The organism is Chitinophaga rupis, assembly GCF_900109685.1.
GTDB lineage: Bacteria > Bacteroidota > Bacteroidia > Chitinophagales > Chitinophagaceae > Chitinophaga > Chitinophaga rupis.
This window is the reverse complement of record NZ_FOBB01000006.1, coordinates 288358-346028: the sequence shown is the minus strand read 5'-3', so window position 1 is coordinate 346028 and position 57671 is coordinate 288358. Positions and strand designations below refer to the sequence as shown.

Below are 57671 nucleotides of genomic sequence, written 5' to 3'. Positions count from 1 at the left end.
GGGTTTAGTGCAACACCGCGGAAACGGCCGTCCCAGCCGCCTGCCTGGTCGTCCGTATTCAGGTCGGAACGTTCAAACACCACCTCTCCCCAGCGGTTAAATACGCGGAACACCTTGATGGATTTTATACCCCGCCCGCGGATGTAGAAGATATCATTCTGCCCATCCCCGTTAGGGCTAAAGGAGTTAGGCACAAACACATTGCTGCCGCTGCATACCACCTTCACATTTACCTCATCTATATCCACGCAGCTATACTGGTTAGTAGCAATTACATGGTAGGTAACAGACTGTTTAGGCGTTGCCAGCGGGGCCATACAATCCGTACAGCTCAGGCTGGGATCCGGCCGCCATTCCACCTTGGTTACATCCGGGCTGGCCTGCAGCTGCAAGCGCAGCTCAGAGCCTACCGGCACCACCTGGTCAGGGCCTGCGTTAATAGTGGGCGCCTGGTTAACGGTAACCGTTACCAGGGCGGTGTCTGTAAAACAGGCATCATCACCAAAACCTATTACCTGGTAAGTGGTGGTAACAGCAGGGCGGGCTACCGGGTCCGGCACATCTGCTTTATTTAAACCGGTGGCCGGTATCCATTTATAATGGGGCGCACCGCTTACATGCAGCTGTACCTGGCTGCCACTACAAATAGCGGCATCCGCTGCACTTACTTTATGCGGCTGGCTAACGGTTACAGTTATATCGGCCTCACGGCTGCAGCCGGTGCTATTCACTGCCATTACATGGTAAGTAGTATCATGCAGGGGCTGTATGGTTGGGTTAGGGCTGCGTGCATCTGAGATCTGGTAATCCGTCCAGCTAATATCTGCGCCCGGGGATACATTGGAGCGCAGCTCCAGTGATTGTCCCAAACAAATATTAGCCTGCTTCGGCATAGGATTCAGGTCAGGCAGGGGCGATACCAGCACCGTAGTGCCGGCGGTATCCGGGCAGGTGCCGTTTCCATTGCTGATGGTCAGTAATACCTGGTTATTACCCGGCGTATTTAAAGTTACGCGCGGTGGGGTAGCTGTTTCAAACACCGTGTTATCCGGCGTTACCAGCCATACCCATTTGGTGCCGGGTAATTGTTTGGTATCGCTGCCCTGCAGCCTTACAGAGGTGCCTACGCATATCGGGTCAATAGGCATTATTTCGGCCACCGGTCTCGGTTCCACTACTGTGGGTAAGGTTACTTCACCCGTGCAGCCGTAAGCGGTGGTTACCAGCAATTTTACGGGATAGGTGCCTACCTGGTCGTATAAAAAGCGTGGATTGGCGTCGGTTGATACATCGTCCGTACGGCCGGCAATACCAAAGTCCCACTGGTAGGTCATAGGTAAGCTCAGCTGGTCTTTTGTTACGCTTAAGCTGTTATCCTTAAAGTATACATAACCGCCATCACAGGCCTGTGTAGCATCCATGGTAAAGCGGGGTGTTACCTTATCGGCTACTATCTGGTCATTGCCCAAAGCCGGCACCTGGCAGCCCTTGGCATCTTCCAGTATTACGCGCGGGTGGTAAATGCCTTCTTTCGTATACTCGTAACTGGTAGTTGGTGTGGTGGTGGTGACCACATGCCCGTCATCAAAGTCCCAGATGTATTTTATGGCGTTGCTGCTTTTAGCCGTCATTTCAATTTTCAGCGGCATACAGCCGGTAGTGGGTGTGGCAGACTGGCTGCCATCTGGCCCCTGGATAGTCAGTGTTTTGGTTACTGTGCTCGAACAACCGCCATCCGTATACACCCTCAGCGCTACGGTATAATCACCGGGGCGGCTGTAGGCATGGCCCGGCGATACTTCCGGCGAGGTGCTGCCATCGCCGAACTGCCAGGCTATATGATCATAGTCTGATGAGCTGTTGGTAAAAGGTACCAGCACCGGCGGGCATGGCGCCAGGGTAGCAGGAAAGTCAAATGCTGCCTGTGGATTGCGCACCGTAATAAAGTTCAGCGCTTCCTGGCTAGCCTTACAACCGTCAATATCTGTTACATCCAGCTTAATCGTATATACTCCGGGTTTAGTATACACATAAAGGGGCGCGGCTTGTGTGCTGGTGCCGCCATCTCCAAAGCTCCAGGCATAGGTAAGCGACTGACCGCTGCTGTTGCTGGAAAATTGAAAGTCTTTCTGTAAACAGGCTTCCTGCCCCGGCACCACAATGTTTGTAGCTACTACATTCACAGATACCGGTTTGGTAATGGTGCCTTTACAGCCCATTTGATCCGTCACGGTGAGTGTAACCGGGAAGGTGGTCATACTTCCAAAGGCATGGGAAAAAGCAACCGGCTTTTGTGTTTGTGTAATGTTGCCGCTGCCATCGCCAAAATTCCAGGTCCAGGAATTTAGAATAGTACCTGGCGAGGTTGGTGTGGAGGTATCGGTAAATGTGAACGGCTTTTCTTTACAGGAGCCGGTATAGGTAAAGTCTGCATTTACGCCATTCACCACTACCTGCAGGCTGTTGGACTGTTGCGGACAGCCGTTTATATCTATCAGGTTTAAGCGCACCGTATAAGTGCCGGGTGTGGTGTAGGCATGCGTATAAACAGCGGTTGAATCAAAACTTGCTGCAGGGATATTGATGTAGCTACCATCGCCCCATTCCCAATGGTAAACATTGATCATGTTATAATGCAGGGAATTGGTAATGCGGTAGGTAATGGAGTCACTATTGCAAATACTGTTGGTATCCGCCTTTATAACCGGTTTTTCATCAATAATGTGAATGATCTGCGATAGGTTGCTGGTACAGCTGCCATTGCCTACGGTTAGCTTTACCGTGTAAGTGCCTACCTTGGCATAGGTATGTTTGGGCGATTGGTCAGTTGAGGTAGTACCGTCTCCAAAATCCCATAACCAGGTTTTGGTAACACTGTTACCAAAGTCAGATGCATCATAGAACTGCCGGTCGTATTTGTTGATACAGTCGGGCAGTACGCTGAAACGCGCTACTGGCGGGTTAATTTCAATGAACAGTCTTTTGGTAAGGATATTATAACAGCCATTGTTTATCACCGTAAGGGTAACATCATGAAAGCCTATCTCGTTAAACTGGTGTGAAGGGTTTTGCCCGGTGGCGCCGCTGTTATCCTGCGGAAAGTTCCACAGCCACTCTGTACCTGCGGGTACGGATTTATTGGTAAAGTTAAAAATATCTGATTGGCAACCCTTGTAATGGTCCACATCAAAATCCACCTTTACGGTATCACCGGCTTTAATTGCATGCGATGCGCTCAGCTTACAGCCACTCTTGGTTTCTATTTCCAGCGTTATCGTATAGTCGCCCACTTTAGAGTAGTAATGGGAAGGTACCGTGATGTTAGTGGCAGTGGTGCCATCCCCAAAATCCCAGGTGTACTTCACTACGGGATCTACGCTGCTCACCTGGGCCGTAAAACCAATGGAAAAAGGAATACAGCCGCTATTGGCAGTCATCACGAAATCTACCTGCGGTTCCTGCACCTGCATATAACTCGTTTTTACAACCGTAGTGCCGCAGCCAAATTTGTTAATGGCCAGCAGGCTAACGGTATAATTCCCATCCGCTGTATAGCTATGTGTTGGGTTCTGCGTGGTAGCGGTTCCGCCATCTCCAAAATCCCATGCCCAGCTAGTGGCATCCGGTGTTTGTGCTGTAAATTTTGTGGTAGTAGGTACATGACAATCCGGGTTGGGACTGGCAGCAAAATCAGCGGTAGGTAAGGGATTTACGTGAATGGTTTTGGTAATGGTTTCCTGGCAGCCATTGCCAAAGGCGGTAAGCTTTACGGCATAATCGCCCGGTTGTGTAAAGGTATAGCTGGCATCCAGGTTATACTGCACACTGCCATCCGGAAAATCCCAGCGGGCAGAAAGGGGAGTAGGTGTGGTCGTGTTTTTGAGGACAACGGGCCGGCCCACGCAGTTGCTGGCAGGGACCGTAAAATCAGGTTTCATTTTCGCGATCTGTATATAGTCCGGCGCGGTCACAGATTGCTTACAACCTTCGGAAGTGGCAGCGGTAAGTGTTACCGTATACTTACCTTCTTTGGTATAGGTATGTTGCGGTGCTGCCGCAGTGCTGGTGATACCATCGCCAAAATTCCAGGTATAGGTAAGGGGCGCATTATTCACCGTAGAACTGGTGTTCGTGAATTGTACGGCCAGCGGCGTAACACAGCTGCTTTGCACATCGCTGCTGAATTTTACCGTAGGCGCATCCTGTACTTTTATTTGCTGGGTGCTGCCGTTGGTACAGCCAAAACTATTGATCACGATAATGGAAGCGGTTTGATTGCCTCCCAAGGTATAGGTATGCGTAGCCGTGCTGCCGCTGCCATTAATACCATCGCCAAAATCCCATGTTACACTGGTAATAGTCCCATCACCCGGAGTGCTCTGGTCTGTAAAGGTTACGGCCAGTGGCGCGCAGCCACCGGGTACAGAGGTGCTGAACGCCGGTACCGGCTTTTTATATACCGTAACGGTTTTTTCCTTTTTAACCACCCCATCCGGGTAAGTGGCCGTAAGGGTAATTTTGTAAGTACCGGCTACGTTAAAGATCCTGGCAGGGTTAGGGTCGGCAACATCTGCCCCTACACTGAAGCTCCAGTTAAGGGAAGTATAACCGGGGTCTGACAGGTTCTGGAATTGAACGGCCAGCGGCTCGCAACCACTCCATTTACTCGCATCAAAATCTACTTTATGGGTTTGCGCATTGGCATTTAATATCGGACACAGGTAACAACAAGCCAGGCAAATGATGGATCGCATGAGGGGCCATTGGCGCAGCCAACGGCAACATAGGTATATCTGGTGTTTCATTGGATAAGGATCCCGGTCCCGTCGGGCTTGAGTACATTCATTAATGAAGCTAAAATTACTATAATTTATGTAATTCATTTATTAATTAACACTTGGATATGCATGAATTGTTTATGTATTTTGTAAAAAAAAGTGAGGTATGATCAAGTCATTCATTCAGTGGGGTTTAAGTGTGCTGTTGTTATGCCTGTCTGTCCAGGCAGCCACCGCCCAGGTGGTAGATGTAGATGCTTTTGAAAAAGGCAGCCGGCAACCAGCCATACAGGTATTCGACGTACGAACAGCGCAGGAATTTAACACCGGGCATTTACCCAATGCCTTGCAGGCAGATTATACCAATAAAACGGAGTTCACCGACCGGGTTAAATACCTGGACAAGCAAAAGCCCGTGTACATTTACTGCCTGAGTGGTGGCCGTAGCAGCGCAGCTGCCCAATGGATGCGGGAGAACGGCTTTGCGAAAGTGGTGGAAATGGATGGCGGCATCCGCGCCTGGAAGCAGGCCGGTAAACCATTGCAAGGGGCTGTTGCCGAAAAGCAGCTGGCCGTAAGCGATTTTAAAACATCCATTAAAAGCGGATGGGTGCTGGTGGATGTAGGTGCAGAATGGTGCCCGCCCTGCCGTACCATGGTGCCTGTGCTGGAACAGTTCTTACAAAAGCACCCCCAGGTAAAGCTGGTAAAGGTAGATGGAGGCCGTGACCAGGAAGTAATGCAATCTGTAAAAGCCAATGCCCTGCCTACGTTTATTGCTTATAAAGAAGGTAAAGAGGCGGGCCGCAAACAAGGCGTCGTAACGCTGGCTGAGCTGGAAGGGATGATGAAGTAGAATTACGAATTGTCAATTACGAATTACGAATTGGGTAGTTCGTAAGTGAAGTCCAGCGCCTGATCAGTAAGCTGATTAAGAACATATTGAATTGTTTATTTATAAGCAAAAGTCCTGCATTCAAATGCAGGACTTTTAATTTATGCAGTACTCAATTCGTAATTCGTAATTGAATAATTCGTAATTACATGTAGATCTCTCCAAACTTATCCTCTGCGTACTTCAGAAAATACTGGAAATCCAGCGGCTGCCCTGTAACCTTTTCACAAAGCTCATTAGAAGTATAAAAGCGCCCGTAGCGGTGAATGTTTTCCCGTAGCCAGCTGAGTAGCTTACCATACTGCCCGGTAGCTATCTGCTCCGTAAGGCCGGGCAATTGCTGTTGTGCCGCCGCAAAGAACTGCGCAGCATAAAAGCTGCCCAGGGAGTAAGTAGGGAAGTACCCGAAGCTGCCGTGCGACCAGTGAATATCCTGCAGCACACCTTGCGTAGCGCTGGGGGCAGATACATGCAGGTACTCCTGGTAATACCGGTTCCATACCTGGTCCAGGTCTTTGGTGGAGTAGGTGCCTTCCAGCAAGCCTTTTTCTATCTCATACCGGATCATTACATGGAAATGATAGGTCAGCTCATCGGCCTCTGTACGTATCAGGGAAGGCTGTACCAGGTTTATGCCTTTATAGAATTGGTCCAGGGAAATGTTTTGAAGATTGTCAGGGAAGGTTTGTTGCAGCTTGCCGTAATGGTGCTGCCAGAAAGCCTTGCTGCGGCCTACATTGTTCTCCCACAGGCGCGATTGTGATTCGTGGATGCCCAGGCTGGCAGCCTCCCCGCAGGGCAGGCCATATTCTTCCGCAGGCAGGCCTTGCTCATATAAGGCATGGCCTCCTTCGTGAATACAGCTCCAGGTCATGTTTCCAAAATCTTGTTCATCAATACGGGTGGTTACCCGCACATCCTGCGGGCTAAAGCTGGTAGTGAAAGGATGTTCTGAAATATCCTGCCGGCCCGCGCCCATATCATAGCCCATATCTTTTAACAGGGCAATGCCCAGCTCCCACTGTTTGTTACGCTCATAACGCAGGTGCAGGAAATCCTTGTTCACCTGCGGCCGTTGTTCAATACGGCGCAGCAAGGGCGTAAGAGCCGTTTTAACGGCGTCAAAGATGGTATCCAGCATGGTGGTGCTGGCGCCCTTTTCATATTCATTCAGCAGGGCATTGTAAGGGTGGCCTTCAAAGCCCAGTATATTGGTTTCCTGTTTTTTCAGTAGCACCATTTTGGCCAGCAGGGGCTCAAACTCCGCATAGCTGTTGGCTTTACGGGCTTTTATCCAGGCATGGTAGCAGGCATTGGTGGTTTGCGACATTTCTGCTACAAAGCTGGCCGGATACTTTTTGTTCTTTTCATAATCCTCCTGCGACAGCTCAACGTTTTTGCGCTGGGTGGCATTCAGATCGCCACGGCTGCGCAGCTCCTGCAATATATCCCCCAGTTCCGTGGCGGTGAACATTTCATGTGCGATGGTAGAAAGGGTGGTGAGCTGCTGCCCGCGGAAGGCAGCGCCTTTTTCCGGCAAATAGGTTTCCTGGTCCCAGCCCAGTACGGCCATGGCATTACGTACATCGGCAATAGCCTGCATTTTGGCGGTAAAGGTGCTGTATAATTCGCTGGTAGGTTTCCGTGTGTTCATAACGGCAAAATAAAAGAAAAGTTTGATTTCCCTAAGGCCGGGTAAAAACGGTGCTTCCCCTGACCGCCCTGCCGTCTTTTTTGTTTGGTTACAGGGCGGCGCAATTGGTATCCAACTGCGGTGGTTCCCTCCTAAAACAGCCCTGTAATCCCTGTGCAACCCTAGTGACATCCCTCCCCCTACATAAAACCCCACATCATTTTTGCTGCAATTTTGAACCTCTTATGTCAATCATCTTACTTCCCATTTCCTTACTTCACTTTTTACCACAATTTTCAGCATGCTGTGTTATCATCTTACTTCCCTCCACTTTTTTCACAATTTTCAACATGCTGTGTTAACCATCTTATCTCTTCCTCCTCATGTCTGGCACCCCTCCTGAAAAGGTCTCGTAATTGCCCCGTAATTGCTGCGCAACCCGTGCACAATTCGTGCGCAATTCGGGTCGGGGTTTTGAATTATAGCTATTAAGAATAAAATACGCACTTCACCCTATAAACATCGTCTCTTTCTCATGTCCTTCCCATGTGTTTCTCATGAGTTTCCCTGCTAGATCCCATGTTTTTCCCTAGTGAATCCCTGGTGAAGTCCATGTCACGCTCACCACTTTGGATCATGCTAATGTATCTTACCCATTCCCTATCCGCACATTTGCCCATCTCCCTCAAAATTTCCTTATTTTGCCCTTAATGAAGATCAAGGACGTTATACAGGCCATTGAATCCTTTGCGCCCCTGCAATACCAGGAAAGCTATGATAATGCAGGCCTGCTGTTCGGTAACCCCGGCTGGGAGCTTACCAATGCCCTGCTTACGCTGGATGCTACAGAGGCAGTGATAGACGAGGCCCTGGCCCGCAACTGTAACCTGGTGATTGCCCACCACCCCATTGTGTTTGGCGGACTTAAAAAGATCACCGGCAGCAATTACGTGGAGCGGGTGGCTATCAAAGCTATTAAGCACGATGTGGCCGTTTACGCCGCCCACACCAACCTGGATAATGTACGCAATGGCGTATGCGCTATGATGGCCGGCCGTCTGGACCTGCAGCAGTGCCGGGTGCTGGTCCCTAAAAAAGACCTCCTCAAAAAGTTATACACCTTTGTACCCCATACCGATGCTGAAAAAGTGCGCAGCGCCTTATTTGCCGCAGGCGCAGGCAACATTGGTAATTACGGTGAATGCAGCTTTAATGCAGAAGGCAGCGGCACTTTCAAAGCCGGCGCCGGTACCAATCCCTATGTAGGGAAGCAGGGGCAGCGCCATATAGAGCCGGAAACCAAGCTGGAAGTGATCTTTCCCGCCTATCTGGAAGGTGCGGTGATACAGGCACTGCTGGCCAGCCACCCTTATGAGGAGGTAGCCTACGACATTATCCGGCTGGATAATGCCTACCAGCAGGCCGGCTCCGGGTTAATAGGTTCCCTGCCTGCACCCATGGAGGAAACAGCCTTTTTACAGCTGGTAAAACAGCAGTTCAATACCGGCTGCGTACGGTACACGCCTTTACGCGGTAAGCCCGTGCAAAAAGTAGCCCTTTGCGGTGGCGCAGGCAGCTTTTTGCTGAAAAAGGCCATAGCCGCCGGGGCAGATGCCTACATCTCCGCCGATTTCAAATACCATGAGTTTTTTGATGCTGAAAACCAATTGATTATAGCAGATATAGGGCATTTTGAAAGCGAGCAGTTCACGGTTGATTTATTTTACAATATTTTGACCGAAAAATTTCGTAATTTCGCGCCTCTTAAATCTACTATTCAAACAAACCCGGTAAATTATTTATAAAATATATGGCTACCGTAAAAGAGTACTCCGTAGAAGAAAAATTGGTGTCTGTGCTCAGACTGCAGAAGATCGATTCCAAGCTGGATGGTATCCAGGTGTTGAAAGGGGAGTTGCCGATAGAAGTGAAAGACCTGGAAGATGAGGTAGAAGGGTTAAATACCCGCCTTACCCATGTTGAGGATGAACTGAGAGGTATCCAGGACTTCATTGCTAACAAAAAAGCAGCTATCAAGGAGTCAGAAGCGCTGGTTAAGAAGTATGAGAAGCAGCAGGATAATGTGAAGAACAACCGCGAATTTGAAGCTATCACAAAGGAAATTGAAATGCAGAACCTGGAGATCAAACTCTCAGAAAAGCATATCAAGGACGCAAGTGAAGAGATAAAGGATAAAACCCGCCTGGTGGAATCCGCAAAAAAAGCGATCGTTGACAAGGAATCCAACCTGAAACATAAGAAAGGCGAGCTGGAAAAGATCATCTCTGAAACTGAGAAAGAAGAAAAACAGATCCGCAAGGAAAGCGATGAAGCCCGCACCAAGGTAGAACCCCGCCTGCTGGCCGCTTACGAAAAGATCCGTAAGAACTACCGTAACGGTCTGGCCGTGGTAACCGTTGAGCGCGATTCCTGTGGCGGTTGCTTTAACGCCATTCCGCCCCAGCGTCAGGCTGAGATCCGCCACCGCAAAAAGATCATCGTTTGCGAACATTGCGGCCGTATCCTGGTTGATAATGACCTGGAAGCTACCGTAACGATATAAACGCAGCAGCCCTTGTAGCAGCCGGCGCCCATTGCTAACTGTAAGCTACTAACTGCCAACTTACATAGTCCCGTCCCGGTATATCCGGGAACGGGACTTTTACTTTCAATTACACCAGCCCCGGCGTTATTGGAATGGAATTTGAATACTTTTGCCCATGCGCTTTTTTCTATCGGTCCTCTTACTTAGTATAACATTCACCGTTACAGCCCGTCAAAAGGTATATGATTTTAATAGCCGCTGCCAGCAAGCCTATGAGGCTATTATGCAGCTGCGTTTGGAGGAGGGTAAAGCCCTGCTGGAAGCAGAAAAAAAAGAACGCCCTGATAATCTGATCCCTTACTTCCTGGATAATTACGCCGACTTTTTCCCATTATATTTTAATGAAGACCCGGCAGAGTATAACGCCAAAAAATCACAACGGGCCGCCCGCCTGTCATTAATGGAGCAGGGGCCGGATAGCTCTCCGTATTACCTGTACACCCAGGCTGCAATTAAATTCCAGTGGGCCATGATCCGTATTAAGTTCGGGGAAAAATGGGATGCCGCCTGGGAAATACGCAAAGCCTTTATGACGCTGAAAGATAACCAGCGCAAGTTCCCCCAGTTCCCACCCAACACCATGCTGATCAGCGCCATGCAAACCGTGTTCGGCACCATTCCGGATGGTTATAAGTGGATCAGCGGGGTGCTGGGCATGAAAGGCAGCATTAAACAGGGCATGCAGAACCTGCAGGGATTTATAGACAGTAATGCCCCCCTGGCCCAGCTGTTTAAACCGGAAGGATATTACTATTACTGCTACCTGAAACTGTTCATGGAAAGCAACCCAAATGAGTTGTGGCAGTTCATACAACAACGGCAGCTGGATACGCGTAATAACTACCTGTTTGCCCTTATGGTGGCCAACCTGGCAGTTACCAACCAAAGGGCAGATCTGGGCATTAAAGTGCTGTCCGAACGTAATACCAGCGCCCGTTATGAAACCATGGTGTACCAGGATTATTTAATGGGCCTGTTAAAGCTGGCCCGCCAGGATGAGGATGCGCATGTGTACCTGGAAAAATTCCTGAATAACTTCAAAGGAAAATTCAATGTAAAAGAAGCCCTGCAACGCTTAAGCTGGTATTATTACATGCGGGGCAATATGGAAGCCGCCAATAAATACCGTAACCTCATCTTAACCCGGGGTAATACGGAAGCAGATGGCGATAAACAGGCCCTGAAAGAAGCCAAAAGCGGCAAATGGCCCAATACCTTTTTACTGAAAGTACGCCTGCTGAGCGACGGTGGCTTTTTTAACGATGCGCTGAAGCTGATGCAAACTAAAAAAGCAGCCGACTTCACGCAGATCGAGGAAAAGATCGAATATGCCTACCGCCTGGGCCGTATTTATGATGAAATGGGGCAGGATGATAAAGCCATATCTATGTATGAGGCCACAATAAAGGTAGGTACCGGCCGCCCGGAGTACTTTGCCGCCCGGGCCGCCCTGCAAATGGGGTATATCTACGAAAAGCGTAACGATAAAGCCAAAGCCCTGCAATGTTACCAGAACTGCCTGAACATGCCCGACCATGATTTTAAGAATTCCCTGGACCAGCGCGCCAAAGCCGGCATCCAGCGGGTAGGAGGCTAAAGGAACATATATTACGCAAATACAATTCGTACCCATCCGCTTACTTTGTTCCAGGCTGCACTTATAAGGTGTAGCGTGCATGTGAGCTATTGGGATTGTGCAAAACTTCTTACTTAAAATTCAGGCATTTCATTTTAATTCGTACCCGTAACGCAAACGCCCTCTATGTTACAGAAACTGACAGTTAAGAATTATGCGATCATTGACCACCTGGAGGTTGATTTCTCCGGCAGCCTGAATATCATCACAGGTGAAACCGGCGCCGGTAAATCTATTCTCATGGGCGCGTTATCATTAATATTGGGAGAGCGGGCCGATCCCGGGGTGCTGTTTGACAAAACCGGTAAATGTGTGGTAGAAGGCGCCTTTAAGGTAAAAAAAGCGCTGGTGGCAGAGTTTTTCCAGCAGCATGAGCTGGACCTGGAAGAAGTGCTTATTATACGCCGGGAAGTAAGCGCCAGCGGCAAATCCCGCGCATTTGTGAATGATACGCCGGTAAACCTTTCCCAGCTGGCAGAACTAAGCGGCTACCTGGTAGACCTGCACCAGCAGTTTGATACCCTGGAGCTGGAAAAAAGCGATTTCCAGCGCCGCGTGGTAGATGCATTGGTGAATAAGCCGGAAGCCCTGCAACAGTACCAGCAATCCTGGCAGCGCTACTCCCAGGTACAGCGTAAGCTGAAACAGCTGCAGGATCAGCGCGATAGTGCCAACAAAGAGCTGGACTATAACAAGTTCCTGCTGGATGAGCTGGAAGATGCTGCCTTTGCAGAGAACGAGATTGAGAACCTGGATGCAGAGCTGCAGGTGCTTACTCATGCAGAGGAGATCAAGAATACCCTCAACAAAGCCTGTTTCCAGTTAAAGGAAGATGAGCAGCCCATTTTGCAGCAGCTGAAACAGCTGCAATCCGGCCTGCAGGCTATGGCCGGTTATCAGCAGGAGCTGCCTGCGCTGGTGGCCCGCCTGCAATCATCCTACCTGGAGCTGCAGGACGTAGCAGATGAAATAGAACGCATAAACGACGGCATCCAGTACGATGCTGCCCGCATAGAGCAGGTGAATGAGCGAACAGCCACCGGTTACCGCCTGCTGAAAAAACATGGCGTGCATACCACGGCGGAACTGTTAAACATCAAAGCAGACCTTTCTACCCGTGTAGAAAGTGCGCTGAACCTGGATGAGCAGCTGCTGGAGCTGGAAAAGGAACAAGCGTCCTTACAGCAAGCCCTGGAAAAGCTGGCCGCCGGTATTACCACCCTGCGTATGCAGCAGGTGCCGCCTTTTGAGAAAAAGGTAAATGCCCTGCTGGCACAGGTAGGTATGCCCAATGCCCGCTTAAAGGTGAGCATTACACCGGGCGCTTTGCAGGCTAACGGGCAGGATAACATTGAGTTCCTGTTTGATGCCAATAAGAGCGAACAGTTTGCGCCTATACGAAAAGTAGCCTCCGGCGGTGAATTAAGCCGTTTAATGTTGTGCATCAAATCACTGGTGGCACAATCCGTGGCTTTACCGACATTAATATTTGACGAGATAGATACCGGTATTTCAGGTGAAGCAGCCCGCCAGGTAGGCGTAATACTCAAGGATCTGGCCCATGCACACCAGGTGATCTGTATCACCCACCAGCCGCAGATAGCCGGTAAGGCCGATGCGCATTACTTTGTGTACAAGGAAACCAGGAGCGGTAAGGTAACTACCGGTGTGCGCCTGCTTACTACGGAAGAACGCATTAACGCCATTGCACAAATGCTGAGTGGTGAAAAGCCTACTGCCGCTGCATTGGAGAATGCCCGGGAAATGGTGGGGAGTTGAGTCCATGGTCCATAGTCGGTGGTCCATAGCATACTTCGCAACCATAGTGCAATAATATCGCTATTAGCCTGTTCCGCACCACGCAATGGACCATTGACCACGGACTTGCATATTCCGTATTACCTGCAAAACGAAGTAGGCAATGGACTATGGACCATCGACCATGGACCGTTATTTGTTGAACGGGCCCCGTTCAACAAATAACAAATAATGATTTTTAAACTATAACAACTATTTTTGCCGGAAATTAATTTGAACCCAATGGCTCATAACTTATTACAAGGAAAGAAAGGTATCATATTCGGGGCGCTGGATGAGCAGTCTCTTGCGTGGAAAACAGCTTTGCGTTGCAAGGAAGAAGGAGCCCAGATCGTGCTGACCAATGCTCCTATAGCACTGCGCATGGGAGAGATCAAGAAACTGGCTGAAACCTGCAATGCGCCGGTGATCCCGGCCGATGTAACCAATATGGACGATCTCAAAAATCTCTTCACCAAGTCCATGGAGCATTTTGGCGGTAAAGTAGATTTTGTGCTGCATTCCGTAGGTATGGGCATGAATGTGCGTAAAGGCCGGCCTTATACAGACCTGGATTACGACTTCAATCATAAAACGTTTGATATTTCAGCTATGTCTCTGCACCGCGTGCTGCAAACAGCTTACCAGCTGGATGCTATCAGCGACTGGGGTTCTATCGTAGCGCTTACATACATTGCTGCACAAAGGGTGTTCCCTGATTATAGCGAGATGGCTGATGCCAAAGCCCTGCTGGAATCTATAGCCCGCAGCTTTGGTTACCACTACGGTATCCGTAACAAGGTGCGTATCAATACCGTTTCCCAGTCGCCCACCAAAACTACTGCCGGTAGCGGTGTAAAGGGTTTTGACGGGTTTATGGCCTACGCAGAGAAAATGAGCCCCCTGGGCAATGCTACTGCCGACCAATGCGCTAACTACGTGGTAACCCTGTTCTCTGACTTTACCCGCATGGTAACCATGCAGAACCTGTTCCATGACGGTGGTTTCTCCTTTACCGGGGTTTCACTGGCCATAGCAGAGCAAATGGAAAAATAAGCGTAAAGCTCAAAGCATAAAGCACAAAGCCTGTAGCGGATAGCTGCAGGCTTTGTGCTTTAATAGATAATAGCTTAATTGGAAAATAACCTTTAACACCTGAGGCAAGCTGCGGATCTGCAGCATAATAGTTCACCCTCACGGCAGCAAACCGCCCCCCTCCACCGGCCACCTTCAGGTATTACCGCCTTCTCTTCACAGCCTCCACCTCCTCTTCACGGCCTCCGCCTTCGCGGCATTAAGCGTTCCGCATTCAGCTTTTTGCTTTCTGCTTTTCGCTTTCTGCCAAAAAAAACCTGCAACAAATCGCTGCAGGCTTCCATAAATAGTTTACTCAAGGGGGAAAATCAAAAGTATAGGCTGTCGCAAAAGATGGCATAAGCTTAGGGCTGTATGCTTACATTTACCAGCTTTACAAGGCGTGGCTTTATGCTTTGGCTATCAGTGGTGCTTCAGCTAATATTCGTCCTCATTAAAGAAAAAGTCGTCTTGTGACGGATAATCAGACCATATATCCTCTATCCCTTCGTAAATTTCCCCTTCATCCTCCAGTTCCTGTAAGTTCTCTATCACTTCAATGGGTGCACCGGAGCGGATGGCGTAATCAATCAATTCGTCTTTAGTAGCTGGCCATGGAGCGTCCTCCAGGTATGAAGCTAATTCTAATGTCCAGTACATGTTAGTAAAATTTTTACTGCCTTAAATTTTCGCAAAAGTATTATTTAATTTGAAATAAACAACTATTACTATTTTAACGGTGAATTACTTTTCTTTGAGTATGTTAGTTGCTCGCAATCTTACCAAAAATTATTCCAACTTACAGGTTGTAAAGGGAGTAGACGTTACCGTTAAGCAGGGAGAAATTGTAACCATCGTTGGTTCATCCGGGGCCGGTAAAAGCACTTTGCTGCACCTGCTGGGCACTTTGGATACCCCTACCTCCGGTGAGGTATGGCTGCAGGATGTAAACCTTACTACTCTGAAAGGCAATGCGCTTGCCGATTTCCGTAACCGCAACATTGGCTTTATTTTCCAGTTCCACCACCTGCTGCCGGAATTTACCGCCCTGGAAAATGTGTGCGTACCCGGTTATATTGGCGGCGCCAGAAAGAACCAGGTGAAAGAGCGGGCGCAGTTCCTGCTGGAAACTCTGAACCTTAAAGACCGTATGGATCATAAACCCAACGAGTTATCCGGTGGCGAGCAGCAGCGTGTAGCCGTAGCCCGGGCCCTTATTAACACCCCCGCCATTGTAATGGCCGATGAACCCACCGGCAACCTGGATTCCAAGAACGCGCGGGAGCTGCACCAGCTCTTCCTGCAGCTGCGGGACCAGTTCAAACAAACCTTCATCATCGTTACCCACAACGACGAGCTGGCGCCCTTAAGCGACCGGCAGCTAACTATGAAAGATGGGAAAATAATTTAAACGCGGGGTTTCCAGGTCACTTCCGGAACATTTAGCCGGTGACCTATCCACCGGGCCAACACAAACAAATAATCACTCAGGCGGTTGGTATACTGCAATACCAGGGGCTCAATAAACAATCCTTCCTCCTGCATACCCACACACAGGCGCTCTGCACGGCGGCATACACAGCGGGCCACATGGCAGGTAGATACTGCTACATGCCCGCCCGGCAGTATAAAAGATTTCATCACCGGCAGCTCCTCGTTCATAGCATCCATACTTTTTTCCAGCAGCAGCACATCTTCCGCTTTCAGGTCAGGGATGCTCATGCCCGTTTCCTTTTCAGGATCAGTCGCTAGGGAAGCGCCAATGGTGAACAGGCGGTCCTGTATCTCTTTCAGTAAAGTATTGGTAGCAGCATCGGTAATATGGTCATTTACCAGGCCAATGTAGGAGTTCAGTTCATCCACCGTACCATAGGTTTCAATACGCAGGTGGCTCTTAGGCACTTTAGTGCCGCCTATGAGGGCCGTTTTGCCCTTATCGCCGGTTTTGGTGTATATCTTGGTAGCCATATTAAAATACGGGGAAATGGCCGCTAAAGCGGCACAGGTGATCAGGAAACAGCCGGTGTCAGGTATTTCTCATTCAGCTTATCGGTTTCAATTAATCCATCGCGTAAGCGCACTACACGGCGTGCATGGTCCGCAATATCTTCTTCGTGTGTTACCAGCACTACAGTGTTGCCGGAAGCGTGGATCTTTCCAAAGATCTCCATGATCTCTACAGACGTTTTGGAATCCAGGTTACCGGTAGGCTCATCTGCCAGTATCAGGGCAGGGTTATTTACCAGGGCGCGGGCAATGGCCACACGTTGGCACTGGCCACCGGAAAGCTCATTGGGTTTATGTTTATAACGCTCGCCCAGCCCTACTTTTTTAATCACCTCCATCGCCATTTCCTCCCGGGTCTTTTTATTGATGCCGGCATAGATCAGCGGCACTGCCACATTCTCCAGTGCAGAAAGGCGGGGCATCAGGTTAAACTGCTGGAACACAAAACCTATTTCCTTATTACGTATGCGGGCCAGCTCATTGTCTTCCATGGTGCTAACATCATGTCCGCTCAGTATGTATCTGCCGCTGGTAGGGGAGTCCAGGCAGCCCAGTATGTTCATGAGGGTACTTTTACCGGAACCGGAAGGGCCCATCAGCGCTACATATTCATTTTTTAGAATATCCAGGGATACGCCTTTCAGCACCGGCAGCTCATTGCGGCCAATAAAATAACTTTTGCGGATGTTCTCTAAATGGATGACAGAATCAGGTCGCATAGTAATAGGTTATTTCTTAATGACTTTGGGCACTTTAAAATACTGGTCGTTGGCGGAAGGTGCGTTCTGCAATCCTTCTTCACGGGTAATGGAAGGTATTACCTTATCCTCGCGGAACACATTGTAATTCTCCGTCAGGAACAGCAGGGGTTGTACATTCGCGGTATCCAGCTCATTCAGCTTTTCCACAAAGGTGATCATCCGCTGCAGATCATGCTGGATGCCCGCCCTTTCCTGCTCGCTGAATTCCAGTCTGGCCAGGTTAGCCAGCTGCTGTACCAATGCATCATTTACTTCCATGATCAAATTAAATAAAAAGAAATTGAAATATTATTGTTAAATATGACAGTATCTCAAAATTAGGGATAAATGGGGATTTATTATCTTGCACCCCATTATGGCAACAGGAAAAGAAATCGTAGTAAGTGGCATACGATCAACCGGCTTTTTACATTTAGGCAATTACTTTGGCGCTATCCGCAATTATATCCGGATGCAGGAAGATTATAACTGTTACTTTTTTGTGGCAGACTGGCATTCACTCACCACCCATCCCGATCCCAAAGACCTGAGAGGCAACGTATACCGCGTGCTGGCAGAAAATATAGCCTCCGGCCTGGATCCTGAAAAAGTGGCATTATATGCGCAAAGCGATGTACCTGAAATTGCAGAGCTGTACCTGTTGCTGAACATGTTAGCCTATAAGGGCGAGCTGGAAAAAGTACCTACTTTTAAAGACAAGGTACGCCTGCAGCCCCAGAACGTAAACGCCGGCCTGTTAACCTACCCGGTGCTCATGAGTGCAGATATCCTGGTGCACCGCGCTGTAAAGGTGCCGGTGGGTAAAGACCAGGAGCAGCACCTGGAAATGGCGCGTAACTTTGCACAACGTTTTAATGCCCGCTACGGGGAGTTGTTTCCTGAGCCCGTAGCCTTTAACTTTGGCGATAACCTGGTGCGCATTCAAAGCCTGGATGGCACCGGTAAAATGAGCAAGAGTGAAAATGAAATGGCTACCCTGTACCTGAACGATACCGATGAGCTGATCCGTAAAAAGATCATGAAAGCTAAAACAGACAGTGGCCCTGCAGAACTGGGCGCCCCTATGCCGGATAGCGTAACCAACTTATTTACGCTGATGCAGCTGGTAACAGCGCCGGAGGTGGTAAAAAGTTTTGAGAATGCTTACCAGGATCAGAGTATCCGTTATGGGGATATGAAAAAGCAGCTGGCAGAAGATATGGTGAACTTTATGGCCCCCATCCGTGAAAAGGCGCAAGCCCTGCAGCAAGACCCTGCCTATCTGCAAAAGATCTTAAAGACCGGCGCTGAAAAAGCAAGAGCAAGCGCGGCACAAACTTTGCAGGCAGCAAGGAAATTAATCGGGATCAATTACTATTAACCGCTGATGATCTTTCTACACTTACCACAATAAAAGCATGGCAAAACTTAACAAGATCAAACACATTGCAGTAGCCGGTAACATCGGCGCCGGCAAAACCACCCTTACTGAAGCTTTAGCCAAACATTACAAATGGACGCCCCAGTTTGAAGATGTGGAACATAACCCTTACCTGAACGATTTTTATGAAGACATGCCACGCTGGTCTTTTAACCTGCAGGTATATTTTCTGCACGGCCGTTTAAAACAGCTCCTGGAAATACAGAACGGAAAAGATACGGTTATACAGGACCGTACCATTTATGAGGATGCGCACATTTTTGCTCCCAACCTGTATGAAATGGGCCTGATGACCAAACGCGATTTTGATAACTATTTCAACTTTTTTGAAACATTGAAATCGATGGTTAAACCGCCGGACCTGCTCATTTATTTACACGCCTCCGTACCCACGCTGGTAGCACAGATCCAGAAGCGCGGCCGCGAGTATGAAGAGAACATACGCCTGGATTACCTGAAACGATTAAACGAATATTATAACAACTGGATAGAAAAGTATAAAGAAGGCCCCCTGCTGATAGTAGATATTGATAAGAACAAATTCCCTGATAGCGAAGAAGACCTGGGCGAGATCATTTCCCGCATAGATTCCCAGCTGTACGGATTATTCTAATAATTAACACCAAACAACAGCACTTATCAGCAAACACAATTTTTTATTTTTTACTTTTTACTTTATTTTCGCCCCTCTCTCTTAGTAGCATCTCTCCCTCAGAATTATTGTCATCAACCAACCATGTATAAATGAGAAAGCTCATTGTAACCGTTGTTTGCACCTGGGGTATATCCTTATTGAAAGCCCAATCCGTTTGGTTACCCGTAGGTCCGCAGCAGGCGGGCGGTACGTACAGCACACAATTCCAGCATGTATTTACCGCCCTGCATAACCAGGCCGCCCTGGCGCACATTTCCACCGTTTCCGCAGGCGTATATGCTGAGCGCCGTTTTATGTTAGATGCTACCAGCCTGTATGCTATGGCAGTGGCCATTCCCACATCATCCGGCACATTCGGTTTATCTGTTCAGCATTTTGGCTTTGAGGCCTTTAAACAGCAAAAGTTAGGCCTAGCCTATGGCCGTACCTTAGGCAGTAAGGTAAGCATCGGCATTCAGGCCGATTACCTGGCCGCATCCATCCAGCAATATGGCCGCGCCGGCACTGTTACTTTTGAAGCAGGTTGTTTGCTGCACATTACCCCGCAGCTGCATGCCGGTATCCATGCTTTTAATCCCGCTGCACGGCAGCTGTACAAAGCCGGTGCACAGGATATTCCGGTGGTATACAGCGCCGGCCTGGGTTACGAGGTATCCGGCAGTTTATTATTCAGTGCAGAAGTGGTCCGGGAAACAGACCGTCCCATGATCACACGTGTAATGGGTGAGTACCGTATCATCCCCCAATTATCGCTGCAGCTGGGTATTGCCACAGATCCGCAGCTGAGTGGCGGGGGCATTAGCTTCAGCTGGCAATCGCTGCGTATATTCCTTTCCGGTAGTTATCATCCGCAATTAGGTATTACGCCGGCAGCAGCTATTATCTGGCAACAAAAGAAAAAAGAAACACTGCTATGAAAAGCTACCGCATCATTCTGGCAGGCTGCCTGTTATTGGGCGCCTGCGGGCAGGGGTATGCCCAGTCAGCAGAAACCTTATCTGCCGCAGGGGAAGAGCAGCTGGAGAGTAGCACCATTATACCGGAAGATGATACCCGCTGGCAACAGCTCAATGCTTACACCCGGCATAAGATGGATCTGAACCTGGCAGATGCTGCTGCGTTGCGTTCCCTGGGTTTGCTAACCCCTTTGCAGATCAATAGCCTGTTGGCCTACCGCCGTTTATTGGGAAAACTGATAAGTATTTATGAGCTGCAGGCCGTACCCGGTTTTGATGAAGGGCTTATAAACCGTATACTGCCCTATATCACTGTAGATGCTGGCTTGCAGCCATCTTACACCCTGCGCGATTATCTGCATAAAGGAGAGCATGCCTTGCTGCTCCGTTATGGCCGGCAGCTGGAATTACCGCGTGGCTACGCGCATACAGATAGTACGGCTGCACATTACGCCGGCTCGCCGGATCAGCTGTTGCTGCGTTACCGCTATAACTTTCCACGTTATGCCAGCTGGGGCGTGGTAATGCAAAAAGATGCAGGTGAGCAATTCTTCAAAGGCGCACAAAAACAGGGCTTTGATTTTTACAGTGCTCACCTGTTCATCCGCAATTACAAACACATTAAAGCGTTGGCCCTGGGCGATTTTACGGTGAACATGGGCCAGGGGCTCATCAACTGGCAATCGCTGGCATTTGGTAAAAGCCCGGTGGTATTACAGGTAAAGCGGGAAGGGGAGGTGCTGAACCCATACGCCTCCACCGGTGAGTTCTATTTCTTCCGTGGCGCCGGTATTACGCTGCAGCAGCGCGCCTGGCAGCTAACCGCTTTTGTATCCCTCCGCAAGCTGGATGGAAATGTTTTTGAAAGCGATACGCTGGAAGCTGCATCCTACATCAGCTCCTTTGTTACCACCGGCTATCATCGTACTGAGCTGGAAGCCGCTAAGCGGGGCGCTTTGCAACAGCGTTCTGCCGGTGGAAATATAGTATATGATAACGGCAACTTGCGTATAGGCTTGAATGTTATACAGCATAAATTCTCTGCACCGCTGCAAAAGAATGAACAGCCGTATAACCTGTTTGCACCGGAGGGCGACCGGTTCTTTAATGCCAGCATTGATTACAGCGGCACCTGGAAAAATGTGCATGCTTTCGGTGAAACAGCTGTAGATGCAGGCGGCCACCTGGCTACGGTAAATGGTATCCTGGCCGGCATACACCCAAAGGCAGATGTAGCTTTATTATACCGCTCGTACCACCGCGCCTACCAATCATTATACAGCAATGCTTTTGGTAACAACTACCGGCCCGCCAATGAAAGCGGCTGGTACACTGCCATTACCCTGCGTTTAACCCCGCAGCTGAAAATGGAAGCTTATGCGGACCTGTATCGGTTCCCCTGGCTCAAATACCGGTTGAACAGGCCGGGCGCCAATGGCCGGGAGCTGTTAATGAGCCTTACCTATACGCCGGATAAGCAAACAGAAGCATTTATCCGTTACAGCCATAAAACCGGTTGGGAGAACTGTATAGGCAGTAGTAATTATATAGCCCCGGTAGTACTGCTAACCCGGCGTAGCTGGCGCTGCCAGGTAAGCATGCCTTTAGGCGGGCCCTGGAAGCTCCGCAGCCGGGTTGAGCTGAACCACTATACAAAGAACAGTGATAAACAACAGGGCTGGTTATGTTTCCAGGAATTGCAGTACCGCTTTACCACCCTGCCGCTGCGGCTTTCCGGCCGCCTTACCTGGTTCAGTACCAGTGGTAGTGGCAGCACTTTGTACGCCATTGAAAGTAATATGCTGTATAATAATAGTGTAATGCAGCTGAATGGGGATGGCTGGCAGTATAATATTAATATAAGGTGGGGCATTACAAAACGTATAGCCGTTTGGTTACGCTGGAACCAGGTAATGTACCGGAATGCCGCCACTATTGGCAGCGGGTGGGATGAAGTGGCCGGAAAGCAGAAAAGTACCATTCAGTTGCAGGCGCAACAGTTGTTTTAACGCCGGAAAGTTGCTCCAAAATGCTAAAGTGTAAAAAATACACAACATTATTATTTAGGCTTATTTTTTTGATAATGAATGCCAATATGAATTAAAAATTAAAATATCCTTAATCATTTGTTAATTTTTACTTGTCTAGTAGTGTTTTTTTTGTCTAAATTGTGGGCCGTGTCAACCAAAATCTAAATCGTTAATTAATGAAAAAGACGTTACTCTTTTTCACCATGCTTATGGTGATTGTAACGCTGGCATTCGCTCAACAACGCCAGGTTACAGGTAAGGTAACAGGAAGCGATGGCGCTCCTATACCGTTTGCAACAGTACAAATCAAGGGGACTAACACAGGAACTACCACAGATCAAGACGGAAACTTTAAGCTCAATGCCTCTGGCAGTGACGTAGTTTTAGTGATCAGAAGCGTAGGTTACACCTCCCAGGACTTAAAAGTGGGTGCAGGCAGCCAGGCAAATGCCGTGCTGCAAACCAGCAATGAAAGTCTGCAGGAAGTAGTGGTAACAGCTTTGGGTGTTCAGAGAAAAAAGAACGAGCTGCCTTACTCCGCACAAACAGTGGTGGGTGAAGACCTGGTAAAAGCCAGGGAATCTAACATTGCCAACTCCCTGTCCGGTAAAGTATCCGGTTTGGAAGTACGCCGTAATAACAGCTTAGGTGGTTCTACCAACGTAGTATTACGCGGTAACAAATCCTTATCCGGTAATAGCCAGGCGCTGTTCATTGTAGATGGAGTACCTATTGATAACTCCAACACCAACACCGCTGATCAGCAGAGTGGCCGCGCTGGTTATGATTACGGTAACGCCGCTGCAGATATCAACCCGGATGATATTGAATCCGTGAACGTGCTGAAAGGTGCTGCTGCATCTGCATTGTATGGTTCACGCGCCTCCAATGGTGTGATCATGATCACCACCAAAAAAGGCAGAAGAGGTTTGGGCGTAACTATCAATTCCGGTGTAACCATCGGTAAGGTAGATCCCAGCACTTTTGCAAAATATCAGAACAAGTATGGCGCCGGTTATGGTGCTTACTATGCTTCACCCGATGGCTACTTTAACTATCAGGATGTGAATGGCGACGGCGTAGCGGACCTGATTGTTCCCACTACAGAAGATGCTTCCCATGGTGCACCGTTTGATCCGAGCCTGAATGTATATGGCTGGTATTCTTTTGACCCGGGTAACCCCTTCTACGGAAAGGCCCGCCCCTGGGTTGCTGCAGCCAATGATCCTACCAAATTCTTCCAGACCGCTGTTTCTACTGTGAACAGCATTATGATAGATGGCGGTGGCGACCAGGGTTACTTTAAGCTGGGTTATACAAAGAACATTGATAAAGGTCTGTTGCCTAACAGCAGCATTAAGAAAGACCAGATCAACTTCGGCGCTTCTTATAACATCACGCCTAAATTAACAGCCAGCGGATCTATCAATACTACTATATTGTCAGGTCTGGGCCGTTATGGCACCGGTTATGATTCCAAGAACCTGATGACCAACATGCGTCAGTGGTGGGAAACTAACGTGGATGTACTTGAGCAGCGCGATGCTTATTTCCGCAATAAAACGAACGCAACCTGGAACCAGGCCACTGTAGGGGCTACCAACCCTATTTACTGGGATAACCCGTACTGGACCCGTTACGAGAATTACGAGAACGATAGCCGTACCCGTTATTTCGGTAACGTAATGCTGAACTATAAAATAACAGATTGGGTAGATGTTATGGGCCGTGTATCAATGGATACCTATAACGCTCAGCAGGAAGAAAGGATTGCCATCGGTAGTATCGATCCTTCAGAATATTCCAGGTACAACCGTTCTTTCAGTGAGTTTAACTATGATCTGATGCTCAACTTCCACAAGAAACTGAGCAACGATTTTAACCTGGGTGGTATCCTGGGTGGTAACGTAAGAAGAACGCACGTAACATCTATTGATGCTAAAACAAACGGTGGCCTGTTAATTCCCCGCCTGTATGCATTGCTGAACACAGCTAACCCGCTGGAAGCGCCTATTGAATCAGATTCCACTGAAGAAGTAGATGGTATTTTTGCCGCCGCTAACCTGGCTTATAAGGAAATGCTGTTCCTGGATGTAACTGCCAGAAGGGATAAATCCTCCACTTTACCAAAAGAGAACAACACCTACTATTATCCTTCTGTTTCATTAGGGTTCCTGTTCTCTAAGCTGATCCATAACACACCCTGGTTGTCTTATGCCAAAGCAAGGGCCAACTATGCAGAAGTGGGCGCCTCCGCTCCTGGTTTATACACAAGGAATTATTATGACGTACCAACCGGTATAGATGGTGTGCCGCTGGCATCAGTAAATAATACTAAATACAATCCTAACCTGAAGCCGGAACGTACCAAAAGCTGGGAAGCCGGTCTGGAAGCTGCTTTCCTGGAAAGCCGCGTGGGGTTTGATGTAACGTATTATAATACAAAATCTACCAACCAGATCGTAAAAATGCCGGTTTCAAGAGCTACCGGTTATGATTATAAAGTAGTGAACGCCGGTGAGATCCAGAACAAGGGTATAGAAGTATCCGTGTACGGCACGCCGGTTAAAACACCATCTTTCTCCTGGACTATTAATGCTAACTGGTCAAGGAACCGCAACAAGGTAAATTCCTTACCTGAAGGCGTACAGAACCTGCAATTAAACCCTGCCAGCATGCAGGGCGGTATTTCTATCAATGCTGCCTTGGGTCAGCCTTATGGTACCATCCGCGGTTCCAACTTTGTGTATAATGAAAAAGGTGAGAAGCTGGTTGATTCAAAAGGCCATTACGAAATATCCGCTACTTCCAATGAAGTGATCGGTAACGTAAACCCCGACTGGATCGGTGGTATCACCAACACCCTGAAGTACAAAGACCTGTCTTTGAGCTTCCTGGTAGATATGCGTCAGGGTGGTGATGTATTCTCCCTGGATATGTACTATGGCCTGGCTACAGGTATTTACCCTGAAACTGCCGGTACCAATGATTTGGGCAACCCGGTACGTTCTCCCATTGCTAATGGTGGTGGTATAATAGTAAAAGGCGTAACCGCAGATGGTAAACCCAATACAACCCGCGCCAGCGCAACTAACTACGGTATCTATGGCTATCGCTATAACCCGGCTGCTGCTTTCGTATATGATGCCAGCTACATTAAGCTGAGAGAAGTATCGCTTACTTACTCCCTGCCGAGAGGCGTGGTATCCAGGATCCATCCCATCAAAGGTGTAGACTTCTCTCTGATAGGAAGAAACTTGTGGATCATTCATAAAAACCTGCCTTATGCTGATCCTGAAGAAGGTATGAGTTCCGGTAACGTTCAGGGCTACCAGTCAGGTGCCTACCCAACTGCCAGAACATTTGGTTTTAATGCTAAAGTGAGGTTCTAAAAAACTATTTAAACATGAAGAAGCTAACATTATCATACATAACGCTGGCATTTACAATGGTGCTCACTGCATCCTGCACAAAGAATCTTACAGATCTGAACCAGAACTCTAAGAAACCGGCAACTGTAGTGGCGCCCACCCTGTTTGCCAACGCAGAACTCAATATCACGAATGCGATGACCAGCACCAGCGTGAACGTAAACATCTTCCGCCTGCTGGCGCAATACTGGACAGAAACCACCTACCCGGATGAAAGCCAGTATGACCTGAGTACCCGTAATATTCCGCAGGAATTCTGGCACAGGCTGTACCGTGATGTGCTGAATGATCTGAACGAAGCTAAAAAGGTAGTGAATGAAGATGCTACCCTGGATGCTGCGGTGAAAAAGAACCAGCTGGCACAGATCGAGATAGTAACTATCTACACTTACAACGTAATACTGAACACTTTTGGCAATATCCCTTACACTGATGCAATGGATATTGACAACCTTTCTCCCAAGTACGACGATGCAAAAACCGTGTATCTGGATCTGCTGGCAAGGCTGGATGCAGCTAATGCCAACCTGGATCCGGCTGCTGCAAGTTTTGGCAACAGCGATATCCTGTACAAAGGAAATGTAGCAGGCTGGAAGAAAATGGCGAGCTCACTGAAAATGCGTATGTGGATGGTGCTTGCGGACGATGAACCTGCCAAAGCTAAAGCAGGCATTGAGCAGGCTTCTCCTAATGCATTTACATCAGCAGCAGATAACGCTGTTTTCCAGTACTCTACTGTACCACCGAACACTAACCCGCTTTGGGTTGATCTGGTGCAGAGCGGCCGTTTGGACTTCGTAGGCGCCAATACCCTGGTAGATACCATGAACGCACTGAGCGATCCCAGAAGACCTTTCTTCTTTGGCGAAGCAGCAGGCGGTGGTTACAAAGGCGGTATCTATGGTACCAGCAACGATTACAGCGCATTTTCACCGGTAGGTGACCTGCTGCGTAAAAAGGATTTCCCCTCCATTTGGATTGATTATACTGAAGTAGAGTTCCTGCGTGCAGAAGCAATTGAAAGAGGTATGACCGGTGTTGCCGGTACTGCCGCTACGCACTACACCAATGCAGTTACTGCCTCCATTATTTCATGGGGCGGTACCGATGCAGAAGCAGCTACTTACCTGGCGCAGCCTCAAGTTGCTTATGCTACTGCTACCGGCGGTTACAAAGGCAAAATAGGCGTACAGAAATGGCTGGCATTATACAACCGTGGTTTTGAAGCCTGGACAGAATGGAGAAGGCTTGACTTCCCCAAACTGGTTAAACCGGAAGAAGCACAGTCTGAAATTCCCCTGCGCTACCCTTACCCGGTAAGTGAGCAAAACCTGAACCAGACGAATTATGACGCTGCTGCCAAGGCTATTGGCGGAGATGTAGTAACTACCAAATTGTTCTGGGATAAGTTCTAAACAAAAAAGTTTTTAAGTATAGCAGGTAGCCAGGCAGTTGAAAAACTGCCTGGCTTTTTTTATGGCCGTTCATTGCAAATCTCAGGGGATTTTTCTATATTGATAGTACTTGTAACCCATACCTGATAAGTACCCTATTGCCCTCACACTTAAACCAAAAAAAGTATGTTACATTCCTCAAAACCCTTGATCAGTAGCCTGATCGTAGTATTATTGATGTTTAGCATCGCCTGTAAAAAAAGTATTGACACCTCCACCGATGAAAAAGTATCCAGCGAAGTTTTGCAAAAGATCTATGATATGGGCTTTAATATTTCCGGTGTAAAAAAAGTGGCGGAAGGTTATGTAGTGGAAGGCGACATTTTACTAAAACCCGAACAATTAGGTGTAAGCAGTAAATCGCCCTGGATAAGGATGGGCGAAACAGAACAGTACCGGACCAATAACCTGGTATATTCATCTCCAACCTCCCCGCGTAACATTACCGTGTCTATTACCGGCCTGTCATCTGATTATACCACATCGCTGGATAATGCCATTGCGCGGTACAATGCATTAGGCCTGAGCCTTACTTTTCAGCGTGTAAGCGGTAGTGCGGATATAGCTGTTGTAAATGAGTCACTGGGTGGCGCCCTGGGGCGCTCCGGTTTTCCCAGCGGCGGTAATCCCTATAATACGCTGCGGCTGGATCCTGCAGCCATAGGCTCTTTTCCGGATATTAATAATTTAACTACCATCATTGCCCATGAATTGGGCCACTGCATTGGCTTCCGCCATACGGATTATATGAACCGCTCTTACAGCCACTGCCTGGTAGATGCTTCGAATCCGAATGATGAAGGCGCCGGAAGCGACGGCGCTGTTTTAATCTTTGCTACGCCCGCCACTCCAGACCCGGATTCCTGGATGCTGGCATGCACCGGTCCTTTCGATAACCGCCCTTTTACCTTCCGTGATATTGTGGCATTACGTTACTTATATGGTATTCCCTCGCCTTCCTGTGGCGATGAAAGCCAGCGCGTGATCAACGGTGTTTGCCAGGAGGCTGGCCGTTCAATTGTTAGTACGGAGTATGATGACCTGCATAACAGGTGTAACATCGTCTATTATTACATGTGGAGCAATGGTGAGGTATCCAGCCAGCACAATACAAGGGAACCCGGCCAATGCCCATGATCTTTTTACAAAATATACAGGGCATTACCTCCCTGTAAAAAAAGAGGCTTCATTTGAAGCCTCTTTTTTTACTTTTGTACCCTCAAACCTACCAAATATGGATAATCAGCAAGAAGAGCAGACGCAGTTGAATATAGAATTGAGCGAGGAAATAGCAGAGGGTGTGTACGCCAACCTGGCCGTAATAACACATTCCAATGCTGAATTTGTGGTGGATTTTATTAATGTAATGCCTGGTTTACCAAAGGCTAAGGTGAAGTCACGGATCATTTTAACACCCCAGCATGCCAAACGTTTTATGAAAGCGTTGCAGGATAATGTAAAGAAATATGAATCTGTACATGGCGCCATACAGGATCAGGACCCTGTATCCATGCCCATGAATTTTGGTGGTCCCACCGCGCAGGCCTGATCATTAGCACTGATACAAAAGCATGAACCATATTTTTTCCTATCAGCATTTAAGGGAATTTACCCACGAGGTATTTATCCGCATGGGTTGCTCTTTACAGCATGCAGAAACAGCAAGTGAGGTGCTGCTGTCTGCCGACCTCCGGGGCGTAGATTCCCATGGGGTAGCCCGTCTTAGCGGTTATGTACGTTTGTGGGAAGCCGGCCGTATTAATGCCCGGCCGGATGTGCATATTGTACACGAAACACCCAGCACTGCTGTGGTAGATGGGGATAGCGGCCTGGGCCTGGTAGTGGCGCCCTTTGCCATGGAAGTGGCCTTACAAAAAGCCGCCGCAGTAGGCAGCGGCTGGGTGAGTGTAAAAAATTCCAACCATTTTGGGATAGCCGGTTACCATGCCATGATGGCCCTGGAAAGGGATATGATCGGTATGGCCATGACCAATGCCAGTCCGCTGGTAGCGCCCACTTTTGCCAAAGAGCGTATGCTGGGCACCAATCCCATAGCAGTAGCTATTCCGGCCAATGAGCAGCCGGCCTTTGTAGCAGATTTTGCTACCACTACTGCTGCCAACGGCAAGCTGGAAATATTACAGCGTAAGAACCTGGAGGCGCCGGAAGGGTGGATCCAGGATAAGGAAGGCGCCACCAGCACCAACCCGCATGAGCTGCGCAGTGGCGGCGCATTGCTGCCGCTGGGTGGCGACCGTGAGCATGGCAGCCATAAGGGTTATTGTTTGGGCGCAATTGTTGACATATTTTCGGCCGTTCTTTCAGGAGCCAATTACGGCCCCTGGGCGCCGCCGTTCGTAAGCTTTTTACCATTACCACCGGATCCGGTAGGGCAGGGCCTGGGCCATTTCTTTGGCGCCATGCGGGTAGATGCTTTCCGGCCGGCAGATGAATTTAAGGCCAATATGGATAAATGGATCGGCCGTTTCCGGGCAGCGGAGCCGGTACAAGGGCAGCAGGTGCTGATACCCGGCGACCCGGAGCGGGAAATGGAAAAGGAGAGAAGAGTGCAGGGCATTCCGCTGTTAGAGCCTGTGGTAAAGGACCTGGAGGAAGTGGCAGCCCGGTTTAAAATTAAATTTGCTTAGCAACAACAAACACAAATACATCTAAAAGACAACTCTCACAACATGAAAGTTTTAAAATTTGGCGGCACCTCTGTGGGAAAGCCGGAACGTATGCATGCCGTAGCTAAATTGATAACGGCAGACAACGATCCAAAGATTGTGGTGTTATCTGCATTGTCCGGTACTACCAATGCGCTGGTAGAAATAGGGCAGTCACTGGCAGAAGGGAACAAGGCACAGGCTAAACAGCAGATCGATAAGCTGGAAAAGCATTACCGTACCTTTTGTACTGAGCTGCTGAAGGAGGAAGGCTCTCGTGCCAAAGCCAAAGAAATTGTGGATGAGCATTTTGAATTTCTGACCATTATTCTCAAAATATCTTTCAACGAAGCGCTGAACAAGGATATCCTGGCCCAGGGTGAGCTATTGAGCACAAAGCTGTTCAATGTATACCTGGAAGAAGCCGGTATACAGGCCGTACTGGTGCCTGCCCTGGATTTCATGAGCATTGATGAATTTGAGGAGCCTGAGATCCCCAAGATCAAGATCCGCCTGGGTAACCTGATCGATAAGCAAAAGGATCAGCGCATCTTTATTACACAGGGATACATTTGCCGCAATGCAAAAGGCGAGGTAGATAACCTGAAACGTGGTGGCAGCGATTATTCCGCTTCCCTGATCGGGGCGGCAATCCAGGCCAGTGAAGTACAGATCTGGACGGATATTGACGGTATGCACAACAATGATCCGCGCGTAGTAAAGAAAACCTTCCCTATTGAGCAGCTGTCTTTTGATGAAGCTGCGGAGCTGGCCTACTTTGGCGCTAAAATATTGCATCCGGCCTCCATATGGCCCGCGCAGCATTTTAACATCCCGGTAAAGCTGCTGAACACAATGCAGCCGGAAGCCAAGGGCACGATTATTACTGAAATGCCTAATGGAGATGGGGTAAAAGCTATTGCTGCCAAAGACGGTATTATTGCTATTAAGATCAAATCCAGCCGTATGCTGCTGGCTTATGGTTTTTTGAGAAAGCTGTTTGAGATCTTTGAGAAGTACCGTACGCCTATAGATATGATCACTACTTCAGAAGTAGCGGTATCTATTACCATTGATAATACCCAGCATATAGATCAGATCCTGGCAGAGCTGCAGCCCTTTGGTACCGTGGAGCTGGATCACCATCAAACCATTGTATCTATTGTAGGGAATGAAGTAGCGGCTACGCCTTCTATCCTGAAAAAGTTGTTTGAGGCGCTGAATGAGATCCCGCTGCGTATGATCTCCTATGGCGGCAGCCGGCATAACATTTCCATACTGGTAGGTGGCCAGCACAAGGAAAAAACGTTGCAGTTGCTGAATAAAGGATTGTTCAACTTAGAATAGTAGCTATACAAATATTAAATGTGCAAATGAGATCTCTTCGGGATCTTTCATTTGCACATTTGCATTTCGGCATATTTGCATTATCTCTTCGCTTCCTTCAGCCGCTGGTCAAATACAAAGGGCTGCTGGCTGGTTACATACACACCTTCTGCTTCAGGGTGCAGCGGGTTTACCAGGTAGTTGAACTCCTCTGGTATCACTACAGATGGAATTTTCAATATCGGGTATTTACCTTCTTCTAACCACGCATCACCTACCTTTTGCAGCTCCGGGAAAGGGGCAAGGGACTGCCAGCCGGAAGGCAGCTCTTTACGGGTAATGGTTTTAACCGGCATCTTATCCGGTATAAGAATAGTAGCAATACAAAAATCCTGAACAATATTCTTTAATGGTACATGCACCAGTACTTCCAGTGCGGAGAGGGCGCGGCTGCCTGCGGTGTACAATACCGGATGACCTTTGCTGTTCCAGCGTCCACCATACAGGCGGGCGCCAACACCATTCAGATCAGTAATGTACATGCATTTGCTGATACGATAGACTTCCATTCAATAGGGTGTGGTTATGCAAAAATGCCGTGTGCTATTTTGCCAAGTTCATCTTCGATGAGCTGGAAACCAAAGGTAGTATCTAAAAGGGAAATAGGAGGTTGGTAATTGAACGCAGGTAATGGAGTACGCATCCATTCCTTAAAATTTTCCAGGTCGCCAAATACAAAGGTACCGTGCTGGTACAGTTGAGAAAGTAAAATGGCCCTTTCGGAAGTATCTGCAGAAAGTTTTTCGTCATCTGCATAGCGTTGCAATGTTCTTTCAGAAATGTGCAACACGCGCGCCACTTCTGACAATGAAAAGGAAAGCTGCTGACTCAGGTTCATGAGCGCCTTTTTAATGATGCCATCCCTGGACAGCTGTATAAACTCAAAATACCCGCGGCCTGCCCCATAAGGCACGGCGGCTTCCTGCACTACCATTAAGGTTTGTTCCTGTATCTGGTATTCGATATTTTTGTGCGGTTTCATGCTCCAACGTCATTTGTCACAAATTTACGGCTTTTTGTCTGGTTAAAAAATTTTTATCCTCAAAATACCCAATTTTCCGCATATAACTGATTTCCAGCAATATAACATCGTACTCCTTGGTAACCCTGCCTTCCAGGATATAAAAACCGCTCTTCTGCAGGGGATACTGCCGGAAGCTTTCCGGGAAATGCACGGTATCCAGGAAGGCCTGTTCCCGGTCTAAAAAGGTTCCAAAACACATTGGCGCACCCTGGGAGGTATTAATATGTTTGGTAGTTACCAGGTAGCCCAGCGCCCGCACGGTTTCTCCCAGCCTTTCGGTCATTTCCCGCACAGTCACATACGGGCTTTGATCATGTTCCAGCACGCTGAACGGGGAGCACAGCGGAAATCCCAGCAGCGCTATTTCATCAAAAGCATCTTCATGTGCATGGTAAGCCAGCTGTGGCAGCTTGCAATCCGGCGCTGGTTCATAGAACAGGGGTAATACATGATCTGCGTTCGGATCTTTGCTCCTTAGCAGCAGGCTGCTTTTCCATAACAGCTCTTTTTTCGTATAGCCGGTAAAGTTAAAGGCGCCTATCCGTATCAGTATATCCAGCTGTTCCGGCGGGGGCTGCATGCGTTCCGTAAAATCATCCAGGCTGGCATAAGGCCCGTATTGGCTCCGTTCTGCCAGCATGCGGTTTATCCAGGCTTCTTCCAGCCCCTCTACATGAATAAAGCCGGTATATACATCGTCACCTGTAATGCGGGTAGGATAGCTGCTGTTATTAATGCAGGGCGCATGAATAGTAACACCGGTTTTTTGCAGCTCCCGGAAATACAGTTCCCGGTTATAAAAGCCGCCAAAGTTATTGATCACCGCTACCATAAACTCCGCAGGAAAATAAGTTTTCAGGAACAGGCTTTGGTAGCTTTCCACGGCATAGGTGGCGGAATGCGCTTTGGAAAATGAAAAACTGGTAAAGCTGGCTATTTGCCGCCACAGCTCTTTGGTTACTTCTATAGGGCGGTTCATCCGTGCGCTGTTGGAAAAGAACTGCTCCTGCAATTTCAAAAAGGCATCCGGCCCGCGGTACTTACCGGCCATGCTGCGGCGTATAATATCGGCATCTGCCAGGTCCATGTCGGCATAGGCATGTATCAGCTTAATTACATCTTCCTGGTACACCATAATACCAAAAGTTTCCGACAGCACCTCTTCGATAACAGGGTGCAGGTAAGTGACCTTATCCTTATTCCTGAAATTCTCCACGTACTGCCGCATCATGCCGGATTGCGCTACACCCGGGCGTATGATAGAGCTGGCTGCCACCAGCGTTAAATAATCATCACATTCCAGCTTTTTCAACAGTTGCCGCATGCCCGGAGATTCTATGTAAAAGCAGCCAATGGTATTCACGGTTCGCAGCTGCTTTTTCACATTTTCATCTGCAGTAAAATCTTTAATGGCGTGTATATCTATCTCTACGCCTTTATTGGCTTTAATAATATCCAGCGAATCGCGTATATGGCCCAGCCCGCGCTGGCTTAGTATATCAAACTTATACAGGCCAATGGCTTCTGCCTGCAGCATGTCCATTTGAGCAGTACAAAATCCTTTGGGCGGCAAATGGGTGGCGCAGTATTGATGGATAGGCGCATCGCTGATAAGAATGCCGCCGGCATGTATGCTCAGGTGGTTGGGAAAAGCTTTGCCGTCTTTGGTCATAAGGCTGCAGAAGCCCAGTATCTTTTGCTGTATGCTGTCTTCATCCAGCTTAAGCTCAAAAGGGGTATCCAGTATACGGTCTATTTCCTTTTTAGGCAGGCCGTATACTTTACCCAGCTCGCGGATAATGGCATTTTCCTGGAAGGTAGCTACAGTACCTAACAACGCCGTGTATTCGCCACCGTGTGTTTTAAATACATGCTTGATCACCTCATCGCGGTCGCGCCAGGAAAAATCAATATCGAAATCCGGGGGCGAGCTGCGGTATGGATTTAAGAAACGTTCAAAGTACAGGTTCAGCGCAATAGGGTCTACATCTGTGATGCGCAGGCAATAGGCAATAATGGAATTGGCGCCGCTGCCCCGGCCTACATAGAAAAATCCCTGGCTTTGTGCATAGCTGATAATATCATGAGTGATCAGGAAGTAAGCATTAAAATTCTGATCTTCTATGATCTTCAGCTCTTTTTCAATACGGTATTTTGCCTCTGCATTATCAGCGCCATACCGGTCAAGCATGCCTTCATAAGCTAGCTCCCGCAGCTTATCCCGGTCTGCTGCTGCGCTGCCGTACAAATATTTTTTATTACGCTGCACTTTAAAATCAAAGTGCAGCTCGCAGGCTTCCATGATCTGCAGCGTGTTCTGTACTATGTGCGGGTATCGTTCATAGTGCTCCAGCAGGTCGGCGGGTAATAACCAGCATTCATCGGGTAAGGCGGTGGTAGCAGGGGGCAGCTGGCTGATGAGGATGTTCTGATCTACTGCCCGCAGCACACAGTGCAGCTCATAATGTGCTGCATCCTGGAAAGTAACGGGGTGTAAGATCACCAGCTTGTGCTTATACTTTAGCGTATCTACCCTGAATAGTTTATTCACTTCACGGGGGCGTATGCCTATCAGCTCGTGTGCGGTCAGCTGATCCGGCGCACAAGCGCCCCAGGCATATATAACAAAGGTGCCGGGCAAAACCGGTGCCCGGTCCGGGAAAGGCGTTTCGTTTTGCAGGTGCTCAGATAAAAAACGGTTAATATGGAACCAGCCCTCCATATTGCGGGCCAGCAGAATGTATTTGAACGTATGTGCATTCCTGCATTCCAGGCCAATAATGGGTTTTATATCTTTTGCATGGCACTCTTTTACAAAGGTCCATACATCGGCGGTCATATTAACGTTGGTAAGGGCCAGGCTGGTAATGCCCATGTTACGGGCGGTGGTTACCAGGTCTTTAGTGGTAATGGTGCCATAGCGCAGGCTGAAATAGGTTTTACAGTTCAGGTACATGGCTCAGCGTTTTTGATAGGGCATTATGTGCCGCAGGTGATTATCCTTTCTTTTACCGGGTGCTGCTACGTTGGTGCCTTTCATTAAATATTGCCATCCGAAACGGTTTTTGATATGATCGATGGCCTGGTATAGGGCAATCATTTCCTGCGTATCATCAAATAAGCTGATCTGGTAATTGCCCTGTACCAGGTGGCTAAAACGTATGCCTATCAGGCGTACCAGCAGGCGGCGGTCGTACAGGCGCTGGAACAGCTCTTTTACTTTTTCCAGCAAAATATGATCGCTGCAGGTGTAGGGGATGGTCATTTGTTTGGTAACGGTTTCAAAATCAGAATAGCGGATCTTAATAGTTACGCAGCCGGTGAGCTTATCCTGCTGGCGCAGCTCAAAGGCTATTTTCTCTGTCATGCGCACCAGCTCTGCGTGCAGGAATTGCATGTCAATGGTATCGGCCCGGAAGGTATTTTCAGTAGAAATAGATTTTTGTTCATGATAAGGGATCACCGGCGATTCATCAATACCATTGGCTTTATTCCAGAGGGCAATACCGTTTTTGCCCAGCCAGGCTTCCAGCAGGGGAATGGGTATTTCACTCAGGGTTCTTACATTCTCCACGCCGCGCCGGTGCAGCTGGGCAGCGGTTTCCTTACCTACCATGGGCAGCTTTTCTACCGGCATAGGCGCCAGGAAGGCCTTTTCCCCGCCAAAAAGCACCTGCATTTTTCCGTTGGGTTTGACCTCATTAGTGGCTACCTTGGATACCATTTTGTTGGAGGCCATGCCCAGGGAAATAGGCAGTCCGGATTCCTTCATGATCTTTTCACGCAGCTCAATGGTCCATTGCAGGGAGCCAAAGTATTTATCCATGCCGGTAAGGTCCAGGTAAAACTCATCGATGGAGGATTTTTCATACAGGGGTGCATTGTTGGCAATGATCTCTGTTACTTCTTTTGATTTTTCACTGTAAGCTTCCATATCGCCGCTTAATACAATGGCGTGGGGGCAAAGCTTTAAAGCTGTTTTCATCGGCATGGCGGAGTGTATGCCAAATCGCCGTGCTTCATAGCTGCAGGCGGCTACCACGCCCCGGTCGCCATGCCCGCCTACTAATAACGGTTTGCCTTTTAGTGTACTATTCTTCTGCACCTCTACAGATACAAAAAAACAATCCAGGTCAAAATGCGCTATAGATCTTTGCTGTAAGGAGATCATTTCTATGTGCTTAATGCGGAACGCTGAATGCTTAACGCTTAATACCTATCGTTCAAATAAATGCCTGATGCATGCAAAATGCTTAAGGCCTAAAGCCTAACGCTAAACGCCTTAATTCCTATCCTTTCAAAAATACCTGGTACAAATGCCGGATGCTTAACATAATGCCCTGTACAAAACATAAGCAGCGTTCAGCACTCAGCATATATTCAAATGTACTAATATTTTTAGTAAAACTAACTTAATTAGCAATTCATTAACTAAACATATTTGGCCTGATTGGTGTAATATTTATAGTGAGGAGATAAGGATGAGGAAGCTGATCGGTAAACACTTAAATACGTTCTACCATGCAAAAGACGGCTGTTCCTAAAGAGCTCTTGATACTATTGTTGTTGTTATTACCTATGGTTTACCTGGGCATTATCTGGAATACCTTACCTACGGTGATCCCCAGCAATTTTGATGTAAATGGCGTGCCCCAGCGCGTGGGCAGCAAAACCGATTTCCTTTTATTGATGATCTTTTTATTCCTGACCAATCTGCTTTTATACTTTTTATTCCGTTACCTGCCTGATACGGATGAAGCAGGAGCGCTGCCGCAGCAGGTTGCACATGATCAGCATTCCTATTACCAGATCCGTTTCATGATCCATATTTACTTGGCTGTTTTTACCGGTATCATCATATTTATGGTAAGCCGGGGCCTGCCGTTTGTTATGGAACGCTGGACCTTTATAGGGGTAGGGCTGTTGATCGCCTTACTGGGCCTTTACCTGAAGAAGCTGCAGCCCAACTATTTTGTGGGGGTAAGAACGCCCTGGACCTTAAAAAGTAGCGAGGTATGGAAAAAAACGCATACTATGACCGGCAACTTATGGTTATATACAGGTATCGTGATCGTTATAGCCGGTTTTTTCCTGGCGGTAGTTACCGGGGTTTTCATCCTCATTTTTGTGGGCGCTATACTGGCCGCCCTCCCTTACATTTATTCTTTCCGCTTATATAATGAAGATCAGGGCTAAAATAAAAATATGCAAATGAATAAACGCTTTGCCGCGTAAACTCATTTGCACATCTGCATACGCTCATTTATACACTAAAACCATCCTCTGCCCAGCGCTGCCCGGAAAGGCCATGGGATCAGGGCCAGTATCAGCAGTAACGCAATACCAAAGAATATCAATGCAAATTTATGTTTCTGTGCATCGGTGCCGGCTTTCTTTATTTTGGAGCGGCCAATGTGTACCAGTACCAGCGCTATAAAGGCCATAAAGGTATGTTCTACCGCAAAGAAGCGTAATACGCCATCTTTCATAGCAGCGCCAAAATCTGCCCGGGCTGTTTGCATCAGCGGGCTGGTTACAAAGTACATGATCAACCCTACCAGGAACTGGATATCCAGGCTAATAGAAAAGAACAGGCTGGCTTTATTGTCAGCGGCAGTATAAGGTTTACCATTAACGCCCTGCAGCGCACGGATAAAGGCCCAGATGCCGGTTAACAGGATGATCCATCTGAGTAAGGAGTGAATGATCAGCAGCGTGCTATTCATAATGTTGTTGTTTTTTTGAGTTGGTATTTTTTCCAGGGGCAAAAATAAGTGAAGCCTTGGGAATAATATCCGGAAATATATTTGGTAATTATAAAAATTAATTGCTAAATTTGTTAGTAATGTACTAAATAATTTAGGGGTATGTCCATAGCGTGTCAAAATCTGAAATTCCTGCGTAAGCAAAAGGGATGGACCCAACAGGAATTTGCTGATAAATTAGGAATTAAACGTTCCTTGTTAGGAGCGTATGAAGAAGAGCGGGCCGAACCACGCACAGAAGTGCTGGAGCTCGTAAGTGATATGTTCCGGGTATCTATTGATGACCTGTTGCGGCGGGATATTGGTTCCCAGAAGGAGAACTTCCTGGAAAAGCGCCGGCAGCAGAAGCTCGGAAATAGCCGTCAGCAGGTTGAGTTTGTACCGGTAAAAGCGGCCGCAGGTTACCTGGCAGGGTATAATGATGACGAGTTCATTGAAGAACTGAACACCTTTACGCTGCCTATGCTGGGCGCCGGTAACTACCGCGCTTTTGAAATAGCCGGTGATTCCATGCTGCCTACACCATCCGGCTCCGTGATTGTGTGCCATAAGGTAGATGGCTGGGATGATATTAAGAACAATGAAACTTATGTGGTGGTTACCAACCGGGAAGGGATCGTGTATAAACGTTTGCTGAAGAGTAACCGTTCAAAAGGCAAGATCACCCTGGTGTCTGACAACCCGCAGTTTGAACCTTATTCTGTAGGTTATGAAGATGTGCTGGAGCTTTGGCAGTCCGATGCCGTGATCAGCAAAACCGGTCAGCAAAGCCGGCTAAGCGTAAATCACCTGGCAGATATGGTGAGCCATTTACAGGATCAGGTAAGCCTGCTGAAGAAGAAGATCAAAGATTAATATTGCTTGATAATGTCAGTAAAGTAATTAGTGATTGTAAGTCTTAGCGGTCTGTATCAATGCTGATATAATACAGCTGTTGGCCTTATAGAATGCGGCCATACGTGATTATGTTGGTCTGATAGCATGCGGCCATGAGTGCTTTCATGCGATGAAACACCATGAAATAAGATTACAGATGAAATAGGAATATATACGATGCTGATTAATATAAGTCCCATTTTGTTACCCCGTTATTCTAAAACCGAGATCCATCATGCCGTCCGTTGTCTAGCGGAGCGGCATCTTTTTTTATGATCCTTTGTTTGAGGGGGCTATATATCATGCGCAAAATGGGATGGGATCCCGTGAAGCTGTAAGGGTTCGCTGATATTATAAAAGGCTTCGGAGAAAAGCACATTCAGTCAACGAGTAGGCAGCGCAGAAGATAAAGAGTAGGCAACGCAGAAGATGGTGATCGCTGATGATCAGTCATAGATCTCCGCTGCAGCCCTGAAGGTATTGCAGTGTGCATTTACAATATCCTTTATGTTGGTGGAGTAACCGCCGCCCATGGCCACTGCGCAGGGAATGCCATGCTGTTGCAGGAACGAAAAAACTAGCTCATCCCGCTGGCGGCAGCCTTGCGGTGTTACTTTCAGTCTCCCGAATTTATCGGTTTCCAGTATATCTACTCCGGAAAGATAAAATACCAGGTCTGGCTGCACGCGGTTAATGAGTATTGGCAATGCGTTTTCCAGCAATTGTAAATAAGTGCTGGTATCTGTACCGTCCTGCAAGGGAATATCCCAATCAGAAACTTCTTTGTGAAAAGGATAATTGCCGGCGCCGTGCATACTGAAGGTGAATACCTGTTCCTTACCTGCAAACAGTGCAGCGGAGCCGTTTCCCTGGTGTACATCCAGGTCAATGATAAGCGCTTGTTTTACTTTTTTTTGCTGTAGCAGATAGTTAGCAGCAATGGCAAAATCATTCAGCAGGCAAAAACCTTCGCCACGGTCTGCAAACGCATGATGGGTACCGCCCGCTATATTGAGTGCAACGCCGTGCTGTAAAGCATGCAGCGCACAATCAATAGTACCCTGGCAAATAGTGATTTCCCGCTGGGTAAGTGCGGGCGATTGTGTGAAACCAATGCGGCGTTGTTCCCTGTCGCTCAGGGTTTGATCTTTGAGCTTATGCCAGTAGGCAGCATCGTGGGTAAGCAGAATGGTAGCTTCATCCAGCGGAGCAGGGGAGGAAATATGCGCAGGTGTGATCACGCCTTCCCTTAGCAATTGTAAAGGAATAAGCTCATACTTGTCCATAGGAAAGCGGTGGCCTTCCGGCAAAGGATGTACATAAATGTGATCATACGCTATAAGCATGCGGTTCCGGCTATTATGCTACCGTTATTTTAAATATGCTGTTATTGGCTATGGCAAACACTACTTCATCCGTTTCCGGCGCCAGCATGGCCAGCCCAGTAAAACGCCCGAAAGCAGGGAGTATACCACAGCTTTTCCCAAAATAAAAACAAGGCAGGCGTAAACGCTGCCGCCCGCCACCGGCAATGGCTACACCGGGGTGCAGGTGACCGGAAAAAGTATAGGGTCCATGCGCATCTTCCGATTCACAGGGTTCGTGTATGAAATGAATGTTCTGCAAAGTGAGGGTATCATGTACGGTTATATGCAGGCTGGCATACAGGTCGGCTGCCAGTATATCATGGTTGCCTTTTACCAGTTCAAACCGGATGTGTGGGAATTGTTGCCGCCACAGGCGAAAGTACTGTACATCGTTATTTTCACTGCTATGGAACAGATCGCCCACTACGATGATCTTTTCCGGGTGATAGTGAGTAATGAGCTGCTGCAAACGGTACAGGTCTTCCTGTATAAGCCCCGCTGGTACGGCAATACCGGCCTTGCGGAAATGCGCCGATTTACCCAGGTGCAGATCAGAAAGGATCAGCGCCTTTTCTTCCAGCCAGTACAGGGCTTTTCCGGCTGATAAATGCCATGTTTGTTGTTGAAAATTAAATACCACTTCTTCCACAACGCGAAGATAATTACGAATTGTCAATTACGAATTACGAATTGAGCAGATCATAAGGTGGACTAGCGCATTAAAATGCACTAACTGATTGGCAATTCATAGTCCCTAAACATATTCTGCTGAAATATGCAGAGCTTTTAATTACGCTCTACCAATTCGTAATTGACAATTCGTAATTCACCATTATGCATGTTTCAGCATTTTCTTTATCCGGTCTTCCAGCTTTTCACTCGTCAGCTGTTCCCGCAGGCTATCTACCTTAATGGGGAAGCAGAAGGGCGTTAACCGCGCTGGTTCTGTAATTACAATATGGCTGTTATAAATGCGTTCCATCGCTTCGCGCAGGCGGGCTTCTTCCATCTGGTAAAAGAATGCTTCGTTAAAAGCCTGCCGCAGCAGCAGGTTATGCGCATCATAATCTTTGAACACATTGAACAGTAAAGAAGACGAAGACTGTAAATGCCGGCTGGTCTTATGTTTACCGGGATAACCCTGGAATACCAGCCCGGCTATTACTGCAATATCGCGGAACTTGCGGCGGGCCATTTCCGTTGAGTTTACGCTGGCCGGCAGGTCAAGGCTCAGGTTCTCGGGGGAGAACAGCTCATGCACATTACCTTCATCCAGCGGTAAAGGCTGATCGCTCAGCAGCTCAAAGCCATAATCCGTCATGGCGATGGAAAAGGTAATGGGTTGCAGGCGGCTGATGCGGTAGGCCAGCAAAGCAGCCATTACTTCATGCACCAGGCGGCCTTCAAAAGGGTATACAAAAAGATGGTACCCATCTTCTGTTTGTATCTTTTCTATCAGCAGCTGGTTGCTGGAAGGGATGTGGGATAACTGCTCCTGCAGATCAAACAGGGGCTGCAGTATTTGCAGCTCCGGTTCCCGGGAGGTGCCGGAGAGCGCTTCGTTAAAAGTGCGGCGTAATATTTCCCCCAGGTTGGCGGAAAGGGGCATGCGGCCACCGCCCCAGCTGGGCACAATAGCCCGTTTGGCTTTAGACTTGCGCACCAGTACCGTCATATCCTTGATCATTACAAATTCCAGGATATAACCGCTGATGCTGAAAGTATCGCCTGGTGTAAGACGGGCAATAAACCATTCTTCTATCATGCCAATATAACCGCCGCTCATAAACTTTACTTTCAGCATGGCATCGCTCACAATTACGCCTATATGCAGCCGGTGGCGCATGGCTATCATGCGGCTGCGGCAAATGTACAGGTCACCTTCACGTTCCAGCTTGCGGAACTCATCGTAGCTCTGTAAAGCCTCGCCGCCGGTGGTGAGGAAGGAAAGGATCCATTGCCAGTCTTCTGTTGTAATGTGGCTGTAACAAAAAGTACCAGTTACCTCTTCCCAGATCTCATCTGCATAAAAACCATCAGAGACGCCTAAGGTCATCAGGTATTGCAGCAGTACATCGTAAGCCAGTATCACGGGCATACGGCTTTCTACCAGTTCCTCTGCAATGGCGGCTTTCAGGGCAGCGGCTTCTACCAGCTCTAACGAGTGGGTGGGCAGAAAAAATATCTTGCTCACGGCGCCCGGCTGGTGACCGCTACGGCCGGCCCTTTGCAGGAAACGGGCCACGCCTTTGGGGCTGCCCACCTGGATCACAGTATCTACCGGGCGAAAGTCCACACCCAGGTCCAGGCTGGCCGTGCATACCACGGCTTTCAGCACACCGCTGTGCAGCGATTCTTCTACCCAGGTGCGCAGCTCCATATCAATAGAGCCATGGTGTAATGCAATGGCGCCGGCCAGGTCCGGGCATTGGCGTAATATTTCCTGGTACCATATTTCAGATTGGGAGCGGGTATTGGTAAATATCAGCGTAGTGCGGCTTTCCAGGATAATGGGTAGTGCTTTGGGTAGCATGCGTATGCCCAGGTGCCCGGCCCATGGATATTTCTCAATTTCATCCGGCAGCACGCTTTCCAGGGCAATTTCTTTTTTAAGCCGTGCGCGGATGATCACCGCATCCGGATCAGGGCGGCCTAGCAATACATCCATAGCCTCCTGCAAATTACCAATGGTAGCTGAAATGCCCCATATCTTCAGGGGTGGCTTGCCGGCCTTACGCACAATGCCTTTCAGGCGGCTCAGGCCCAGCTCTACCATCACGCCGCGTTTGCTGCCCAGCAGCTCATGCCATTCATCAGCCACCACGGTATGCAGGGTGGAAAATAAACCGGCATATTCTTTTTGCGCCATCAGCACATGAATACTTTCCGGTGTAATGATCAGGATCTCCGGCATCTGCTTTTTCTGCTTTGCCCGTGTAGCCGTAGGCGTATCGCCGTTACGGATGCCTACCTGCCAGGGCATGTTCAGCTCCTGCAGCACTTCTTCCATTGCCCGCCCTATGTCTTTGGCCAGCGCCCGCAAAGGCGTTATCCATAACATTTGCACACCGTTCTTTGTTTTTTGCTGGTAGGTTTTGGGGTGATGGTCAATCCAGTCTATTACCACGCCCAGGAACAGGGCAAAGGTTTTACCGTAACCGGTAGGGGCGTTCACTAATCCTGATTTGCCCTGCTGGTAAGCTTTCCAGGCTTCTTCCTGGAATGTAAAGGGCTTTAGTTCTTTGGCAGCCAGCCAGTCGTTGATCACTTTCCATCCTGCAGTCATATTTATGAAATTAGGATAAATAGGTGAGAAAAGTAAAGCGTTACTTTTCCCTATTTTTACTGCATGTTGTCTAAGTTTTTTCAGCTTGCTGCACACCAGACCACGGTAAAAAAGGAGATCCTGGCCGGGCTTACCACTTTCTCCACCATGGCCTATATACTGGCAGTGAATCCCGGCATCTTATCCGGTACCGGTATGGATTTCCAGGCGTTGATCACTGCTACGGCATTGTCGGCCGCCATTGGCACCCTGGTAATGGCCCTGTACGCCAAACTGCCTATAGGTGTAGCGCCCGGTATGGGCCTGAATGCCTTTTTTGCCTATACCATTGTGGCCGGCATGGGCTACAGCTGGCAGTTTGCGCTAACTGCCGTTTTCCTGGAAGGGCTTATTTTTATTGCACTTTCACTGTTCCGCATACGCGAAGCTATTATTAACAGCATACCGGAAAACCTGAAACATGCTATCTCCGTAGGTATTGGGTTGCTGATCGCTTTAATAGGTATAGCCAATGCAGGCATTATTGAAACCGGCATGCATCATACGGGCAACGGGCGTTTGGAAGGCGTAGTGCTGAAAATAGGCGACATTACCAGCGCAGGGCCATTCATTGCTTTAGCAGGATTGATCGTAAGCGCGGTGCTGATGTACCGTAAAGTAAATGCTGCTTTACTGATAGGTATACTGGCGGCTACCGTGTTGGGCATTCCATTTGGCTTAACACATTTTCCCGCAAACGGCCAGCTGGTAAGCCTGCCGCCATCCCTGGCGCCTATTGCTTTTAAGCTTGAGTTTAACCGCATTTTTACCATGGACATGGTAGTGATCTTATTCACACTGCTCATGGTGAACCTGTTTGATACAGTAGGCACCTTAATAGGTTTGTGCAATAAAGCCGGTTTGCTGGATGAGCAGGGCCGCCTGCCCCGCGCTAAACAGGCCTTGCTGGCAGATGCGGTGGGCACCACTGCTGCAGGTTTATTAGGTACCAGTGTAGTAACTGCTTACGTGGAAAGTGCCAGTGGTATTGCAGCAGGCGGGCGTACCGGTTTAACGGCGCTTACGGTAGCCATCATGTTCCTGCTGGCTTTATTTTTTGCACCCATATTTGCCATGATACCGCAAGCCGCTACTGCACCGGCTTTGATCATTGTAGGCATGTTAATGATGAGCGCTGTAACTAAAATAGATTTTAATGATGTAACAGAAGCCATTCCGGCTTTCCTGGCTATTGTAATGATGCCTTACAGCTATAGCATTGCAGAAGGGATTGTATTCGGAATGCTGTCTTATGTACTGCTGAAAATATTAACCGGGCAGTATAAAGCCATTAGCCCGGTTATGTATGTGCTGGCATTGTTGTTTATTGTGGCAATGTTCATTAAATAATGTGCAGATATCAATGCCGCGTTCTTCTGCACATCACCTCATTTCCTTCAGCTCCACACCGTCCGGCTGCACGCTCAAACGGTGCATCACTCCGCATTTCAGGGCATAGTTATTTCTTTGATGCCCTACCGGGAAATTAAAACAAACCGGATAGGGAAGGCCTTTCACTTTTTCCAGCACCATGTCATAAACGGTTCTGCCGAATTCCTCACCGGGATCGTCCGGTTTAATACGGTTAAAGCCGCCAATGATCAGCCCTGCCAGGTTATCCAGCTTATGGGAGCGGTGCAGGTTACCCAGCATACGGTCCAGGCTATAGAGGTATTCACCCGCATCTTCCAGGAACAATATTTTACCAATGGTATCTATTTCGGAATCTGTGCCGGATATGCTTTGCAGCATAGAAAGGTTACCGCCTATGAGTATGCCGCTGGCAGTGCCGGTACGGTTCTTTGCATCTGCCGCTGCGCTATACTGCATAGCTGTTCCCGTTAATGCCTGCTGAATAGAGAGAATGGTGTCCTGCACCTCTTTATCCGCAGCATTCAGATCATCCGGGAAACTGTTACACATTTTGGAATGCAGAGTAGCAATGCCGTAGTGGCGGTTTATGTGGCTATGCAGCACCGTAATATCACTAAAGCCGATCACCCATTTAGGATGTTCAGTGAATTTGGTAAAGTCCAGCGCGTCTATGATCCTTGCGCAGCCATATCCGCCCCGCCCGCACATAATAGCCTGTATATCGGTGGCATCCAGCATAGCTTGCAGGTCCTGCAGGCGTTCTGCATCTGTACCACCAAAAGTAAAATCGCGCTTGCCTACTGTAGTTCCGGTGCGGATGTTAAAGCCCCAGCTTTGTAAAATGCGTACCGCCGGTTGTATATCTTCCATGGTAATGTAACCAGCCGGACAGGTAATGCCAATGGTATCGCCTGGTTTTAAATAAGGCGGTATCATTGGAGGAACAGGCGCTTTAAATATTGCTGTGGCACGTGCTAAATAACTGAGTGCAGGAATACCTATACCGGTACTGATCAACGAGGACAGGAAATACTTGCGGTTCATGGGGTTAATGTAGGAATTATTAGCCAAAAAGCAGCCACTCCGCCGGCAGGAGCGGCTGCTTTTTATTGAATATTCCTTAAAGACCAGTGTTCGGTGTATTGCCCGTTACGCAGGCGGATGATGTCTATAATGTTCATGGTGATCTGCTGCCCGGTAGCGGGTTTGCCCATAAAATCGCCTACCTGTTTGCCGATGATAGCTTTGCGGGTTACTACAGTATCGCCTTCTGCTACCTGGTCATAGATCTCTACCCGTATATCCGTTACTGCTACGCGCAGCACATTCATAATAAAATTGCTTACGCCTTCCCGCCCGCTGGGCTGGTTTACACTGGCGGCGGTATGGTTAATAAAATCCTGTGCTACAATTTCTTCAAATGCCTGCAGGTTGCCCTGCTCAATAAATGCTTTGTTAAAGCGGGTTACGATCGCTTTGTTCTTTTCCAGCTGTGTTTGCATCGTTTCTTTTTTTTAAGCCCTGGCAGATCATTGGAAAACCTGCCAGGGCCTGAAATTATAATGTGTGTACCAGTACTTTTGATTCCAGCAGAACGGGAACGTATACACGTTTATTTTTAACATCCAGGTAAAAATCGGCGGGGCCGGCTATCACAGGCCAATCCAGCTTAGTTGCAGTTTTACTGCGCAGGTCAATCTTTTCCAGGAAACCGGCCGGGTGGTCCAGCGCGCCCCAGTCAGAAACCAGCAGGGTATGCTCGTCAATCATTTCCAGGCCATCAAATCCGCCCTGCAGATCGCCAATTTTTTCATACAGGGGTTTACCCTGCTGCCAGCTGATCACGCCAATTTCGCCACCCTGTATGTTATCAAACAGGAAGTTGCAGGTATACAGGCGTTTGCCTGCTTTATCATAACAAATGCCGTTAGCGCCTTTCAGGTCCGCTATTTCAGTGAGCTTCCCTGTTTTCAGATCTACCTCCACTATTTTACCAACATCTGTTAAAGAGGCAAATAAGGTATGATCATCTTTTACCGTAAGATCGTTGGCAAAAGCGGTGTGCGTGCTTGCCAGGCTTATCTCTGCTGTCTTTTTTCCGGTAGCCAGGTTAATACCTACAATGCGGTCCAGGTCTGCTACATACAGTACGCCTTTAATAATAGCAGTGCCTTTAGGTGCATTTAATTTTTCTGTAGTAATGCTGGGGGTGATCATCTTCCCATCCAGCGATAGCTTGCTGATAAAGCCATCTCCGTCTTTAGCAGTAGGTTCCATGGCTTTGCCGATATTGGTAGCATACAGGAAATGACCGTCAGCGTGCAGGCTTTCAGGGTGGGCCAGTCCGGTTTCGTCCTGGGCAAGGGCATGGAATGCCAGTACCGTACAAGCCAGTAATGCGAATGCTGTTTTCATAAAAAATTTGATTTGTTTTTGGATGCAGGCGCCCATTACCTTCCTTTAACCCGATCAGCTGCAAATGCTTGCTGCTACCGGTTACGGGAGGATGAGAGATGCTTTTTTAATTGTTTAATGCAAAGGTATTAGCAAAGCGCTGACTGCCGGTAACGGTAAAAGCTCAAACAATTGCTTTTTTAGCTCTGTCGCTATTGGGGGTGGTACCGTATTCCTGCTTAAAGATGCGGATAAAGTGGGGGATGTTCTCAAATCCGCATTCCATGGCTATTTCAGACACTTGTTTATCTGTATGTTGTAACAGCACACGCGCATGGGCCAGGCGCTGTTCATTGATCCATTTTTTAGGAGGGCAATTATATTTATGCTGGAAATCGCGTTTAAAGGAAGCCAGACTGCGGCCGGAGAGTTTCGCCAGCTCTTCTACTGAAAGTGGCTGGAACAAATGTGTTCTCACAATATAATCAATGTCCAGTGGCTGCCCGAAAGCAATGCTTTGTAAAAATGCCAGCACCTGTTGTTTATGCGGTCCGGCCAGTAATAACAATAACAGCTCCTGCAGCTTCAGCTGTAAAATAGTATCCAGCCCTTCCACGGTTTTACCAAAGTAATCCAGGAACTGCATTTTAAAGCTATCCAGCAGCTCAGTAGTAGGAATAATGAGATGGGAAGGGGTAGGCGCTGCCTGTGTAGTGGTGAGGTTATAGGTATGTAAGAATTTTTTCAGGAAATCATCCGTAAAAAACAACAGCAGCGCTTCATACGCCACACCTTCCGGTATATATTCCGACATGGTGTAAATGCCGCGTTTCATGAACATCAGGTGCCCGCCTTCGGCAGTATGTGTGAAATCTTCGAAATGCAGCAGCTTGTGGCCCTGTATCACAAACAGCAGGGTATGTTCTGTAATAAAATTAGTGGCTTTATGGGCAGTGGCGGCTAACTTATACCGTGCAAAAGGCATGGTGGCCGATTGCAGCACATTATCATTTTTCTCTGTTGCTAAAGTAGGGAACCGGGAAAGCATAGTACAAAGTTACACAATTTTGTGGGTGGCCTTTATAACAGACATTACAAACACGCTTTCCATGTGGCCAATGTTATCCAGCTCACCCAGCTTATTCACGTTAAACTCATAATACGCATTCATATCCCTTACCTGTACCTTCAGCATAAAATCAAACTGCCCGGAAATGTTCAGGCACTCCGTAACTTCCGTAAAACCGGTAACTTCTTTAATAAACTTGCCACCGGCTTTTTTACCATGTTCTTTCAAGGAAATGTAACACAGCACCGTAAGCCCTTTATTGATCTTACGCGGATCTACAATGGCGGCATACTGGCGTATAACGCCTGCCTGCTCCATTTTGCGGATGCGTTCATAAACGGGTGTGGTACTAAGGTTCATGCGCGATGCAATGTCGCGGATGGTCATTTTCGCATCTTCCTGCAGCAGTTTCAGGATGCCCAGGTCTTTTTCGTCCAATGCTATATCCGGTAGCTCCATTAGAATATTGTACGGGTTTAAGAATAGTAACCTATACAATATACTAAATTATCTGTAACAGGTAGTGCAAATCATCTTTTGCGTACCCAGCTGCCGATATTGAATACCATGGCCAGGCTGCCAATACCATCCACATACACCTCATCCTTATTATTATTGAACAGGTAAGAGATCCTTACGCCAAAGGAGGCGCGCCCGATCGGGAAACGGAAACCGCCGTTGATCACCGGGCCATGTACAGTGGCGCTTTCGTGGTAATCATAATCATTGTAATAATCGTCGCCATAGCTTTCACTATGGGTAACCGCATGCCAGCCATAACCGCCGCCAATGAAACCACCGAACTTTTTGTAAGCTACCCGGGTAGCAGCATTGCCAAAATTGTACTCTACTACCAGCGGAATATCAGCAAAGAAAGAGACGCTGTTTTCAGTTCCGTAATAACTATTGTAATTGTAATCAAAATTGCCGCCCAGGCCCAGGTGAGTGCCTACGGAAAAGGTGGATGTTTCAGACAATACTGCAAAATTGATACGGGGCGCATACATTAAACCTGCGGAAAAATAATCGTCGGCGCCATAAAAGGCCACACCGGCAGAATGGGAGAACAGCGTTTTTTGTGCGCGGGCAGGAAAATATAATAATAGGGCTGCCAGGCAAAGGATAGACATTAATTTTTGCATAGGGGTGATAGCTAATGGCAACAAAGATAAGGCTTTAGGAGGCACCCAAATGTTATCCTTTGTATTGCTGCAGTAGCTGTTGCAGGTCAGCCAGGGTATTGATCTCCTCCGGTGTTTTATCTTTCCGCCAGCGGTGAATGCGGGGAAAACGCAGCGCTACTCCGGATTTGTGGCGGTTGCTGGCGGCAATGCCTTCAAAAGCTATTTCAAATACCAGTTCCGGCTGCACGGTTCTTACAGGACCAAACTTTTCAAGTGAATGTCTTTTCACCCAGTGATCCACTTCGTTCATCTCTTTGTCCGTGAGGCCGGAGTAGGCTTTGGTAAAGGGGATCAGCTTATCGCCATCCTTTACGGCAAAGGTATAATCTGAATAAAGGTCTGCACGGCGGCCATGGCCTTTTTGTGCATAGATCATTACGGCATCAATGGTAAAGGGATCTATTTTCCACTTCCACCAGTCGCCGCGTTTGCGGCCTACCTGGTAGGGCGAGCTGCGTTTTTTCAGCATCAGGCCTTCGCTGCCCATATCCCGGGCCTGCTGCCGGAATTCAATGAGGCGCTGCCAGGTATCAAAAGTAACCATGGGGGATAAACGAAGTGCGGGGTGATTCACCTGCGCTACCAGCTGCTCCAGCAACACACGGCGCTCCTGTAAAGGTGTATCGCGTATATCCCTGCCTTCCCATTCCAGCAGGTCGTAGGAGAGGAACACTACCGGTGCTTCCTGCAGCTGCTTATTGGTTACATTCTTGCGTCCAATGCGGGTTTGCAGGGTTTGGAAAGGTAAGGGGAAATTATCGGCGTAGGTAAGTATTTCCCCGTCTATTACAGTGCCTTCCGGGAGGGCATTTTGCAGGGGTGTATATTCCGGGAATTTTTCCGTGATCAGGTCTTCTCCTCTTGACCATACAAACAGCTGCCCGCTGCGTTTGATCATTTGCCCGCGGATGCCGTCCCATTTCCATTCGGCTATCCAATCTTCCGGCTGCCCCAGCACGGAAGGATCTTCTTCCAATGGATAGGCAAGGTAAAAAGGGTAGGGTTTGGAGGCGTCTGCACCGGAGCCGGTATCCTGCAGCAGGGCTTCCAGGCTGGTTTGGCGCGGGTCCCAGTTACCGCTGATCATGTGGGAGAGGGTTGCAGGTGGTATCTGGTAGGTTTGCGCCAGGGCATTTACCATCATCTGCTGCGATACGCCTATACGAAAACCGCCGGTGATTAGTTTGTTGAATACAAAGCGTTCATTGGTATCCAGCTCCTGCCAGGCCTGTAATATAAATTGCTGCTTCTCCGCTTCCGGCGCCTTTTCCAGCTTGGCCAGCTCATCCAGCCAGTAATGCAAAGGATGGGTGGAAAGCTGTTGCCCGTTATCAGGTAGCAGCAAAGCAATGGTTTCTGCCAGGTCGCCTACGGAGTGATAACATTCTTCAAACAACCATTCGGGTATATCTACTGTTTGCAGACACCATTGTTTCAACTGGGTGCTGTTCACGGTGCGTTTAGGGCGCCTGCCGCTGAACAGGGCCAGCACCCAGGGTTTATCCCGGGCATCGGCATGGGTAAAGTAATGCCGCAGCGCCTCCAGCTTCTCATTGGTTTTGGTGCTGTTGCTTACTATTTTTACCAGTTGGGTGAATTGTTGCATATTGTTTGGTGGCAGGCTATCCGTGATGTCAGGCCTGCAGTTATTATTTTAATTTACTCACTTTCCCCGGCCGCCGGTGCTGCCGCTGTTCCGTTATCAGGCGTAGGGTCCACTGCGGCTGTTGCTGTACCGGCTTCCTGCGGCGCTTCTTCATCCTCATTCCCGAATGCTGTTTTGATGGCTTCCGCTTCAATGCCATTCTCCTGTAAATACCGGGCAAAGGCGCTGCTGAAGCCATGCGTGGTAAATACTTTCTCCGCGCCGGTGGCTTTTACAGACTGTAATAACCCGGACCAGTCTGCATGGTCCGATAGGGCAAAACCTGCATCCGCATTACGGCGGCGCATGGAGCCGCGTACCTGCATCCACCCGCTGCAAATGCCCAGCGCATAAGGGTTGAACCGGCGCATCCAGGGGGTGCCGGCAGCAGAGGGCGGGGCTATGATCACACTTTTTTTCAGATCCGCTTTGGGTGTGTCCGGCGTAATACGTTGTATAGCCGGCAGGTCATAGCCCTGCGCCAGCAGTACCTGGTGAGGTACATCAATAGCGCCATGTGCAAAGATGGGGGTATCCAGGTCTTTCAGGTTAAATAACAGCCGTTGTGCTTTACCCAGGCTGTAAGCCAGCAGCACGCTGCTTTTGCCGGCCTGCTGATTTTCATATATCCATTTCCGTATATCGCTAAAGATCATGGCCTGCGGCTGCCAGTTATAAATGGGCAGGCCAAAAGTGCTTTCTGTAATAAACACCTGGCAGGGCACCGGCTCAAACTGACCGGAGAGGCCATCGTTCTCCACTTTATAGTCCCCGCTTACCACCCATACTTCATTGCCCTGCTGTACCCGCACCTGCGCGCTGCCTATAATATGGCCGGCGGGGTGCAGGGAAATACTTACACCATTGTAGCGCAGCGTTTCCCCGTAGGCGATGCCCTGTACGCTGATATCCGCCCCCAAACGCAGCTGCAGCAAAGGCACACTTTCCAGGTGGCACAGGTAATGCTGGTTACCCAAACGGGCGTGGTCGGAGTGCGCATGGGTAATAACTGCACGCGGTACCGGCTGCCAGGGATCTATATAAAAATCCCCGCCGGGACAGTAAATACCTTTATCGGTGAATTGGAGTACAGGCGTCATTATGGGAACAGGCGTCAAAAAAAATGCCGGAAGCTGATCGCTTCCGGCATTCCCGTATTGTTAACAGGGGAGAACTATAGGCTAACATTCATTTTAATGTCGCTGCTGTCGTTCTTCTGTATAATGTAAATGTTCTTGTTCTCGAAGTAGTCAGGTTTTTCTTCCCCTTCTTTCAGGTATACCGGCTGGTAGTTGAAATTGGTGAACACCTTCTTGGATGGATCATTTACGCCGCTGTTAAAGTACACGCCTTTATCGCTCAGCAGCTTAATGAAATAGTAAGTAAGCTCAAAACCTTTATACGCCATATCAGAAGGGCGCGCCTTATAGACTCTTTTAAAATAATCGGCTATATAACGGCTGTAGGCATCTGTTTTATCATTGTAATAAGGGGTGGAGTAATATACCTGCAGTCCTTTCAGCTCCGGCTCTTTGATCTTCATTACATCCCAGGTAGGCATGCCAAAAATATGAATGGGATAGTTGGGCGCCTGTACGCTTAGCTTTTGCATAATGGCTTTAGCGCCTGCTTCGTCCAGGGCGGTGATGATGCAAAGGTTGGGCCGGTCCACCAGCAGGTTTTGTGACAGCTCTGCATCGGTAGTGCCCTCATTCCATACCACTTCACGGATGCGGGATTTCTTATCGCTCTGCAGCTTGTCATAAGCGGCCTTTATATCATTGGCAATGCGGGTTTCAGCGGCATTGTTACGGCGCAGCAGCACAATATTCTTGGTGGCAAATGCTTCCTGCACGTAGTTCTGCAGGGCCTCGCAGTGCGTTTTCAGCGTGCTGCTGGTGATCAGTAAAAAAGGATTGCCGTTAACCCCGCCATCATTGGGATAGGTGGCGGATACCAGGTTTACCTCTTTATTTCGTGCAAAATCGCTCAGCTCTTTCAGCTCGGGGTTACTTACAGAACCTATGATCAGATCCACCGCGTCCAGGGTGCGGTTACGGATCAGCGCCGGCACACTGTTGGAGCGGGATTTACTATCGTACACAATTACATTCAGGTTAAAGCCCTGCAGGCGCAGGGTATCCAGCGCCAGCTGCGCGCCTTCATAAAAATCAAGGCCGGGCAGCACATAACGCGGCATGGTACGGCCGGAGGGATCCGTGGTAGCGGAAAAGGCAGAATCCAGGTATAATGGCGCAAATAAAGCAATGTTATAGGAGGCTCTTTTTACTTCGCGGGCAAAAGCCGGTACATTAAACGGCGCTTTCCCTTCCTTAATGATCTTTTCTTCTTCTTTCTTCTTTTCCTCCGGTGTAGTTGGCTTATTAACAGTCATCGGAATATCCGGACTGGTAGTAGTGCTTTTTTTGAACAGTGAGCAGGCCGACAGCAAAACAGCTAATGCGGTACCGGCTAACAGTTGTCTGGTAATGGTAGATAGGCTCATAGCGTTCTTAGAATTACAAAAATCATTCCCGCTAAACGGGGAGTGGTTAGTAACCAGCGTTAACCGCTAGCTACTAACCACTTACAACTTTTTATTCCCACTCGATCGTAGCGGGTGGTTTGGAACTGATATCGTACACAACGCGGTTGATACCTTTTACCCTGTTTATAATATCGTTGGACATTTTTGCCAGGAACTCGTAAGGCAGGTGCGCCCAATCGGCCGTCATACCGTCGGTAGAGGTTACGGCGCGCAGGGCTACGGTAAATTCATAGGTCCTTTCATCGCCCATTACACCTACACTTTGCACCGGCAGCAGAATGGTGCCGGCCTGCCAAACTTTATCATACAACTCTGCGTCGCGCAGGCCTTCTATATAAATTGCGTCGGCTTCCTGCAGCATGGCTACCTTGTCCGGGGTTATTTCTCCCAGTATGCGGATGGCCAGGCCAGGCCCCGGGAAGGGGTGGCGGCCCAGGAATAATTCGCTGATGCCTATTTCGCGGCCTACCCGGCGTACTTCATCCTTGAACAGGAAGCGCAGGGGCTCTACCAGCGACATGTTCATTTTTTCCGGTAACCCGCCCACATTGTGGTGCGATTTGATGGTTACGGAAGGCCCGTTCACGGATACGGATTCTATTACATCCGGGTAAATGGTGCCCTGGCCCAGGAAAGAGATATCCGTTAGCTGGGTAGCCTCCTGCTGGAACACTTCAATAAACAGGCGGCCAATGATCTTACGTTTCTGTTCCGGGTCGGAAACGCCTTTCAGCTCCCCGTAGAACAGGTCGCGGGCATTTACGCCTTTTACATTCAGGCCCATGTGTTTATAGGAGTCCAGCACCGTCTCAAATTCATCTTTGCGCAGCAGGCCGTTATCCACAAATACGCAGAACAGGTTTTGTCCTATTGCTTTGTGGATCAGTTCTGCAGCTACCGTACTATCCACTCCGCCGCTCAGGGCCATCACCACTCTTTTATTCCCTACCTGCTCCCGGATGCGGTCAATGGTTTCATGTACAAAGGCCGCCGGGGTCCAGTCCTGCTGGCATTTGCAGATGTGTACTATAAAGTTGCGCAACAGCAGCTTACCTTCCAGGGAGTGGGTTACTTCCGGGTGGAACTGCAGGCCCAGCAGCGGGCAGCTGCCCTGGGGCTGGCTTTTGAAAGCCGCTACGGGTATATTTTCTGTACGGGCTATGATCTCAAACCCTTCCGGCATACGTACAATGGTATCGGAATGGCTCATCCATACCTGGCTTTTGCCGGATATGTCATATAATAAGGTCTCTTCTTTATTTTCATGTTCCATGAAAGCGCGGCCATATTCGCGGATGGAGCTTTTGGCTACTTCCCCGCCAAATACTTTGGCCATCAGCTGTGCGCCGTAGCAAACGCCCAGCACCGGTACTTTGGCCGCCATAGCGGCAATATCCACCGTAGGGGCGCCCGGATCGTTCACGGAGAACGGACTGCCGGATAAAATAATACCCTTAATGGAAGGATCCCACTGGATGGGCTGTAAGCAAGGTTTGATCTCACAGTAAACATTCAGCTCCCGGATGCTGCGTGCAATCAGCTGCGTGTACTGGGAGCCAAAATCGAGAATAAGAATCTTTTCTGTCATGGTGGTGCAAAGATAACGGGCCAGATCCTAATGAACAATTGATAACTTCCTATAAGTTTTTCAGGGGTGTTTATTAACTTCATACAAACTTCCCAATATGAAATCTAAACTTCCTTTTCTGTTACTGTTAGCCATTCCCTTATGTGTGGCCAGCTGCGATGTTACGGGCCAGAACCGCGTAAAAGGCAGCGGCAATGTTTCCAAAGAGGAACGCTCCGTAGGTGAATTTAAAACCCTGTCCGTAAAAGGCAGCATGAACGTGTATGTAACCCAGGGGCCTGTAAAATCCGCTGTAATTGAGGCAGAGGATAATATTATTCCCCTGATACTGCTGGAAAAAGAGGGCGATGAGCTGGTGGTGCGCACCAAGCCTCACACCAACATTGATACTAAACGTGACATGAAGGTATATGTAACCACACCGGATATCTCCGACATCCGGCTGGCCGGCTCCGGCGATATAAAGCTGGAAAACAAGATCAGTAACCGGGATGCCATTGAGGTAAGTGTTTCCGGCAGTGGTAATGTCAGCGGCGCATTAAATGCCCCGCATGTGAAAGGCAGTATTTCCGGCAGCGGGGATATGTCCCTTTCCGGCGAAAGCAAAGAGCTGGAGATTGGTATTGCCGGCAGCGGTAATTTTAAGGGAGAGGACCTGATGGCGGAAACCGCCAATATTAATATTGCCGGCAGCGGCAATGCAAATGTGCATGCCAGTGTAACCCTGGACGCTAAAATAGCCGGTTCAGGCAATGTATACTACAAGGGGAACCCGCAGGTATCCTCTAAGGTAGTGGGTTCCGGATCTGTAATAAAACGCTAGCAGGTAACGGGTTGGTATAAACGAAATCCTCTTCTCTAAGGGATATTTTAACATTTCATTTATCATATTTTACTCACCTTCGCGGTTATTATAACAAACTTTTTCAAGTCCTTTAGCCTGGGTACTGTTGTAAACGTTCGCGTGTTACTCCAGTACCTGGCTGAGGCACAAGCTTGAACCACCTGCCCCTTCTTCGCCTGTAATCCGCTGCCTGAGCAGCAATGCGCTACAATACAACTCTGTAACATATATTAAAATTTTATCTCTTACTGTGACACTTTATTTGTATGTTTACAGTTTGTAGTTTGAACTCCTTATTCCTGATATGGCGAAGCAAAAAATACTGATCATATACTATACACAAACCGGGCAGCTGAAGCGTATTATTGACAGGGTGGTAACACCGCTGCAGGCGCAGGCAGATATTGTGTATGAAGAAATCGTCCCGGTACAGCCGTTCACGTTCCCATGGGATAAGCAAACATTCTACGATACCATGCCGGAAACGGTACTGGGCCGGCCCCGTAGCGTACAGCCACTGAAAGTGAACCCCGATGAGCATTTTGACCTGGTGATACTGGCCTACCAGCCCTGGTTCCTTTCCCCCTCGCAGCCTACCGCCGCTTTCCTGCAAAGTGAAGGTGCCGCACGCCTGCTGAAAGGCAAAAAGGTGCTGACACTCATTGGTGCACGTAACATGTGGCTGAATGCACAGGAAAAAGTAAAAACGTATTTACACCAGGCCGGCGCACAGCTGGTAGGCAATATTGCGTTGGTGGATACCTCCTCCAACCTGATCTCTGTTATGACCGTATTGCGCTGGCAGTTTAAAGGGAAGAAAGAAGCTACCCGGTTCTTACCACCCGCCGGGGTACAGGAAAAAGAAATACAGGCGGCCGACCGCTTTGCCACACCCATTGCACAGGCTTTACAGCAGGGTAACTGGGAACAGCTGCACCCACAGCTGCGGCAGCAGGATGCCGTTACCCTGAAACCTAACCTGGTGGTGCTGGAAGACAGGGGCATCCGCGCTTTCCGTTACTGGTCAAAGTTCATCAGCGCCAAAGGCGGTCCGGGAGCGCCGGAACGGCAGGGGCGTGTAAGTATGTACCGCGGGCTGCTGCTGTTAGGCATATTTGTACTGACTCCTATCACTAAGATCTCTTCCATGATCACTTTACTGGTAAAACGTAACCAATTATTGCAGGAAGTGGAATACTTTAAGGGCATTGACCTGCGTACTGAAAAATAGATTTTACGGAGATAGTCATGTAGTTTTGTATTGAACAGATAAGGGGGAAATATCCATTTATAATTATATTTACGCGCTGAATACGGCATGGTTATGGGATGATCCATGTGTTTGTTCCGCATGCGCGGGCGGTATTTTAAAAGAGCATTTTCAGATGAAGGATGTATTTATTACAAGGCTGTCCAAATTTTTACCCAACGAGCCGGTTGGAAATGATGAAATGGAAAGTATACTGGGTATGGTCGATGGAAAG

47 protein-coding genes (2 of these 47 only partly in view) are annotated in these 57671 nt (G+C 48.4%); 23 read left to right on the top strand and 24 right to left on the bottom strand.

Annotation, left to right across the window (positions count from 1 at the left end):
* Nucleotides 1-4754, bottom strand: partial view of a PKD domain-containing protein gene (locus tag BMZ54_RS33390; protein WP_162277647.1) — the 5' portion only. It extends 85 nt beyond the left edge of the window; only the first 4754 of its 4839 coding nucleotides appear in the window; the start codon lies at nt 4752-4754; its stop codon lies beyond the left edge, outside the window.
* 190 nt (nt 4755-4944) lie between these two features.
* Between BMZ54_RS33390 and BMZ54_RS22630 the strand changes: the two genes are divergently transcribed.
* Entirely contained in the window at nt 4945-5634 is a 690-nt protein-coding gene (locus BMZ54_RS22630) for a rhodanese-like domain-containing protein (RefSeq protein ID WP_089917692.1), read from the top strand.
* Between the two features lie 184 nt (nt 5635-5818).
* On the opposite strand, the gene BMZ54_RS22625 is transcribed toward BMZ54_RS22630, so the two are convergent.
* A complete protein-coding gene (locus tag BMZ54_RS22625; RefSeq protein ID WP_089917689.1) occupies nt 5819-7327 on the bottom strand; it encodes a carboxypeptidase M32 in 1509 nt (502 codons plus the stop codon).
* 689 nt (nt 7328-8016) lie between these two features.
* On the opposite strand from BMZ54_RS22625, the gene BMZ54_RS22620 reads away from it, so the two are divergent.
* The 5 genes from BMZ54_RS22620 (at nt 8017) to BMZ54_RS22600 (ending at nt 14400) form a co-directional block, all read left to right on the top strand.
* Nucleotides 8017-9111 (top strand): Nif3-like dinuclear metal center hexameric protein, encoded by a 1095-nt coding sequence (locus tag BMZ54_RS22620; RefSeq protein WP_089917687.1) that lies wholly within the window; start codon nt 8017-8019, stop codon nt 9109-9111.
* Between the two features lie 5 nt (nt 9112-9116).
* Nucleotides 9117-9869, top strand: a complete 753-nt coding sequence (locus tag BMZ54_RS22615) for a zinc ribbon domain-containing protein (protein WP_089917685.1) — start codon at nt 9117-9119, stop codon at nt 9867-9869.
* A gap of 157 nt (nt 9870-10026) precedes the next feature.
* On the top strand, nt 10027-11508 hold the full coding sequence (locus tag BMZ54_RS22610) for a tetratricopeptide repeat protein (protein ID WP_143081107.1): 1482 nt from the start codon (nt 10027-10029) through the stop codon (nt 11506-11508).
* A gap of 165 nt (nt 11509-11673) precedes the next feature.
* Nucleotides 11674-13326: a DNA repair protein RecN gene (gene recN / locus BMZ54_RS22605; RefSeq protein ID WP_089917681.1), complete on the top strand. Its 1653-nt coding sequence runs from the start codon at nt 11674-11676 to the stop codon at nt 13324-13326.
* Between the two features lie 261 nt (nt 13327-13587).
* Complete coding sequence (locus BMZ54_RS22600; protein WP_089917679.1) at nt 13588-14400, top strand: enoyl-ACP reductase FabI; 813 nt, start codon at nt 13588-13590, stop codon at nt 14398-14400.
* Between the two features lie 456 nt (nt 14401-14856).
* On the opposite strand, the gene BMZ54_RS22595 is transcribed toward BMZ54_RS22600, so the two are convergent.
* Entirely contained in the window at nt 14857-15078 is a 222-nt protein-coding gene (locus BMZ54_RS22595; protein WP_012794455.1) for a DUF2795 domain-containing protein, read from the bottom strand.
* A 100-nt stretch (nt 15079-15178) separates the two neighbouring features.
* On the opposite strand from BMZ54_RS22595, the gene BMZ54_RS22590 reads away from it, so the two are divergent.
* A complete protein-coding gene (locus BMZ54_RS22590) occupies nt 15179-15829 on the top strand; it encodes an ABC transporter ATP-binding protein (RefSeq protein ID WP_089917677.1) in 651 nt (216 codons plus the stop codon).
* Here BMZ54_RS22590 and BMZ54_RS22585 read toward each other — a convergent pair.
* From BMZ54_RS22585 to gatC, 3 genes are read right to left on the bottom strand one after another with little or no spacing between them, the layout of a single operon-like run.
* Complete coding sequence (locus BMZ54_RS22585) at nt 15826-16386, bottom strand: cob(I)yrinic acid a,c-diamide adenosyltransferase (protein ID WP_089917675.1); 561 nt, start codon at nt 16384-16386, stop codon at nt 15826-15828. The two genes, BMZ54_RS22590 and BMZ54_RS22585, sit on opposite strands and share 4 nt — an antisense overlap.
* A 41-nt stretch (nt 16387-16427) precedes the next feature.
* Nucleotides 16428-17144: an ABC transporter ATP-binding protein gene (locus tag BMZ54_RS22580; RefSeq protein ID WP_089917672.1), complete on the bottom strand. Its 717-nt coding sequence runs from the start codon at nt 17142-17144 to the stop codon at nt 16428-16430.
* Between the two features lie 9 nt (nt 17145-17153).
* Nucleotides 17154-17444, bottom strand: coding sequence for an Asp-tRNA(Asn)/Glu-tRNA(Gln) amidotransferase subunit GatC (gatC, locus tag BMZ54_RS22575; RefSeq protein ID WP_089917669.1), 291 nt, complete (start codon nt 17442-17444; stop codon nt 17154-17156).
* Nucleotides 17445-17541: 97 nt separating this feature from the next.
* On the opposite strand from gatC, the gene trpS reads away from it, so the two are divergent.
* The 10 genes from trpS (at nt 17542) to BMZ54_RS22525 (ending at nt 31145) form a co-directional block, all read left to right on the top strand.
* Nucleotides 17542-18546, top strand: coding sequence for a tryptophan--tRNA ligase (gene trpS, locus BMZ54_RS22570; protein ID WP_089917851.1), 1005 nt, complete (start codon nt 17542-17544; stop codon nt 18544-18546).
* Between the two features lie 37 nt (nt 18547-18583).
* Nucleotides 18584-19219 carry a deoxynucleoside kinase gene (locus BMZ54_RS22565; RefSeq protein ID WP_089917667.1) on the top strand — a complete coding sequence of 212 codons (636 nt, stop codon included), beginning with the start codon at nt 18584-18586 and terminating at the stop codon, nt 19217-19219.
* A 131-nt stretch (nt 19220-19350) separates the two neighbouring features.
* Nucleotides 19351-20178 (top strand): hypothetical protein, encoded by an 828-nt coding sequence (locus BMZ54_RS22560; protein ID WP_089917665.1) that lies wholly within the window; start codon nt 19351-19353, stop codon nt 20176-20178.
* Nucleotides 20175-22226, top strand: a complete 2052-nt coding sequence (locus BMZ54_RS22555; protein WP_089917664.1) for a ComEA family DNA-binding protein — start codon at nt 20175-20177, stop codon at nt 22224-22226. The genes BMZ54_RS22560 and BMZ54_RS22555 overlap by 4 nt, the downstream gene beginning before the upstream one ends.
* 197 nt (nt 22227-22423) lie before the next feature.
* Nucleotides 22424-25639, top strand: a complete 3216-nt coding sequence (locus tag BMZ54_RS22550; protein WP_089917662.1) for a SusC/RagA family TonB-linked outer membrane protein — start codon at nt 22424-22426, stop codon at nt 25637-25639.
* A 14-nt stretch (nt 25640-25653) separates the two neighbouring features.
* Entirely contained in the window at nt 25654-27093 is a 1440-nt protein-coding gene (locus BMZ54_RS22545) for a SusD/RagB family nutrient-binding outer membrane lipoprotein (RefSeq protein ID WP_089917660.1), read from the top strand.
* Between the two features lie 165 nt (nt 27094-27258).
* Nucleotides 27259-28269, top strand: coding sequence for a M57 family metalloprotease (locus BMZ54_RS22540; protein ID WP_089917657.1), 1011 nt, complete (start codon nt 27259-27261; stop codon nt 28267-28269).
* A gap of 97 nt (nt 28270-28366) precedes the next feature.
* On the top strand, nt 28367-28681 hold the full coding sequence (locus tag BMZ54_RS22535) for a DUF3467 domain-containing protein (RefSeq protein WP_089917848.1): 315 nt from the start codon (nt 28367-28369) through the stop codon (nt 28679-28681).
* A gap of 22 nt (nt 28682-28703) precedes the next feature.
* Nucleotides 28704-29780: an Ldh family oxidoreductase gene (locus BMZ54_RS22530; RefSeq protein WP_089917655.1), complete on the top strand. Its 1077-nt coding sequence runs from the start codon at nt 28704-28706 to the stop codon at nt 29778-29780.
* 42 nt (nt 29781-29822) lie between these two features.
* Nucleotides 29823-31145: an aspartate kinase gene (locus BMZ54_RS22525; RefSeq protein WP_089917653.1), complete on the top strand. Its 1323-nt coding sequence runs from the start codon at nt 29823-29825 to the stop codon at nt 31143-31145.
* A gap of 80 nt (nt 31146-31225) precedes the next feature.
* Here the strand turns inward: BMZ54_RS22525 and BMZ54_RS22520 are convergent, their stop codons facing one another.
* Genes BMZ54_RS22520 through dinB form a run of 4 tightly spaced genes read right to left on the bottom strand, consistent with a single transcriptional unit; the run spans nt 31226 to nt 36379 of the window.
* Nucleotides 31226-31693, bottom strand: coding sequence for an RES family NAD+ phosphorylase (locus BMZ54_RS22520; RefSeq protein ID WP_089917650.1), 468 nt, complete (start codon nt 31691-31693; stop codon nt 31226-31228).
* Between the two features lie 14 nt (nt 31694-31707).
* Nucleotides 31708-32166 carry a type II RES/Xre toxin-antitoxin system antitoxin gene (gene parS / locus BMZ54_RS22515; protein ID WP_089917648.1) on the bottom strand — a complete coding sequence of 153 codons (459 nt, stop codon included), beginning with the start codon at nt 32164-32166 and terminating at the stop codon, nt 31708-31710.
* A gap of 16 nt (nt 32167-32182) precedes the next feature.
* Complete coding sequence (locus tag BMZ54_RS22510; protein WP_089917645.1) at nt 32183-35164, bottom strand: DNA polymerase III subunit alpha; 2982 nt, start codon at nt 35162-35164, stop codon at nt 32183-32185.
* 3 nt (nt 35165-35167) lie between these two features.
* Nucleotides 35168-36379: a DNA polymerase IV gene (gene dinB / locus BMZ54_RS22505; RefSeq protein ID WP_089917643.1), complete on the bottom strand. Its 1212-nt coding sequence runs from the start codon at nt 36377-36379 to the stop codon at nt 35168-35170.
* A 350-nt stretch (nt 36380-36729) separates the two neighbouring features.
* Between dinB and BMZ54_RS22500 the strand changes: the two genes are divergently transcribed.
* Nucleotides 36730-37404, top strand: a complete 675-nt coding sequence (locus BMZ54_RS22500) for an SdpI family protein (protein ID WP_089917640.1) — start codon at nt 36730-36732, stop codon at nt 37402-37404.
* Nucleotides 37405-37478: 74 nt separating this feature from the next.
* Here the strand turns inward: BMZ54_RS22500 and BMZ54_RS22495 are convergent, their stop codons facing one another.
* The gene (locus BMZ54_RS22495) at nt 37479-37934 is read right to left on the bottom strand and encodes a hypothetical protein (protein WP_089917638.1); all 456 of its coding nucleotides are present in this window, start codon (nt 37932-37934) and stop codon (nt 37479-37481) included.
* Between the two features lie 141 nt (nt 37935-38075).
* Between BMZ54_RS22495 and BMZ54_RS22490 the strand changes: the two genes are divergently transcribed.
* Nucleotides 38076-38828 (top strand): XRE family transcriptional regulator, encoded by a 753-nt coding sequence (locus tag BMZ54_RS22490; RefSeq protein WP_089917635.1) that lies wholly within the window; start codon nt 38076-38078, stop codon nt 38826-38828.
* Nucleotides 38829-39295: 467 nt separating this feature from the next.
* Here BMZ54_RS22490 and BMZ54_RS22485 read toward each other — a convergent pair whose 3' ends face one another.
* The 3 genes from BMZ54_RS22485 to BMZ54_RS22475 all read right to left on the bottom strand — a co-directional run bounded on the left by BMZ54_RS22485 (nt 39296) and on the right by BMZ54_RS22475 (nt 43502).
* The gene (locus tag BMZ54_RS22485) at nt 39296-40195 is read right to left on the bottom strand and encodes a histone deacetylase family protein (RefSeq protein ID WP_089917632.1); all 900 of its coding nucleotides are present in this window, start codon (nt 40193-40195) and stop codon (nt 39296-39298) included.
* Nucleotides 40196-40208: 13 nt separating this feature from the next.
* Nucleotides 40209-40865, bottom strand: a complete 657-nt coding sequence (gene pdeM / locus BMZ54_RS22480; protein WP_202909323.1) for a ligase-associated DNA damage response endonuclease PdeM — start codon at nt 40863-40865, stop codon at nt 40209-40211.
* 183 nt (nt 40866-41048) lie between these two features.
* Nucleotides 41049-43502, bottom strand: coding sequence for a ligase-associated DNA damage response DEXH box helicase (locus BMZ54_RS22475; RefSeq protein ID WP_089917630.1), 2454 nt, complete (start codon nt 43500-43502; stop codon nt 41049-41051).
* A 63-nt stretch (nt 43503-43565) separates the two neighbouring features.
* On the opposite strand from BMZ54_RS22475, the gene BMZ54_RS22470 reads away from it, so the two are divergent.
* Nucleotides 43566-44891 (top strand): NCS2 family permease, encoded by a 1326-nt coding sequence (locus tag BMZ54_RS22470; RefSeq protein ID WP_089917627.1) that lies wholly within the window; start codon nt 43566-43568, stop codon nt 44889-44891.
* 33 nt (nt 44892-44924) lie between these two features.
* On the opposite strand, the gene BMZ54_RS22465 is transcribed toward BMZ54_RS22470, so the two are convergent.
* The 10 genes from BMZ54_RS22465 to guaA all read right to left on the bottom strand — a co-directional run bounded on the left by BMZ54_RS22465 (nt 44925) and on the right by guaA (nt 55343).
* Nucleotides 44925-45785, bottom strand: a complete 861-nt coding sequence (locus tag BMZ54_RS22465; protein WP_394332721.1) for a S66 peptidase family protein — start codon at nt 45783-45785, stop codon at nt 44925-44927.
* A 236-nt stretch (nt 45786-46021) separates the two neighbouring features.
* Nucleotides 46022-46417 (bottom strand): ester cyclase, encoded by a 396-nt coding sequence (locus BMZ54_RS22460; protein ID WP_089917625.1) that lies wholly within the window; start codon nt 46415-46417, stop codon nt 46022-46024.
* A gap of 55 nt (nt 46418-46472) precedes the next feature.
* A complete protein-coding gene (locus BMZ54_RS22455; protein ID WP_143081106.1) occupies nt 46473-47330 on the bottom strand; it encodes an SMP-30/gluconolactonase/LRE family protein in 858 nt (285 codons plus the stop codon).
* 163 nt (nt 47331-47493) lie between these two features.
* Nucleotides 47494-48357, bottom strand: a complete 864-nt coding sequence (locus BMZ54_RS22450) for an AraC family transcriptional regulator (protein ID WP_089917621.1) — start codon at nt 48355-48357, stop codon at nt 47494-47496.
* A 9-nt stretch (nt 48358-48366) separates the two neighbouring features.
* Entirely contained in the window at nt 48367-48837 is a 471-nt protein-coding gene (locus BMZ54_RS22445) for an Lrp/AsnC family transcriptional regulator (RefSeq protein WP_089917619.1), read from the bottom strand.
* A gap of 71 nt (nt 48838-48908) precedes the next feature.
* Nucleotides 48909-49520, bottom strand: coding sequence for a hypothetical protein (locus BMZ54_RS22440; RefSeq protein WP_143081105.1), 612 nt, complete (start codon nt 49518-49520; stop codon nt 48909-48911).
* A 52-nt stretch (nt 49521-49572) separates the two neighbouring features.
* On the bottom strand, nt 49573-51168 hold the full coding sequence (locus BMZ54_RS22435; protein ID WP_089917614.1) for an ATP-dependent DNA ligase: 1596 nt from the start codon (nt 51166-51168) through the stop codon (nt 49573-49575).
* A 53-nt stretch (nt 51169-51221) separates the two neighbouring features.
* Nucleotides 51222-52307: a ligase-associated DNA damage response exonuclease gene (locus BMZ54_RS22430; protein ID WP_089917613.1), complete on the bottom strand. Its 1086-nt coding sequence runs from the start codon at nt 52305-52307 to the stop codon at nt 51222-51224.
* A gap of 74 nt (nt 52308-52381) precedes the next feature.
* The gene (locus tag BMZ54_RS22425) at nt 52382-53713 is read right to left on the bottom strand and encodes an ABC transporter substrate-binding protein (RefSeq protein ID WP_089917611.1); all 1332 of its coding nucleotides are present in this window, start codon (nt 53711-53713) and stop codon (nt 52382-52384) included.
* 91 nt (nt 53714-53804) lie between these two features.
* Nucleotides 53805-55343 carry a glutamine-hydrolyzing GMP synthase gene (gene guaA / locus BMZ54_RS22420; RefSeq protein WP_089917609.1) on the bottom strand — a complete coding sequence of 513 codons (1539 nt, stop codon included), beginning with the start codon at nt 55341-55343 and terminating at the stop codon, nt 53805-53807.
* Nucleotides 55344-55440: 97 nt separating this feature from the next.
* Here guaA and BMZ54_RS22415 point away from each other — a divergent pair, with 97 nt between their 5' ends.
* The 3 genes from BMZ54_RS22415 to BMZ54_RS22405 all read left to right on the top strand — a co-directional run.
* Nucleotides 55441-56166 (top strand): head GIN domain-containing protein, encoded by a 726-nt coding sequence (locus BMZ54_RS22415; RefSeq protein ID WP_089917606.1) that lies wholly within the window; start codon nt 55441-55443, stop codon nt 56164-56166.
* 325 nt (nt 56167-56491) lie between these two features.
* Nucleotides 56492-57418, top strand: coding sequence for a hypothetical protein (locus tag BMZ54_RS22410; RefSeq protein WP_089917604.1), 927 nt, complete (start codon nt 56492-56494; stop codon nt 57416-57418).
* A 154-nt stretch (nt 57419-57572) separates the two neighbouring features.
* Nucleotides 57573-57671, top strand: partial view of a dialkylresorcinol biosynthesis protein DarB gene (locus BMZ54_RS22405; RefSeq protein WP_089917601.1) — the beginning only. Its footprint extends 1041 nt past the window's final position; the window shows 99 of its 1140 coding nt (coding positions 1-99); the start codon lies at nt 57573-57575; its stop codon lies beyond the right edge, outside the window.

Bases quoted from the DNA above. Each gene is read 5' to 3' on its own strand.
- BMZ54_RS22590 (WP_089917677.1), top strand. From the start codon at position 15,179: ATGTTAGTTGCTCGCAATCTTACCAAAAATTATTCCAACTTACAGGTT.
- BMZ54_RS22440 (WP_143081105.1), bottom strand. From the start codon at position 49,520: ATGCAAAAATTAATGTCTATCCTTTGCCTGGCAGCCCTATTATTATAT.
- BMZ54_RS22620 (WP_089917687.1), top strand. From the start codon at position 8,017: ATGAAGATCAAGGACGTTATACAGGCCATTGAATCCTTTGCGCCCCTG.
- trpS (WP_089917851.1), top strand. From the start codon at position 17,542: ATGGCAACAGGAAAAGAAATCGTAGTAAGTGGCATACGATCAACCGGC.
- BMZ54_RS22415 (WP_089917606.1), top strand. From the start codon at position 55,441: ATGAAATCTAAACTTCCTTTTCTGTTACTGTTAGCCATTCCCTTATGT.
- BMZ54_RS22490 (WP_089917635.1), top strand. From the start codon at position 38,076: ATGTCCATAGCGTGTCAAAATCTGAAATTCCTGCGTAAGCAAAAGGGA.
- BMZ54_RS22595 (WP_012794455.1), bottom strand. From the start codon at position 15,078: ATGTACTGGACATTAGAATTAGCTTCATACCTGGAGGACGCTCCATGG.
- BMZ54_RS22455 (WP_143081106.1), bottom strand. From the start codon at position 47,330: ATGAAAACAGCATTCGCATTACTGGCTTGTACGGTACTGGCATTCCAT.
- BMZ54_RS22410 (WP_089917604.1), top strand. From the start codon at position 56,492: ATGGCGAAGCAAAAAATACTGATCATATACTATACACAAACCGGGCAG.
- BMZ54_RS22450 (WP_089917621.1), bottom strand. From the start codon at position 48,357: ATGCTTTCCCGGTTCCCTACTTTAGCAACAGAGAAAAATGATAATGTG.
- BMZ54_RS22615 (WP_089917685.1), top strand. From the start codon at position 9,117: ATGGCTACCGTAAAAGAGTACTCCGTAGAAGAAAAATTGGTGTCTGTG.
- BMZ54_RS22530 (WP_089917655.1), top strand. From the start codon at position 28,704: ATGAACCATATTTTTTCCTATCAGCATTTAAGGGAATTTACCCACGAG.
- BMZ54_RS22435 (WP_089917614.1), bottom strand. From the start codon at position 51,168: ATGCAACAATTCACCCAACTGGTAAAAATAGTAAGCAACAGCACCAAA.
- BMZ54_RS22535 (WP_089917848.1), top strand. From the start codon at position 28,367: ATGGATAATCAGCAAGAAGAGCAGACGCAGTTGAATATAGAATTGAGC.
- BMZ54_RS22425 (WP_089917611.1), bottom strand. From the start codon at position 53,713: ATGAGCCTATCTACCATTACCAGACAACTGTTAGCCGGTACCGCATTA.
- BMZ54_RS22550 (WP_089917662.1), top strand. From the start codon at position 22,424: ATGAAAAAGACGTTACTCTTTTTCACCATGCTTATGGTGATTGTAACG.
- BMZ54_RS22555 (WP_089917664.1), top strand. From the start codon at position 20,175: ATGAAAAGCTACCGCATCATTCTGGCAGGCTGCCTGTTATTGGGCGCC.
- BMZ54_RS22485 (WP_089917632.1), bottom strand. From the start codon at position 40,195: ATGCTTATAGCGTATGATCACATTTATGTACATCCTTTGCCGGAAGGC.
- BMZ54_RS22600 (WP_089917679.1), top strand. From the start codon at position 13,588: ATGGCTCATAACTTATTACAAGGAAAGAAAGGTATCATATTCGGGGCG.
- BMZ54_RS22525 (WP_089917653.1), top strand. From the start codon at position 29,823: ATGAAAGTTTTAAAATTTGGCGGCACCTCTGTGGGAAAGCCGGAACGT.
- gatC (WP_089917669.1), bottom strand. From the start codon at position 17,444: ATGGAAGTAAATGATGCATTGGTACAGCAGCTGGCTAACCTGGCCAGA.
- BMZ54_RS22630 (WP_089917692.1), top strand. From the start codon at position 4,945: ATGATCAAGTCATTCATTCAGTGGGGTTTAAGTGTGCTGTTGTTATGC.
- BMZ54_RS22625 (WP_089917689.1), bottom strand. From the start codon at position 7,327: ATGAACACACGGAAACCTACCAGCGAATTATACAGCACCTTTACCGCC.
- BMZ54_RS22520 (WP_089917650.1), bottom strand. From the start codon at position 31,693: ATGGAAGTCTATCGTATCAGCAAATGCATGTACATTACTGATCTGAAT.
- recN (WP_089917681.1), top strand. From the start codon at position 11,674: ATGTTACAGAAACTGACAGTTAAGAATTATGCGATCATTGACCACCTG.
- dinB (WP_089917643.1), bottom strand. From the start codon at position 36,379: ATGATCTCCTTACAGCAAAGATCTATAGCGCATTTTGACCTGGATTGT.
- BMZ54_RS22430 (WP_089917613.1), bottom strand. From the start codon at position 52,307: ATGACGCCTGTACTCCAATTCACCGATAAAGGTATTTACTGTCCCGGC.
- BMZ54_RS22510 (WP_089917645.1), bottom strand. From the start codon at position 35,164: ATGTACCTGAACTGTAAAACCTATTTCAGCCTGCGCTATGGCACCATT.
- BMZ54_RS22585 (WP_089917675.1), bottom strand. From the start codon at position 16,386: ATGGCTACCAAGATATACACCAAAACCGGCGATAAGGGCAAAACGGCC.
- BMZ54_RS22500 (WP_089917640.1), top strand. From the start codon at position 36,730: ATGCAAAAGACGGCTGTTCCTAAAGAGCTCTTGATACTATTGTTGTTG.
- BMZ54_RS22465 (WP_394332721.1), bottom strand. From the start codon at position 45,785: ATGGAAGATATACAACCGGCGGTACGCATTTTACAAAGCTGGGGCTTT.
- BMZ54_RS22460 (WP_089917625.1), bottom strand. From the start codon at position 46,417: ATGCAAACACAGCTGGAAAAGAACAAAGCGATCGTAACCCGCTTTAAC.
- BMZ54_RS22610 (WP_143081107.1), top strand. From the start codon at position 10,027: ATGCGCTTTTTTCTATCGGTCCTCTTACTTAGTATAACATTCACCGTT.
- BMZ54_RS22580 (WP_089917672.1), bottom strand. From the start codon at position 17,144: ATGCGACCTGATTCTGTCATCCATTTAGAGAACATCCGCAAAAGTTAT.
- parS (WP_089917648.1), bottom strand. From the start codon at position 32,166: ATGAAACCGCACAAAAATATCGAATACCAGATACAGGAACAAACCTTA.
- BMZ54_RS22470 (WP_089917627.1), top strand. From the start codon at position 43,566: ATGTTGTCTAAGTTTTTTCAGCTTGCTGCACACCAGACCACGGTAAAA.
- BMZ54_RS22495 (WP_089917638.1), bottom strand. From the start codon at position 37,934: ATGAATAGCACGCTGCTGATCATTCACTCCTTACTCAGATGGATCATC.
- BMZ54_RS22565 (WP_089917667.1), top strand. From the start codon at position 18,584: ATGGCAAAACTTAACAAGATCAAACACATTGCAGTAGCCGGTAACATC.
- BMZ54_RS22545 (WP_089917660.1), top strand. From the start codon at position 25,654: ATGAAGAAGCTAACATTATCATACATAACGCTGGCATTTACAATGGTG.
- guaA (WP_089917609.1), bottom strand. From the start codon at position 55,343: ATGACAGAAAAGATTCTTATTCTCGATTTTGGCTCCCAGTACACGCAG.
- BMZ54_RS22560 (WP_089917665.1), top strand. From the start codon at position 19,351: ATGAGAAAGCTCATTGTAACCGTTGTTTGCACCTGGGGTATATCCTTA.
- BMZ54_RS22540 (WP_089917657.1), top strand. From the start codon at position 27,259: ATGTTACATTCCTCAAAACCCTTGATCAGTAGCCTGATCGTAGTATTA.
- BMZ54_RS22445 (WP_089917619.1), bottom strand. From the start codon at position 48,837: ATGGAGCTACCGGATATAGCATTGGACGAAAAAGACCTGGGCATCCTG.
- BMZ54_RS22475 (WP_089917630.1), bottom strand. From the start codon at position 43,502: ATGACTGCAGGATGGAAAGTGATCAACGACTGGCTGGCTGCCAAAGAA.